This is a genomic window from Paenibacillus sp. FSL H8-0259, from assembly GCF_037963255.1.
Lineage (GTDB): Bacteria > Bacillota > Bacilli > Paenibacillales > Paenibacillaceae > Paenibacillus_AQ > Paenibacillus_AQ phytohabitans.
The window spans coordinates 1,038,088-1,095,758 of sequence record NZ_CP150147.1 but is presented as its reverse complement, the minus strand read 5'-3'; the positions used below and the strand labels follow the sequence as shown (position 1 = coordinate 1,095,758).

Sequence of the window (57,671 nt, the reverse complement as noted above, 5' to 3'; positions counted from 1 at the left end):
TAAGTTGAATAGCCTACGTTTTAATTACCCTCATTGTATTTTGTTATTTTATTGTTAGCAATAACTTAATTATAATCTTATAAACAGAACAAATAAAGACAATAAATAATAAATGAATACATTTCTCATTGGATACTTTAGCGCTATAATAATCATGTAAACGCTAACAATAAACGAAAAGGGGACTACACAATGAGAAATAAGTTATTTTCGTTATGTTTTGTTATCATCATGATCTTCTCTTTATCCCTGACAGGCTGCGGTTCTAACAACAATAACAACGCAGCGACGGCTACAGATGAGCCGGCAGCAACCACCGCTCCTGAGACTGCCGCCGGAGAGGCAACAGCTGCACCTGCTACTGAACCTGCAGCGGCAGGCGGCGCTGACATCAGCGGCAAAATCATTTTCCTGACCAACAGAACCGACATGATCGGCAAAGAGTATGACGAATATGTTAAGCGCTTTAATGAGAAATATCCGAACATCAAGGTAGAATTCGAAGCTTCCCAAACCGACTACAACCAGCAGGCAAAAGTTAGAATGGCCAGCGGCGAGCTGCCTGACGTGATGTTCGTCCCTAACATTCCGAACTCCGATCTGCCTAAATATTTCGCCTCACTCGATGATCTCGGACTGAATGACCAGCTCACCTTCAAAGATTTCAAATCCTTTGACGGCCAGCTGTACGGGATCACTACCGGGAACTCCACTTCGGGGATTGTTTATAACAAAAAAGCCTTCGCCGATGCCGGAATCACCGAAGTTCCGAAGACATGGGATGAATTCCTCGCGGCCTGCGAGAAGCTCAAAGCTAAAGGTGTCGTTCCGCTCGCTTCCAACTTCAAAGACAAATGGCCGCTTAATGACTGGGTATATGCTGTTCCCCGCGTGATTGCCGGCAACCCTGACTTCCCGAATGAGAAGCTGACACAAGATGCTCCGTTCACCATGGACAACGGATACGGCAAAGCGCTCGGTCTGCTCAGAGAGCTGAATGAAAAAGGCTACCTGGAAAAAGACATCAACTCCACCAACTGGGAGCAATCCAAGAAAGACATCGCATCGGGTAAATTCGCCATGTACTTCCTGGGTAACTGGGTCATCAATCAGGTGATCGGTGCGGGTACCACTTCCGATAACGTAGGCTTCTTTCCGCTTCCTTATGACAACTCGGGCACTTTGACGGCTCCGCTCAGCCCGGACTTCTTCTATGCCGTGGCTAAGAACAGCAAGAATGTCGATGCTGCCAAGGCCTTCGTGAAATGGATGATCGAAGAATCCGGATACGAGGACTTCGCCGGCTTCATCTCCCCGCTCAAAGGCAAAGAATCCAAGCTGACTCAGCTTAAGGAATTCCAGTCGACGGGTGTAGTCCTGCAGGAAGGTACCGTAGATGACGCCAAGGTTACCGAAATCACCAACAAAGCACAGCTCGACCTGCCTGCTATGGTCCAAGAGTTCGTGCTTGCCAAAGATCCGCAAACCGTCTTCGACAAATGGAATAAAGCCTGGGCCAAAGCCAAGAAAGACCTCGGCTACTAAAATAACCCCACAAAGTGGAGGTTGGCTTCGGGTGAAGACTCAGGTACTTTGCGGGGACACAGAAATATATAAATTCTTTTAAAACAGCCCCACAAAGTGGAGCTTTAGCTTCAAGGTAATAAAATGATTTACCCTGCTGCACTAAGCAGCCAGATGCACTAAACTTCCGGCGCAAAAGGGATTATTGCCTTCATGGATAATCCCTTTTGTCGTCAATCCCACTTAAGCTTTCACGAAAGAAGGGTATGCGATGTTCGGAACACTGTCTTATAACAAGCAGAAAACTATTATCATAGTCTCCTTTCTGCTGATCCCGCTGATCCTCCTCGCCACGTTCACTTATTATCCGGCACTGAAGCTGGTCTATTACAGCTTCACCAACTGGGACGGCTACAGCCCCGAGAAGCCTTGGGTCGGCCTCGATAATTACCGCGAGGTGTTTAACACTCCCGATATTTTCAAAGTATTCACCCATAACTTCGCCTACTTCGTCATGGGTCTCGTTCAGAATATAGTGGCGATCTACTTCGCCGTTGTGCTGAACAGCAAGCTGCGGGGCCGGAATGCTTTTCGCATCATGCTCTTCCTGCCTTACATTATGAATGGTGTCGCCGTTGCCTTCATGTTCGGTTATGTCTTCGACACTACCAACGGTTCACTGAATCTGTTCCTGAACAGCATCGGCCTGACCGGCCTTGGACAGACCAGCTGGCTCGGCACTGAAGGACTGGTGAACTATGCGCTCGCTTCCACCGGCTTCTGGCGGTTCATGGGCTACAATATGGTCATTTATATTGCTTCCCTGCAGGCCATTCCGCGTGATATTTATGAAGCTGCGAAGATTGACGGCGCAAACTCGATGCAGACCCTCTGGAGAATTACACTGCCGAATATGAAGGCCGTCATTCAGCTCAATCTGTTCCTGACCGTGACCGGCGCACTCGAAGTCTTCGACCTTCCGTTCGTACTCACCAAAGGCGGTCCTGCGGGCGCCAGCCAGACTTATGTCCAGCGCGTGGTGGACACGGCGTTTGCCTTCAACAATTATGGCCTGGCCTCGGCCATGAGCGTTATCCTGCTCTTCTTTGTGGTCATCGTACTGCTGATTCAACAGCTGGTTCTTAGCCGGGGAGGAGATAAGTAGCCATGGAACATTCCAAATTGCGCTTTAAAGACCTGTTCAAATATTTCACGCTGCTCATCGGCGTATTCGTAGTGTTGTTCCCGCCGTATGTCGTGATCGTCAATGCGTTCAAATCCACAGATGAGTTCAACAGCAGCAGCTCTATGGCTCTGCCGCACAGCTTCCTGAACTTCGACAACTTCATCGCTGTCTTCCAGCGCGGCGGGCTGCTCAGCGGCTTCGGCAATGTACTCGTCATTATTATAATTACATTGACCCTGAACATTCTGTTTGGCACAATGGTGGCATATGTACTGGGCCGCTTCTCTTTTAAGCTGAAGCCGGTTGTGTTCGGTGCATATCTCGTGGCCACCATCATTCCGAGCATCACCACCCAGGTGGCAACCTTCGGCATCATCAAAAATATGGGGCTCTACAACACGCTTGGCGCTCCCATTGTGCTCTATATCGGGGCCGATGTGATCCAGATCATTCTCTATTTACAGTTCATCCGCAATATTCCGTTTGATCTCGACGAGAATGCCATGGTTGAAGGCGCTTCCCTGTTCAAAATCTACCGCTCGATCATCTTCCCGCTGCTTACACCGGCGACGGCCACCCTGGTCATCCTGAAGACGATCAGCATTTACAATGACATGTACATCCCTTACCTCTATATGCCCAAGCAGAGCCTGGGTGTTGTAACGACGATCCTCATGCGTTTCCAGGGGGTCAATTCAGGCGAGTGGAACCTGATCTGTGCGGCGATCCTGCTGATCCTGCTGCCGACAGTCATCCTCTACTTCTTCCTGCAGCGTTATATCTTTGAAGGCGTAACGAACGGCGCGGTGAAATAGGGATGTACGGAAAGGAACAACACAGTGGTATCCTATATCCGGCGATTTCCGCGTACCCTTTGGCTGTTCCTGGCCAATCTGCCTATGGAGCGCAAGCTGATTGTCGTGTTTATTTTTCTGATATCCATGCCGATCACTTATGTCAGTTATCTATCGTCCCGTTCCACCTTCAATTCCGTCCTGGTTAATGCAACGGCAAGCGCCGGACAGATGGCAGACAGCGCCTCGGATACCATCGACCGTTATGTAGCCGACCTGAAGAGGTACACTGCGCTTCCGCTCTACAATACCGATGTCCAGTTCTATCTGGAGCAGGAGCAGACCGATTGGGAAAAAAATACGGGCATGTCCATGTTCCTAAGCTATTTAAACCATACGAAAGAAGAGATTGTTGCCGTATACCTGGTGGATAAATACGGCTCCGTCTATTATGACAAAAGCTCGGGCATCAGCGAGCTGTTCCCGGAAGAACGTCTGGCGCAGTGGCAGAGTCTCACCGAGTCCGGCGTAGCTTCCATAGTTCAGGGCAGGCATATGATCCGTGTAAATGCGGGGGATCACCGGGAGGTATTCAGCATTCTGCGTACCGTCAGTTCGGTCAGCTCGCTGCAGAAGATCGGCATTATTGTGTTCGATATCAATATCAGCCTGTTCAAGGGCATCGTGGACCCGGTCAATGCAGTCACCCAGGGGAGTACCCTGATTGTTGATGACAAGGGGGAAATGATGTACGCCAGCCCGGATGATTCAGGCGGTGGCTCCGGCATGCTGGAGAAGCATACGGACAAGTTCCTGCAGCAGGTGAACGGACCCGATGGCCATTTCCAGATCACTCTGGACGGCAAGGAATATCTCGCGGTATATACCGTATCGGCCAAGACCGGCTGGACTACAATGGTTTCTATCCCGCTGGAGCGGATACTGTCACCGGTGGAGAAAACCCGTAACGCGCAGGTGCTGACCACGCTGGCGATAATCGCCTTCGCCCTGATCGTAGCCACCTTCATCTCCCATGCCCTGACGAAGCCGCTGAAATCCATGGTCCGCCTGATGAAGCAGGTGCAGCATGGCAATCTGGAGGTATGGCTGCATCCCCGGTACAATGATGAGATCGGAATGCTGGGCAGCCACTTCAACCGGATGATCATCCGCGTGAAGGACCTGCTGCAGGAAGTGAAGCTGACGGAGAAACGCAAGCAAAAAGCCGATATGCGGGCCTTGCAGAACCAGATCAATCCGCATTTCATCTACAACACCCTGGAATCCATCCGCATGCTGGCGGAAGGCAGTGATGATCCCCGGGTCGCGAAGCTGACGTACCTGCTGGGGATGCAGATGCGTTACGGGATTGTCCGCAGCGAAGAGATGGTGACCATCGGGCAGGAGCTTGATCATACCCGTAATTATCTGGATATGCTGCAAATCCGTTTCCCGGACAAGTTCAGCTTGAAGATTGACGTGCCGGATGCTCTGCTGAGCTTCCCGGTCATTAAGCTGGTCTTCCAGCCGATCGTCGAGAACGCCGTCTTTCACGGCCTGGAGCCCAAGGAAGGCCCGGGCACCATCAGCATCACCGGCTGGGCAGAGGGGAGCAAAGCTGTATTTTGCGTGGAGGATGATGGTGTCGGCATGGATGAAGATACGCTGCGCGCGCTGAACCATACCCTGACCGGCGGAGCTGACGGCGAGAAATTCGGCATCGGCCTGCGCAATGTGAACGAACGGCTCCGCCTGGACTACGGCAGCCCGTATGGACTGCGTGTAGAGAGCGAATCCGGCCAAGGCACCCGTGTCATTCTAAGAATCGAGAATCTCTCCCACCGTATTGAAGATTAACCGGAAACAGGGCAACCTGCACATTATGTCTTTTGAAAGGGGATATCCGGATTGCTGCGTATTGTGATCGTAGATGATGAAGTCCTGATCCGCGAAGGTCTGGCCCGGATGATCAGCAAGGAGAGCAGCGATTTCGCCGTCATCCGCACTTATCCTGACGGCAAACAGCTGCTGGATGCGCTGCCTGCCCTCCAGTTCGATGTCCTGATTACCGATATCCGCATGCCGCAGATTGGCGGCCTTGAGCTGATCCGTCTGCTCAAAGCCAGTCATCCCCATATCCGTTCCCTGCTGATGAGCGGATTCGTTGAATTTGATTATGCCCGGGAAGCCATCCGCAGCTCGGCGGTAGATTATCTGCTGAAGCCGATCAATAAAGAGCAGCTGTTCGACGTGCTCTACAGCCTGGATAAGGAACGCACGCTGCTGCGTGAGAAGGAAGAACGGCACCGCTCCGGGATGCTGCTCTCCATGCTGCATATTGAAGAGCCCTCCGCTGTGCTGATCGGCGGCCTTATTTTGCCCCAGCCTTATTTCTCGGTGTTTGTCCTCAAAGGAGACTCGCCTGAAACCGTCTGCTCCTGTACAGACAGTCTGCGGCAAGAGAAGGATAACGGATTCGATGTGCTGGAACTCCGCCAGGGACTGCAGGTCTGGATCTGGTATTCTGCGCAGCCGCTTGAATCTGCTGAATTAAGCGAGATCCGCAGATATCTGCAGGCTGCCAGTGCAGGGCATACTCTGCATGTGGGCATAAGCCGCTCCTACGCGGATGCAGCCAAGCTCAGAACGGCTTATCTGGAAGCCAAACATGCCTGTGACTGCGGAATATACCAATCCCGGCCGCTGCATTATGTTACTATTGAAGAGCTCATCCTGCCGGATAAGGCAGGGTCTGAGCTTTTTGCGCCTTATCGTGAACCGCTGGTCCATGATTTACAGATCCTCAATGTCGAGGGTGTACTTGCAGGAATTCATAAGCTATTCTCGGAGCTTGCATCGCAGTGTGCTTATCCTGAGCAGATTCTCCGCATGTGCCGGGAGATGGAAGAGCTTGCCCGTAAGGAAGTGCAGGAATTCGAAGCGGTCTACCGTAACGGATTAACTATGACGCTGGAGGAACAGCTGGAGAGCTGTTTGGCTTTTGCAGATATGGAAAAGCTGTTCGCTTCCTCCTTGTCGTCTGCCCTAAGCAGTATCCGTGCCCACCGGCTGGAGTTGTCCGGTACCGCCGTCGAGACCATCAAGCGCTGGATCTCAGCCAACTATAACCAGCACGCAGATCTGAACACCCTTGCGGGGATGGTGTATCTTACGCCAAGTTATTTGAGCAAGCTGTTCAAGCAGGAGACCGGTCTTACGCTGACTGATTATATAATTGAAATCCGCATCCGCAAGGCCAAGCAGCTGCTGAAGAATGCCCCGGACCTCAAAATCCATGAAATCGGCACCGAAGTCGGCTATCCCGACCCCGCCTATTTCAATAAACTGTTCAAAAAGGTTGTCGGTGTCACGCCGAATGAATATAAACGAATCTCATCTGTGTAAGGAGTCTGATCACTTGCATCCGCTGTCCCGAACTACACATGACTCTCAGGAAATTGAGGTATATGATACAACCGAGCTGTATGGCGAGACCGGACGGTTCCGTGTGCTGCAGTTCTCGGGTGAAGCGATTCAAGGCGCGCTGGATCTGGAGCATCCCCGCCGGGTCGTCTTTGAATATCCGCGGGCGATGATCCATCTGATGGAGGCGGGCGATCCTTATTTCGAGGATGTGTTCCTGATCGGGCACGGGATTGGAACGATTGCCGGGTATTTTGCGGAGAAGCGCTTTAAGGTCGCTGAGGTCAATGAGCAGGTTGTGGAATACAGCCGAACCCGCTTTGGTTACAATCAGGACAATGTCCTGATCGGTGACGGCCGCAGCCTGCTGGAGAATGAAGCAGACCGGAGCTATGATTACATTCTGCTGGATGCCTTCACCGCTGCCGGAACGCCGGCGCATTTCACCTCGCTGGAGTTCTTCGGGCTTACCCGGGATAAGCTGCACGGACACGGCGCGATTATCATGAACCTGATGGGCCGCAGCGATAATGACCGGCTGATTAGTGCGATCCACACGACGCTTAGCGAGGTGTATCCCCACACTAAGACCTTCGCCCTCCCGGCAGAAGGCAACGCCGATCTCCGCAACATTATTATGGTTGGCAGCAGCCGGCCAGTCACCTATCAGTCCCGCCACATGGCCGGATTCAGCGAAATTACGCCGGAGCTTGGACATGTGATCCGGGACCGGCGGTAGGTGGCTAGAAGCTATATAGCTAGAAATAGACTCTTTCCTTCGGATTAGCCCGGGCTTCTTGGTTGAACAACACGCTTCATATGACCGGAGTTGCGCCGCCCTAGCTTTAACTGTATTTTGTACAACTAAAACGAGCGATTATTGCGCTGCGAAGGTTTTAGTTGTATTTTCTACAATTAAAAATCCTCATATTTCATAAAAGAAGGCTTACCGCTATTTTTAATTGCACAGAATACAGTTAAGCCCGTAAACTCCGGGTTTCCGCCGCTTTTAACTGCAGGAAATACAACTAAATACTGCCCACTCCACGTTAGGTACTCGCAGGCAGGCGCTGCCGGGGGAGAAATGTCCGCCCATTGAAGGGATACGCTTGTGGCCGAACTCCACCTTGAGTCCGTTCGGCTCCGCTTCGCACCACTCGATCAGCCGCTGAATAGGCCTACTCCATTTTCTTTTCAAAAATGAGCTCATAATATTCCGGAAACCCCACAGCCTGGGCGCTGGGCATGATAACGAACTGAACGAACCGCCAGCCCTCTGCTGCATGCGTATGTATAATCTCCTGATAATTCTCCGTTGGCAATTGGAGAAATCCAGTATTCTTCTTTTTCATTTGTACAAATTTGTATTCAAACATTGATCTTCCTCCTGTTGTAATTTTCTACTTAAGCATGTTAATCCTTCACAGGCGTCCCCTGATGAAAAAACATCTGCCAGCGTCCCTCAAGCAACCTCCAGACCGAGCTGCGCAGGCAGTGAATGCCGGAATCTTCATTGAAGGTCCGGTAGGTCGCAAGGACAGCCTCCTCAGACAACGTATGGAGTTCGAAGTTACTCAAGGTCATCCGTACCTCACCTGCTCCCCCTTCGCCAACCTGATCGTGCTTCCGCCATACCCTGCCTGAACTTCCGAATTCAGTGTAATCATCTGCGATCAGCAGCGCCACCGCTTCAGGATTCGTACGCACTTCATTGCTCAGCAGCTGCTCCTCGAGATCGCAGATATGGTCTGCCAGCAATTCTTTAGCTGTCACATCAATTCCCTCCTTTTTACATTTACTATTCTGGATGGGCACCGGAATATCCTCTCCAGACAGCAAAAAGCCCGGTCCGTTCTGCAGGAGGCACAGCGCTAACCGGGATTCCGCAAGGGAAATATGAAGCCTATTCCAGCGACCGCTTCAGGCGGTATTCCTTGGGGGTAACGCCGAAGGCTTTTTTGAACAATTTGAAAAATGTACTCTCATTGACGTATCCGACGAGCTCCATAATCTGCTTGATGCTGATATTCTTCGTCTCCAGATAAGTCTGGGCATGCTGAAGGCGGATATCGTTCAGATACTCGCTCACCGATACCTCTTCGCTCTGCTTGAACATTCTGCCGACGTAGGCCGGTGTCATATGCAGCATAGCGGCGATTCCCTGCAGGCTGAGGTTCGGCTCTTTATAATTCATCTCAATGATTTCCTTAATCGCGTCCATCAGAGCCGCATTCTTGCCGCTGCCCGTCTGGTCCAGCTGATCATGGATATCCCGGCATACCCTGCCGAATAATTCAGCGGTCTCCTGCAGCGTCTCCTGCTCCAGCACCTGACGGCTGAGCGTGCTCAGCTCCACATTCAGCGGAATAACACGGTTATGGTTAATCTCCTTAACGGAGGTTTTGATAATTCCCGTGATATGCAGCAGGCTGTGAACAATGGCATCATAATGGCAATGCCCCAGCGGAGCCAGCATATGCCCGATGGCCTGCTCCATGGCAGGCAGATGACCGGTACGGATACTCTCACCCAGCCTCTTCTCCAGCTCCGCCGGGAAGCTATACTCCTGCTGCCGGAGATTGCCGTCCACTCGCTCCTTCGTAATGATGCTTTGCCGGCCGTATACCAGCTTATACATCGAATATTGAACAGCCGCCGCATAACGGTCCGGAATCTGTTCATGGCTGCCGCAGGATTCACTGGCCGTCAGGGTCAGTGACAGCTGGTAATAGCTGCTGACCACCTGCTGGATGTTACGGAACAGCTCATGCAGCGCTTCCTCATCTTCGGTTTCACTATTGCTGCCTTCTGCCCGGCTGATCAGCAGGGCCAGATGACTGCTGCGCATATCTGCCAGCTCGCAGAGATAATGTCCCGGACGCAGGATCTCCTCTGCAATATTGCGGATAGCAAAATAATACAGGCTGCGTTCATTATGGCTGGTCCTGCTGCTGAACCCGGAATATCCGTCCACCTGAATCAGGACTACCCGGTAAGGGCCGCTGCGGTTGATTTGCAGGCCGTTCTGCCTGATATTATCCTCGAATTCCTTCGCGGACAACGCCTTGCCACCGGAGAGAAGGGTTCGGAGGTAATAGCTTGTAATAATATGCCGCTGTTTGCCCTGCTCGTCTGAGACGCTTCGCAGCTGCTGGGCCATTGTGCTGAAGAGGCTGGCCACGGCCGATAATTCATCCTTATCTTTATCTTTCTCCTTACCCTTCTCCATATTCTGCCCCGTGGCCTTACCAGCCGCCGCCTTCCCTCCCGGCTGCATCCCCAGCTGGCCTATCAGACGTCCAATAGGCTTATAGAGCTTGTGTGCTACAAGGGTAGCCAGAACCACAGCCAGCAGCAGAACGGCAATAATGACGGACAGAAAGGTGCCGCGCAGCTCCCGTATAGGCTGAAGGATAATTTCATACGGCTGCACACTGACGACCTTCCAGTTCGTCCCCTGCATATTCAGATAGTTGACCAGCAGTCTGGTGCTGCCGCCGAACCTGCCGGACAAGGTGCCGAATGCTTCGGCATCCCCCGGCGTATGCCCGCCCAGCGCCCGGATCAGCTCCCCCTGACTAGGCAGCAGCTCCGGGTTACCCGAGAGCAGCAGCTTGCCTGCCTCATCCAGCAGATAGACGCCCGATTGCTCAGGAATAGCGAAGTCATTGAACGAGCGCAGATTCTCATAGAGCCATTCGGGCTTGATATTGACGACAAGCGCACTCTCCTTACTGGTGCCGGTGTCCGTGAAATTCTGATACATCACCAGCGAAAAGAAATCAACGGGCTGGTCTGCTCCGCTGAAATTCATCGGAATCAGCTTCATCCGCGGAAGCTTCTGCTTATTCTTCACCAGCAGGGCAATCTCCCCGCTCATCGGGGCATCCGGTTTGTTCAGACTGAGCTCCCCTACGGTATAGGTCCGGTCGTCATAACCGTTATAGACAAGGATCGAATGCAGGAACGAAGAGGAGAGGTAGGCCTGCTTCAGCGAATTCATCGAACGGATCACCAGCATTTCATCAGGATCGCGCAAATTCAGCAGCGGTACAATATTAGGGTCCATGTACAGGGAGACAGCCAGATTATTCATTACCCCTGACATATAGGACAGGTTGATTTGAATCTGCTTCATAGCCTTGCGGCTGACCTCCTGCTGCATCCGGATCGCGCTGCGTTCCGCATTATACTGCAGGAGCAGCGAAGAACCGGCGAGAACAGCCACCATCAGCAGTGTTACAGAGCCTATAATGCGCAGCAGGTACTTCCTGGACCTGTAAGCTTGCCACATCAGCAGTCCCCCCTCTACTAAGATGCATTATGCTGCCTGTAACCAGCATGACATATAGCGGATGGGGCTATCTACTGTACAATGTGCGAATTGCTCTCCGATCTCAGACTGCGATTTGGTTTCAGTGAAAAGCCAGCGGAACCCTGCGGACAGCGCCGGGCTCTAAGGTAATGCGCGGCCAATCGGCTGAAGCGCATTGCCCGAGCGGAACTCCCGCTGCGGTCGACAGCTCTGCGAATATGGACACCTCAGCCGGATAATTAGTGGTGTTGGCAACAGTGAGAACCAGCCTCCCCTCCTCCTGCTCCAGTGAACATTCCACATGATCAAATATCCACAGCAGCCCTGTGTCGGGCTGCACATAGATGCCCGGAACCTCCGCATAGGTCAGCATATTCGAGACCTCACACCAGCAGGAGAGCGGCAGCACTTCCCCGATCAGCTCCGTGCCCTCCCAGTCGCTCATATTCACCCTTTCGCTCATATAACCGGGCAGCAGCTCCTTCCCGTCCCAGCCCATGACAGGTCTGTCCTGGCGGGAGAGATATTGCGGAAGCTGATGCGCAGTATCCCTGAGCTGCTCCATATACAGCGGATTACCGGTGGCCCGGAACAGCTTCAGAAGCGAATCGCCAGACAGGGTGCAGATGCCCGGAGCGCTGTGCTTATTCTGCACATTGGCAATGACCGAGCCTGCCGTTTCAATCCCCAGCCGTCCGAAGGTCGAGCCTTGCGGAAAAACAAAATTATACGACACACACCACGAGATCGCCTGCCGGGCCGCTTCCTCTGCCCGCTGCAGCCACTTCTCCTCCCCTGTCGTTTCGTAGAGGGCGATGAACGCTTCCAGCAGGGCGAAGGCCGACTCGCTGTCCGGACACTGCAGAATCTCTCCGGGCCCGCCCGTGGTCACACCCTCCCGGGTATACTGGCGGTAATAATAATCCCCGGCTGCCTGCGCCGCCGCCAGATACACCTCTTCATTCAGGTGTTGGCCGAACAGCGCCAGTCCGGCAACCGCCATCGCACCTCCGGCAGAACCGCCGACCAGCAGCTCTCCGGTATCCGCCTGCACCCATTGGCCGAACTGGCCATACCGGCCCCATAAGCGGAGGAAGCCATCGGCAAGCCGCCGCGTGCCCTCAAGCCAGCGCTCCGGTACAGGCTCATTCGGATGCAGTGTGTTCATCGCCATGAGATGCTTCACCAGAAAGTACAGCGCATCTGCGCTCTTGCGCACAATATGCCATTGCTCCGGATGATCGCGCTGCGGATCTTCATTGAACTCATCGCCGTAGTAGCGGCCGTTATAGAATACACCGGGGAAGAATCCGGCCTCCGTCTGCCCGCCGAAGATGAAATCAAGGGTCCGGCCGGCTCTGCGGACCGATTCTTCGCCGCCCGCAAGCAGCAGCGCATAGCTGGACATCCCGCCCCCGACCCAGCCCAGCTGCCAGTCCTGATGCTTCATATCCACGGTGCCTACGGCGTAATAGCCGTACGGCTCCTTCCAGTTCAGTTCGTTATATTTCTGCTCCTGAATGGCCCATGCCGCCGAGAACGGCAGGCTGGAGGACAGCGCCGGAATTCCCGCCAGCGACTTGCGCACCCCGGCGAATCTGGCGAACAATCCGTCTACACTGCCGCAAGGGAAGCTGTATACCTCAAAGCTCAGGCTGAGCTTATCGCCTTCCCCGAAGTCCGCCCCTCTATCCGGGGAAGGGGCTCCGGTGGTACACATGTCGTATTTGATCCGCGGCCGTACGCCCGGAGCACGGAAGGATATAACAGCAGAGCCTCTGTCCTCCGCTTCCTGCACATGAATCGAGGTCTCCCCGCAGCCGGTCTGTTGGCAGGTTAGAATCAGGATTCCCTGTCTGCGGACCGGATCATATACTCCCACCGCCGGTGTAGCTGCGTCCCCGGCCAGCAGGTGGAAGGCCGAAGGGCCGGGCCCTACGGACAGCCGCGGCACATCGGTAATCAGCGCCGGAGTATCCGGGCCGTGCTCCGGCAGCTTGCTCCAGCAGGGCGGATAGCTGAAGCTGCGCACATCGAAGCGGTTACCGTTATATATAGCGCCGGGAACAAGCACATAATTGGTGCGGTCCCAGGCAGCAAATTCAAAGCGGACCTCCGCTGCGGTTTGCAGCGACTGTCCCCGGTGGAACCAGTTCACTTCGAGCCTGGCTCCATCACTGCTGCCGCCTATCTCGGTGCAGCCAAGCGTAATCTCCCAAGCCGCTGCTTCTCCGGCAGGCAGAAGGGTCTGTCCAGCTTCTCCGGCATTTCCTGCATCTCCTGCATCCCCTGCGTCTGCCGCCCAGCCAGTGTGATATTCCATAAGCGGCTCGGCCTCCTCGAAGGTGTGCGAAGCGAAAGCCAGCTTCGCTCCGGCTTCTTCAAGCAGCAGCTCAAGCTTCTTCTGCATCTGCATCTGCATCTGCATCTGCCGCCCCCCTCTCTTCTCTCTCCGCCAAACCTGCTTCTGAAGCTCTGTCACGCGGGCCAAACTGCGAGAAATCGATATCCTCCCAGCCTAAGGCATAAGCCGGCGAAGAAGGCAGCAGCCGGTAGTCCCCTGCCGGACCATCAACGAAAGCGGGATCGGCCAAGACGGTACCGGCATCATATTTGCCGTCCAGTACAGCACGCCAGGCTTCCCATGTGTATTCTTCGCCCCATACACTATTGGGGCCGAAAGACTCTGCCGGAAGCTCGCCGGTGATCCGGGGGACGGCCCCACCGCGCCAGAACAGGTTGCGGTCAGCAGCCCGGAACCGCTCCGGACTCCAGTTGACGAAGCAGTACAGATGACCTGAATTAGAGATGATATTTCCTTCGACCGTAATATCCCGGTTCGCTTCCCCTACCATCTCCTGCGAGCCTATAGCGTTGACCGCCTGGGGATTATCCGCCATCAGATTGTTGCGGATGACATTGCCGACGCCTTTGGAGAAAATCGTCATCCATAGCTTTCCCTCACCAGTGCTGTAGAGATGATCAAGCACATTATGTGTCACAGTCACATCATCGGAGGCATCATCCAGATAAATGCCGAAGCCGAAGGAGAAATAGATACCGCTGTGATGCAGCCGGTTGCCATGGATGACGTTCCGGCGGCCGATTCCCCAGGATTCGATCAGCCCCCCGTCCTGGCTATCGGTCATCACCTCCGAGATATCGTTATAGCTGATCCGGTTGGCCCGGGTAAAGAGGAAATCCCAATGGTTCTCCCGCGTCACGGCTACACCCCATAGAGATTCCGGCAACTGCTGATGACGTTGTCCTTTGAGGGATATCCCGTAGCGGGGCATATGTGAGATGCGGTTATGCGCGACCTCGCAGTCCCCGCACTGATACAGGACAATTCCGCTTCCATGGCCGACAAGCTCTCCGCCATGGCTAATCCGGTTGTTCGTAATCCGGTGTCCTTTATTCTGATTGGCATCCTCCACTTCACGGAAGCTGCCTTCCCCCGGGGCATAACCTGAGGCGTAAATGGCCGTGTGTCCAACGGTCTGTATAATGTTTCCGTCCAGCACAATCCGTTCGGCGCTGCGGTCTAGGAAGAAGCCGCAGGCGCCGGATTCACGGATATGGCAATCCGAGATTTCAATTTCCTCCGCATTGCGGATATAGACCACTCCGTTACGTTGTTCATCCGGTTCAACATTATCCATGCCCGGCTCACTGCGCATCATCTTATAGTCTTCATAGAAATCAGTGCAGGCCAGAGTCAGACCCTGGAAGGCCAGACCGGATACCCGCCGGGAATCATCTTCCCCTTGAATTTCAAGCAGCCGCAGGACAGACGGGGCGATAACCTGCTCCTCCAGCGGAGTGCCGCGCTTGGGCCGGTAATACAGCATAGCCTCTGCCTCATCCAGATGAAATTGGCCGGGTACACGCAGGAACGACAGCGAGCCCTGCAGGAAAAAGCGTGAGCCTGCGCCAATTCCCCAGATGGTGGGCCGCGCAAGCTCAATCCAGCCGGAAGAGTGATCGATCCGCCGCACCGGAATTGTCTCCGAGGCCCAGTTCCACTCCCCTTCCCCCGGCCACACAAACATCTGCAGTCCCGCCGTATCCAGCTGCTCCGGCACATCCCCTTTCCGGGCAATGATTCCGTCATGCTCTCTTCCCTCAACCGAGGCGGCGGATTCGTAATACCCCGCCGCCGGGAGACGGGCTTTCACTACCCGTTCCCCGCCTGCATATAGCGTCTGGAACCGGGTTCCCTGCGGCAGCGTTGTACGCCAGATGCCGTCCTGCCACAGTTCCCAGCCGGAGAGCACGGCGCCTCCCGCGAGAACCGGCTTCTCTCCCTCAGCATTGCGGTAGAGTACACGGCAGCAGGTACCCCCTGCATCCCCGCACCCGAAGCGCAGCGGCTCGCCAAGCTCGTAGATACCGCCCCCGAGGAAGACTGTTATCTGCCCTGTGTGCCCTCCGGCTAGGGCATCGCGCACCGCACTCTGCGCGGCGGGAATTGTGCGGTACGGTTCTTCCCGGCTTCCGCTGCCGGAATCATTCCCGCTGTGCGGGTCTACATATAGCTGCAATTCACTGTCTGTTTGCTGTTCTGCTGAGATCATTTCCTTCATCGCTCATCTTCCCTTCTTCACCCATATTCACACGGATATATAGCTTCTCCGAAAGCCTGATATACCGCCTCAGCTCCTGTCTCCAGCATGCAATCTAATCCACCTCCGGCGCTACTGTTCAATATGGCAATTACCCGCATTCATACTGTACTTTATGAGATTTACTATTCATTTCCGCAGCAAAGAGGCTTTCGCGGGGCCGCCTTTAGCCCTGCGAAAGCCTCCGTAACTTATAGCTGTATCCTGCTTACCTTACTGAATTGGAGCCAGATGCGCCCCGTCAATGACCGTGAACGTTGATCCGCCACCCGGAACGGTCCAGGCTACGGACAGGGAGTCATCGCCCTGATCTTCCTTGTGCAGCGCCTCTACGTAATAGCGCTGTCCTGCGGTCAATGTAATCTGGCCGGACTTCTGCGAAGGCTGGTAGGTCCAATTTCCCGCTGGCGTCCAGCCGGCTACGTTGGCGATCAGGACCTTATTGGCCGCACTGTTAGTCGTGCTGAGCCAGAGCTCACAGTCATTATCTCCGGCAATGGCAAACTGATAAACACCTGTAACCGTCGGCACAATATATCCTCTTACGCGTTCCCCGTAGCTGTTGGCCCAGTTCGACGGACTTGTAAAACTCGTCAAGGCCGTAACCCCGGTTGGTGTCGTCCCTACCGGGATGGCTGAAACTGAGCCTCCCGTAACATTGGTCCAGTATTCACGGGTAATCGTCCCGACCTGAGTCAAACCACCAGGCGTCGGTGTTGGTGTTACTGTTGGCGTCGCCGTTGGTGTTGGTGTCGGTGCTACCGTTGGCGTCGGTGTCGCTGTCGCCGTTGGTGTCGGTGCTACCGTTGGCGTTGCCGTCGGTGTCGGCGTTGGTGTTGGCGTCATTGTCGGTGTCGGTGTTGGTGTCGGTGTCGGGTTGCTGCCTCCACCCTGGTTCACATCACAGGTCTTGTAGAAACCCACGGCCGGATCGGTGCCGAAGGCATTCGTCGAGCACATGACGGTATTGGTGTAGGTGCCGTAGGCGTAGCTGTTGTTCGCCCCGAAGCGCACCTGCTTGGTGCCTGTGAAGTTACAAGGATTGTTCTCACCGGCACAAGGAACCCAGTTAGCCGAGGATACCAGCGTCGTTACGCTTAGTGTATTGCTCGCGGCCGACAGGTTGCCTGCTGCATCCTTCGCCTTGACAGTGAAGCTGTAGGCGGTGCTTGCCGCAAGACCCGTCACCTCAAAGCTGAGTGCTCCCGTGGTCGACCCGGCCAGTACGCCCCCCTTATAGACATTGTAGCCCGTGACTCCAATATTATCGGTTGATCCGCTCCAGGTAAGACTGACACTGATGTCCGTCTTGGCCGGTGAAGCGAGATTCGCCGGAGCACTCGGCGCCACCGTATCCGGACCATTTGTCGTTACACTCAGCGCATTGCTTGCCGCCGACAGATTGCCCGCCGCATCACTGGCCTTCACCGTGAAGCTGTAGGCTGTATTCGCTGTAAGCCCGGTTACCGTATAAGAGGTTGCCCCTGCACCTACTGTAGTTCCAGTGCTTACACCATTTTTATAGATCGTATAGCCATATACCCCCACATTGTCGGTGGATGCCGACCAGGTCAGATTGACTGTGGTATCTGTTTTGGAAGGCGAGCTTAAGCTGCCGGGTGCGGTAGGCGCTGTAGTATCCGGCGGACCAGCGTATACGGTCACCGTCTGCTCCTTCACACTGGCCCGGCCGCCATTATCCCAGACACCAAGTATGACCTTATAGGTGCCTGCCTTCTGGTACGTATAGGTTGGACTCACCGTGGTAACCGGAATGCCTTCACCCAGATCCCACAGATTCTCCACAATACTGCCGTTGTCTGTGGACGTATTGGTGAATGTGACGGGCTGGCCGAGCTGAACGGTCAGCGGTGCGGTGAAATTGGCTACCGGCTTCGGATCACTGAAGCCCCGGCTGGTAAGCTGCGTATTCGTACCGTTGCCGCTGACGGTATTGCCGCTCCACTCCAGATCAGCAGCCGCTGACGGATACTGGTCAATGGATGGTCCACTGTTTCCAGTAATGGTGTTATTAACAAAGCTGATCCGGTCCACCCCGGAAGCTGTCGTAATCTCAATAGCCTTCCGGCCGTTATTCAGAATCTGGTTGCTGTCAAAAGTAATGTTCCGCGTATCCCCGTGAATCCGCACGGCATTGCCGTCATACCCCGGATAAGCGGCGGCAGGGTTGCCGGCCGGTCCATTTTTCCAGATATTCTTGTAAAAGTACTGATACTGCTCGGTTTGTCCGGTGCCGGCACCCTGAAGCTGCATACCCCACATCACGATGTTCTGCACCGTGTTGTAGTTCCACAGCTGATAGCCCGTACCCGGCGACTGCTGCATGCCCACCTGCTGTCCCCCGTCTACGAGATTGCCCGAGGTGACACCATGGTCAACCATAACCTCCAGCCCCATGTGGCCGACTGAGCCGTCCGTTGCCTTAACTACATTGTTGCGCACCGCAATATACTTCGAGCGGACGGCGCTGATCCAGTGATCGACGTTGTTGTTCTCAATCAGCGAATAGTCGACGTTGGTGTGCAGCTCGATGCCGAGGCCCTCCATTTTTTTACCGGTGCCGGTGATGGTGTTGCCGCGGACGATAGCGTAAGGACTGTCATCATTCACAAAAATCCCGCCCCGGCCCGTATCCGCAATCGTATTATTCTCAATCAGCGCATAGCTGGAGCCCCAGCCGGCCCGTACCCCACCTCCCCAGTCGGAATTCACACCGGTGTTGGTGATTGTATTGCCCGAAATCTCAATATGGGTCGATCTTACAGCATATAGCGCAAAAGGTCCGAAACCGCTCGATGCGACGAAATCCTTGACCCGCAAATTACGCATCTTGTTGCCGTCGCTGTCTTCGGAAGTAACGGCAGACTGGGCTGCGGTGTTGTTGCCTCCGTCGAGGGTCATGTCCGATACTTCAGCATTCAGCGCATTATGCAGGTAGAAGAAGGTTGCGGCCGTGGCGCCGGGAGTGAACTTGATAATTACCGAATCCCGGCTGGCCCCGGCAATTTTGACGCCGGATTTGCTGTTGACGGTTCCTGACAGATAGTAGGTTCCCGCCGGAATGAGCACAGTGTCTCCGCTGACCGCTGCATCTACAGCACTTTGGAACGCCGCCTTGTCGTCTGCGGTATCCCCGCCGTTCGCACCGTAAGCGGTTACATTCACTGTTGCGGCAAACGCCGGATTTGCCGGCACGGCTGGCAGGAGAAGCGATACAGCACCAAGAATACAGAGTATCCGCACTTTCAGTTTTGAGGCGTGTTTCAGCTTGCTTGTCATCTTCATAAATCCCTCCCCTTCAATTCTGAATCGGCTGCAAGACTGGCTTCCGGCTTTCCGCATGATCCGATGCTTCCGGCAGGGCAGACTGAATGTGAGCCGGGACATCTCCTCCTTATCTTGCCATGCCTTCTACAGGGGGAGAAACTGTTCATTTTATCAAAAAGCATGTTTTACACACTGTATAAAACGCCAAAAGCTTTAATTTTACAGAATATCATCCAGGCGTCTGACAAAAGCCTTGCACCTCTAGGCAAATATGTTTAAAACTATATCATACCTACTCTCACAACTATGTCTGCGCCGAAGGGGCTGGATTTATGAAACCGTTCTCATTTTATAAATCGAAAAAATACTTCCAATCCGTCATGTTCTCCATCATGCTTGCCATGGCCCTGATTCTGACCGGCTTAGCCGTTGTAAATACCTATGTGCTGGAACGTTCGATCAAGAATGTGCAGGAGAATTCCAACCTTAAGGTGCTGACACAGACCCAATATAATCTCTCCTCCATGAATGAAATTATTACCCACCTCTCCACCTTCGCTTATAACGATAATCTGCTGATCCCGCTGCTGTTCTCGAAACCCCTGCCTCAAATGGATTATATCCGCGGCTACCGTGAAATGGCCAATCTGATGAAAAGCTCATCGTTCCTGCACTCCATTGCCGTCTACAACGCTTCAAGCAACGAGCTGTACGGCTCGACCAGCAACTTTCTGGTCGACGGCGGTGTCACCAAAGAACGGATGACAGAGTGGCTGCTGCATTCGGCGCAGCCGCATCCGACCTCACGGCTGATCCCGGTGAGCCTGGAGCGGACGGACGGTGGAATCGATGCCTTCGCCTTCATCGTAACCGATGCCTATATCCCCTTTACCGGCGACCGTTCTGCGCTCATTCTCTATATTAAATCCGGCTGGGTCTTCGACAGCCTCGCCAAACTGAATGATGCAGGCACAAGAGCCCAAGGCCAAATCTATATCCAGACTTCCGGCGGACAGCTGCTGTCCGGCGAGAACCTCGCGCAGAGTAATCAACCGGACCTGGACGGTATAACCGAGCTGATCCGGCAGGATAAGGCCATGACCGGCGCAGGCTCCGGTTCAGTCACCGGCAATACCGGCAACAGCAAAAGCATCATCACCTATATGGAAGGCATCGGCGACTGGACGATCCTGTATATCCAGCCGTATGCCTCCGTCATGAAGGATGTGACCGATGCCCGCACGAAATCGCTGCTGATTACCGGCGGCTTCCTGCTGCTGTCGATTGCCGTATCCGTCTGGCTCTCCTACAAGCTCTATGACCCGATTGAGAATATGCTGCGGCGGATGCGCCCGCTGTCCGCAGATCCGCAGCAGGCGGATGAACCATACGGTAACGAGCTGGATCTCATGAGCGGGCATTATCAGCGCATGCAGGAGAAGCTGCAGGAGATCAGCTCCGAGCAGATCGTGAACAAATATTACATCCGCAAGTTCCTGACGGACAGCCGGATCTTCTCCCATAATGACATGCAGCTGCTGATTGAGAAGCACGGGCTGCAGATCTCCGCCCGGGAATCCCTGCTCGTATGTGTGCTGCGCATCGAACGTTATGCCGCTTATGACCTGGCGACGCCGCCTTCTTCCAAGAAGCTGCACAGCTTCGCCCTGGTCAATATCGCCCAGGAGATTATGTCCCGTGCTTACCCCTGCGAAGCTGTAGATCTTCAGGGCGACCATATCGTGCTAATTGTATCAGCTACCGGCAGCACATCTGATTTTGCCGGCACGAAGCCGCTCATCCGGGAGATTCAGGATACGATCGGCCAGTATTACGGCCTGTCGTTGTCCGGGGGAATCAGCAGCGTAATCTCCCAGCTTCCGCAGCTCTCCGCTGCTTACTACCAGGCCTATCAATTATCTCTGTATACCTTCGCTTCGGGATACAAATCGATCATCCTGCCGGAGGATGTCCGGGAGAATCTCGGAAATAAACGCAAGACCCTGCCGCCGGATATTGAACGCAAGCTGTCGGAGGCGCTGAAGAAAGGCCAGCTCACGGCCGCAGGCAGCGAACTGGAGAAAGCCTTCTCGCTCCTCGCCACATTCCAGTATGAAGAGATGCGGCGTGTCGTTGCCGACCTGGCTTGGGTGGTGCAGAATACAGCGGCGGAAATTGCCGGCAACCGGGTAGGCTCCCTGCCCCTCGACATCGACCAGATTCACCGGATTCCCCAGGCGCATGAGACGCTGGAGGAGATTTACGTAGCTCTTCTGTCGCTGTGTGCCACCATCTGTGAAGGCCAGCGGCCGGCCAGTCCTGAACGTAATGAGCTGATTATCGGCACTGTCAAAGAGGTCATTGAACAGAAGTTCAACGACCTTAATCTGAGCCAGCAGTCCATTGCAGCGAACGTCAAGCTGACCTCCGCCTATCTCGGCAAGCTCTTCAAGGACAGCTGCGGCGTATCCATTACCGAATATATCAACGATATCCGGCTGCGGCATGCACAGGAGCTGCTGCTGCAGAGCGATTATACGATTTCAGAGATTATGGATAAATGCGGCTATGCCAATCAGAGTTACTTTTTCCGGCTGTTCAAGACCCGGTTCGGCACCACTCCGAAGGATTACCGGCTTAAGAAATCACTGTCCTGAACGTGCCGATTCCAAGAATACACAGGAATTCTCATATTGTATACTCCCGCTGCACAGCTTTTCGAACATGACATTGTATCCTCCCTCTTCCCTCCATGGCATGATGGATTCATAACAGAACGGAGGAGGAGATGAAGATGGGAAAGCCTGAGCCGGCCGAACTAAGCACACTTCCGGGGAACACAGGCCGCAGGCAGCCCGCTGTTCTACGATGGGTGATAAGCGAATTCAGGCATCTGCGCAAGAACCGCGAACTGCTGCTGCTCGCCTTGCCCGGAATACTATTCAAGCTGGTGATCGCGTACTTTCCAATGGTGGGTCTGATTCTGGCATTCAAGTTTTTCAGATATGACGAGGGGATCTTCGGAAGTAAATGGGTAGGATTGCAGAATTTCGAATTCCTCTTCAAGGCGCAGGACGCCTTCCGCATTATCCGCAATACGCTGCTGTACAATTTTTCTTATATTATCCTGGGGACGGTCTCCGCCCTGCTGCTCGCACTGCTGCTGAATGAGCTGTCAGGCCGGTTGGTCAAGGTCTACCAGACGACGATGTTCCTGCCTTTTTTCATCTCGATGGTTATTGTCGGTTATATTGGTAACGCTTTCTTCGACTTCCAGAACGGATATCTCAATACGCTGCTCGGCTATGTGGGCGTCGACCCGCATAACTGGTATCTGGAGACGACCCCCTGGATCTTCATTCTCCCGCTGGTCTCGCTCTGGAAAGGCATCGGCTTCTCTACCCTGATCTATTATGCAGGCATGACCGGCATTAACCCGGATTACTATGAAGCTGCCACGCTGGACGGGGCGACCCGTGTACAGATGATGCGCAGAATTACGCTGCCCCTGATCAGGCCGCTGATCATTATTCTGTTCATCCTGGGGCTCGGCAATATTATCCGCGGCGATTTCGGCCTGCACTATTTCCTGCCGAACAACGTAGGGCCGAACTTCCCGACCACCGACATTATTGATACGTACGTCTACCGGGCACTGACCAAGCTGGGGGATATCAACTCCGCGGCAGCCGTCGGCTTCCTGCAATCGGTAGTCGGACTGATCACTGTCGTCACCGCCAACTATGTCGTCCGCAAAATCGACGATGACAGCGCACTTTTCTGAACAGGAGGAGCACACACATGAACATGAACACAGCCAGATCCGCACCGTCTAACTTCGGCATCAATGTATTTTTTATCATAGTCTGCCTGATGATCGCTCTTCCGTTCCTGCTGGTCATCTCCATCTCGCTGACATCGGAAGATGCGCTGAGCCAGTTCGGATATAACCTTCTGCCCAAGGCGTGGAGCTTCGAGGCTTACCGGATTGTGTTTGAGAAGCCCACTACCCTGCTGCGCGGTTACGGGGTAACGATACTGATTACTGTAATCGGCACCGTGCTCTCGCTCCTGCTGACGGCCATGATGGCTTATCCGCTCAGCCGCAGAGATTTCCGCTACAACCGCCAGCTGACCTTCTTCGTCTTCTTCACCATGCTGTTCAACGGCGGACTGATTCCGTTCTATATCCTGATGACCCAGTATCTGCATCTGAAGAACACACTGGCTGCGCTGATCATTCCGGGTCTGCTAAGCCCCTTCAACATTATGATCATGAAAGGCTTCCTGGACAAAATCTCCAAGGAAATCATCGAGTCGGCCAAGGTTGACGGCGCCCGGGAGTTCCGGATTTTCTTCCAGATTATCCTGCCGCTGTCCACGCCTGCTCTGGCTACGCTGGGACTGCTGATTTCCTTCGGCTACTGGAATGAATGGTTCAATGCCCTGCTCTTCATCGACAATGACAAGTTCATTCCGCTGCAGCTATTGCTCGTACGCATCCTGTCCCAGGCCGACTTCCTGGCCAACTCGCCGATGGCGGAGGTCTCGGATAAGCTGAAGTATGCGAGCTTTCCGACCTTGTCGGTGCGGATGGCGATGGCTATTGTAGCCAGCGGTCCGATGCTGCTGATCTTCCCTTTTTTCCAGAAGTACTTTGTCAAAGGCATTACGGTAGGCTCCCTGAAAGAATAGCTTCTATTCTAAAATAATGGAGGGTTCATGAATGATCAAACACACGAAATCCACCGCTGTGCTGCTGTGTGTACTCCTGCTGTGTCTGTCGGTTCTCGCGGCTTGCGGCAACAGCAATAATAATGGAGACAACGGCGCAGCAGCCACAGGCAATGCCACAACCGAACCGTCCGCCACAAGCGGCACCGATCCCGCTTCCACACCTGCCGCCACCGAGCTTCCTGAGGTTAAGCTGACCTTCATTTATCCGGTAGCCGCTGACCCGGGCAAAGACCAGCAGCTGGTGAACGATGAGATTAATAAATACATCAAGGACAAAATCAACGCCACCGTCGAGCTCAAACCGCTGACCTTTGACGAATATGAGCCAAAGCTGAATGCCATGCTCGCCGCCCAGGAAGACTTCGATATTGCCTTCAGCTCCAAGGGCTGGCTCGGCAACTATCAGCCTTATATTGACCGGGGCGCTTATCTGGAAATTACAGATGAGATGATCAGCAGCTATGCACCCGAAGCCCGCGCCAATATTCCCGACAAATTCTGGCCGGACATGAAAGCCGCCGACGGCAAAGTCTACGGCTTCCCGATCTATCAGATCGCAGCCAAGCAGAAGAGTCTGGTGATCCAGAAGCGTTTTGCCGACAAATACAATCTTGATCTCGCGTCTATTCAATCGTACAAAGACATTGAGCCGTTCCTCAAGACACTGAAGGACAATGAAAAAGGCATCATACCGCTCGGTCTCGCCCAGAATTCCAACGGCATCTACATTGACCGCACTGAAGTCGGCGCCGACGGCTCTTCCGTATTCTATAAGAAAGACGATCCGGAGATGAAGTTCATCTCCAAGATTACACAGCTGGAGAACAAGAAAGAATATTTCCAGACGATGAACGCCTGGTACAAGGCAGGGTACATCAACCAGGATGCGCCTGTGCTGCAGAATATCAATGATCTCAAGAGCAAAGGCAATGTGGCTGTAGCGATTGAATTCACCTCGAAGCCGGGCGGAGAGATTGGTGAGAAAGCGATTAACGGCGGCAATGATGTCGTATACGCTCCGATCTCTGACAGCTATTTCACCGGGATTGCCAGCGCCATTCAGGTCATCAACAAGAACTCCAAGAATCCTGAACGTGCCCTGATGCTGATCAATCTGCTCAACACCGACCAATATCTCTATAACCTGATCTGTAACGGTATCGAAGGCACGCATTACACCAAGGTCGACGAGCAGAACATCGCTCCGATTGAGAATTCCGGCTATGCGCCTAACGGCGACTGGGTGTTCGGTAACCAGTTCAATGCTTATCTGAAGCCGGGCCAGGCCGCAGATACCTGGGAGAAGACCATCGAGCTGAACAACAATGCAATCGTGCCTGCCAGCAACGGCTTCCAGTACAGCGAGGATAAGATCAAGGCAGAGGCCGCCAACATCAACGCCGTCAAAAATGAGTTTGAAGCTGCCCTGGAGACCGGTGCGGTTGATCCGGACAAAGTCCTTCCCGACTATATCGCCAAGCTCAAAGCCTCAGGCATCGAGAAGGTAGAGGCTGAGATCACTGCCCAGTGGACCGAGTTTCTGAAAAACAAACAGTAAGCTGCGAATGTCAGGGAACGGCGATAGGCCTTCTCCGGGGGCTAACACCGTTCCCTGTTACTTTCCCATTAAAATTAGCAGTTTTATAAAATGGTGGTCACAGGGAGCATCCCCCCAGCATTTTTAATTGGATAAACGTATCTTAATTTGGGTGTTTTGAGGGAGTCGGGGGTATTAGTTGGAGAAACGTCATTTAATTTCATGCATTTCCCCTGCTCTGATCTATTTGCAGCCTATTAAGTGCTGATTATCCAACTGTTGCCCGGCAAGGGTCCCTCCGTTCATAAGCAAGTGGACAATATCCAACTATATCCGGCTACACCCGCATTCACAGCCACAGCCACAGCCACATCCGCAGTCAAGCCCTTGCCAATGCTGCTCCCGGCTTCTTTAGCCGCTTCTTCGGAGTTATCCGCGTTTTTGGTATTGTTCAATTTACACTATAGTAAAAAGCACCGGCGCTCTGTTTCAGCGCCGGTGCTTTTTGCATACCTGCTATAGGTTCTCTACAGCTGAAGCATAGGCTCAGCCGCACGACTCACCCCCTACTCAGCTGCTTAAGCTTTCAGCTGCGCCAGAATCTCAGGGTCTTTAATCTTCGTATCCTCAGCCAGCAGCACGACCTTGGAGAGAATCTCCGCCGTGCGCGGATCTTCGTCCAGGAACGGCAGGAACAGCCGGCCGCGGTGCTGCGAATGGACCGGGATAATATGCAGCGCCCCGCTGGCCTGCTTATAGCTCATGCCGCTGCCCAGATGCACTGCATATTCGCCCAGCGTCCCGGTAATCCGGGCATAGCTGCCGTCCACGCGGACGTTGCCGATCTTCAGCAGACGCAGGGACTCACTGACGATCACCCGGCGCATCTCTATAGTCGTCAGGCTGGCCTCCGGATCGACGCCTCCCACATGCGCTACGCTCACTACCAGATCCACATCGCGCATCACCTCGGAGAACAGGCGGGGCGGCACCTTATCCAGCATGACGTTCTTATACGTAGTCCGGTCGAAGAACTCGACCGTCTCCAGCGTTGGTGCTTCCGTATCCGCCGGGGAGAACCAGTCCGCCATGGCGTAGAGCCGTGCAATCAGATTCTCGCCATAGAATACCTTCTGCAGCCCTTCTTCATAGCTGACCGTCCACTGCCGTTCTCTCAGCAGTGCAACCGTCTTGCGCGGCTGCACCTGATGGCCGGCATAGCGGCGGGATACGCCGCCATTCGCCAGTTCATCCACATTCGGCAGATACAGCTCCCGGAAGATCTGCTTGAACGGCTGGCTGAGCTGCCGGTCGAACAGATCCTTCTGGTACAGGCTCCACTGCCCGCTGTTATACAGATCAAGCGGATGGGCGATGAATAGCTCATCCTTATCCGTAAGAGCAGTTTGCGCTCCGGAAGGATTCTCCAGCGCAGGCGGAACGGCCGCGAAGTAACCCAGTGCGCTGCCGCTCTTCAGGACAAGACCACGCAGCAGCGGCGCCAGAATAGGATTCCGGCTGAGCCCGGTAATCTCCTGCAGCGTGAAGCTGCTGCCTGATTCCATCGAGCGCTCCAGCTCCAGGCGCGCCCGGCGGAACTGGGCCGTCAGCTCGCTCCGCGTTTCCTTCAGCGCCTCGATATAGGCATCCTTCTTCAGGCGGGCAGGCACCGATTTCAGCACCTTGCCTTTGCTGGTAATGACAAGCTCGCTCTGACCCTGCTCATCAATGACCAGCTGGGCGAAGGTGTCGGTATCCAGCGCGTGCGGCTCGAAGTATGGCTTCAGCTCATCCAGCTTGCGGGCTTCGATATCCCACATCAGCCGGGTGACATCGGCATATCCGGCATTGCGGGCCAGATTGCCAAGGGCAATCCGTGCCGCCAGCCCCTCGCTCGCCCGCCGCTGCGCGCCGAATTTCTTGCTCTCCGCGAGGAAGCGCTGGATCAGCTCATAGCGCTCCCGGATATCCTGCTCCCGGTCCTTACGGAGCGGAATCAGGCTGTAGCTGAGCAGATGGTCTTTGTTACGCTTTTGTTCCACAGACTGCTTCATTTCCTCCAGCTTCAGCTTGCCAAGGGTGGCATCAGCGAACAGCTGGGAGCGCCGGTGGTTCGCACCCGCGGAGATATACTTCGCAGAGTCATAGAGCAGATCGAACCGCTTCTGTCCAAGCGTCTGATACGCCGACTGGAACCAGTTCATATCAAAAGCGCCGTCATTGAAGTCCTGCGGGGTAATCGGCGAGTAATGCGCCACCACCGTCTCCTTCTCCGCCGAGAAGCTCTCGTTGATATGGGCGTGGAAATACCACGCGGCACTGCGGATGCCTTCCCAATCCAGATAGCCGGAGATAATCTCAATCCACTGCGGCGCATACATGGCGGCTTCCAGCAGCCGCTTCTCCGTGATACCGGAATCCTTCAGCAGCGTCCGCAGGAGTGCAGAGTCTTCACCCTCCCGGGGATGGCTAACCTTAAGCAGATGGCTGAATGATTCCTTCTTCGTGATACTGTCGCCGTAGCCATATACATAACCCCGGATGAAGGTCTCCTTGTCGAGCCCCGCCAGAATACGGATGAAATACTCCATTCCCTGGATCCGCTGCAGCCCCATCACCAGCGGGGTTACCTCGGTCGGCAGCTCCCCGCGGGCCAGCTCGATTTCCAGCAGACGGTCAATCAATACGGTGCGGATTCCGGCAACCCGCTCACTGTCGTCAATCCACTCCACATTCCGGCCGGTTAGGGTGCGCATGTGATGGCGGTTGTCATGGCCGGCAAGCAGCTCCTTGTACAATTCACCTTCACCGGTTAATCCCGTTTCGTAAGCCTTCAGATAATCGTACAGCTCCAGCCTGGTGCCGGCATCCTCCGGGTTCATCCGGTCGAAGACATACAAGGATCTGAACAGCTCCTTGAAATCCTCCGGCCCGTCCGCCCGGTCCCGCATCATCCTCAGCCATGGCTGGGCCAGCACATTCAGCAGCGCCGCCTCACTTTCCAGCTTATCCTCCGGCATCGCTGCCATCAGCGCATTCAGCGCCCCGGCGGCCAGGCTGAAGTTATCCTGTTTATCACTGTCTGCATAGAAGGCACCGATCAGAGTCTTCACCTGATTGCCGTACCGCAGCCCTTCAAACAGCTCTGCTACATCCCTGATGGTCTGCAGCGGATATACCTGCTCCGTGAATTCCGCTCTCCAGCCCTCCAGCAGCTTATGTTTTTTCAGCTCCCTATAATCCATAGAGCCTCTGTAGTACCGGTAATAGCTCTCCATCGTTCCATCCAGATCATCAAGCTGGTTGTAAAAGTTCAGCTCCAGCAGCATCTTTGGATTCCAGCCGCTCTGCTGGAGATAGGCGGACCAGAGCTCATGGAGCGGATACTCCTCCAGTTGAGAAGCCGATTTGTCCCTGTCCTTAGCCATAGTCCATTTCAGTGTGCGCAGCACCGCACCGACCAGCAGCGTCTCCTTCTGGCCGGAATAATATTCGCTGACATATTCCGTGTCCCGCTGTCCATGAATCTGCTCATCCAGCCCGTGCAGGAAGGTCCTGATCTCCTCCAGCGGCAGGGAGAACACCTTATCCCAGCTGAATTCTCCGGGCTGCGGCCCCCCGGTCAGCCATGCTTCCGTCTCCCCCGGGTTGAACAGCCCGAACCCGCTCGCCGCCGTATATTCATTCCTGCGGCTAAGCTTCGCGATCAGCTCCCGTTCCTTCGCCGCAGGCTCGGCAATCGCTTCCACCTGTGGACGCACCGCCTCATACAGGCTGCTGCGCTGCTCATCCTCGAAGAGCACCGTCACCATCTCCAGCGCGGCCAGGCGCTGCAGGCTGTTCTTCTCCTGCAGCAGCCGCTGGATGCTGCCTTCAAGCGCCGAATCCGGCTGGCTGAGCAGTAGCCGGGTCACGTTCTGGCGCAGCGATCCGGTCTTCAGCTTCAGCAGCGCCTCGGCCTGCACCAGTTCCTCAGCATACAGTGTCCATTCCTTGGCCTGCTCCAGGGCCAGCTCACGGTTCTTCATGCTTTTATCGCCAAGGCTGGCGAACACGAATTCACGCTGCACCGGATTCAGCGGGTCGCTAATGAAGCTGGCCAGCAGCTCGCCGCGCAGATCCGGCGAGAACTCATCCTTGAGTGCAATCAGCTCGGCAATCCAGGCGCTGTCCATATCATACGCGGTCAGGTACAGCATTTTGCGCACCGGAAGCTCCGGGGTGTAGTTCACCTGGACGAAATCCAGCACTTTGGATTCCCCGGTTAATTCACGATGGGGAGTGCGCAGGAACATCGCTTTGAGGGCAGTGAAATCCCGCTCTCGTGCCGCCTTCTCCCCCAGCTGCGGTGAACGCTGCAGCTCCAGCTTGGGCCCGTTCTTGTCCGGTCTCCACAGCCTGCTGTAGCCGTAGCTATAGTTGCTTAGAACCCAGTATTGCAGCTCCAGGTCCTGCTCCTCCAGAGATTGCCGGGCGCTCTCCAGCCGGAGCTCGCTGTTCTGGCTGTTCGCCAGCACATACTGGGCCACAATCTTCTGATAGAGCTGCCCTCCGGCCATCAGAACCCCAATCCGTCCATAGAGATCCTCTTCCTCATGCACAGCTGTTGCCCACAGGCTCAGGTAGACATGATGGGCGTTCGCATCCTCCAGCCATGCTGCCCGCACCGCTTCATCCTGCAGCACCAGGTATGCGCCTTCAATCAGGCTCTTGGCCACCCGTTGATTCTGGGCTTCCAGCCCCATGCCCGTCCACACGCCCAGCGCGCGCACGACAGAGCTGTAGCGGATGAAATCATTGTCCAGAATCAGCTTCAGCACGTACAGATTGTTATCCAGAGTTCCTTCATCCATCCGTTCCACCAGCGATTGGCGCAGCCCCTCCTGCAGCTTGGCAGCCAGCAGCAGCTCGCCCAGCATCACCACAGCTTCCTTCCGGTGACTCATGAATACGCCCTTGATCACCTCGTAGCTCAGCACCGCTGCCTGGTTATCGCCGTAGACCATTTCCTTGAGGTCGTCCAGCATACCGCTGCTGTCCTCACGGTCCAGCTCATAGGCAATGACATCGCTTAAGACCAGCCTGAAGCGGTAACTCACATTGTAATCCGTATCGTTGTCCTTTTTGCGCAGATACTCTCCAAGGACGAAACCCTGCCGCTCCATGAAGATCAGCGAGCTCAGTTTGCTCAGAATTTGTGCGCTGTGCAGCTCAAGATTACGGGTACGGTAAGGTCTGCGCACGTATCCCCTGCTGTACGGATACTCCGTACAATGCTCCACTATGTAAGTCATCACTTCTGCGGTATACGGGCTGAACAGCTTCCTGACAGCCGTCAGCAGCGGTTCATAGAATCCTTCTGTCCTGCCGCCGGCCAGTGTCCTGAGCTGTTCCATGCACGCCTTGCTCTCGTCCTCCTGGCCTCCATAATAATTCAAACGGCTGAGTCCAATAACGACAGACGCAAGACCCGATGTTTCTTCATCCAGCCCTTTGGCCTTATTCTCCATCTCCGCATACCATTGTGCTTCCAGATCCTCAGTTTTACTTACCGCCATATCCTGTTCCCCCTTCTACCTAATCTTCCTACCATAGTCTTCCGGCCAGCATAGTGAACCGGATGAATACCAGCTCATCCCCGTCCTGGATCTGCAGCGGCTCCTCTAATAGGGCACATTCCCGCTCCTGCAGGAACACCTTATATAATCCGTCCTCAAAAGCAAGCAGTGCAGCAGCAACCGCTTCACCGGTATCCGGCGGTTCACCGTTATAAATGGTCGCGAAGCCGACCTTGCCGTTCTCTCCCTGCTCCTGGATCTCATTGCCTGTAAGATAAGGAATAATATCTCCCCGCCCCTGCTTGTCCACAAGTCCCTGCACCTGCCGGACTACGATCTCAGTAATCAGCTCCTGCAGTGTAGCAGGAGCCCCCTGCAGTACTAATTCCTGCCGGGCAAGCACCGGTTTGCGTTTGCCCAGGCTTTTGACAGTAACATACAGCCGCACATCTATCCCTCCTGTTTCTACAGACAAGCCTTACCGGAAAACAGGCCATCTTAGATTAATACCCAATTCCGGCCCCTCTGCCGCGCTTCGGCTAGATTTCACACGATGAAATTCGGAGCGGACATCGATTCCGCCCCGCCATCCCCCTGCAATCCGAAACAGCGCTCCAGTTCAGCGAAATTCTCCTCCAGCGTCCGGCTGCCATCTGCCTCCAGCACCTTCAGCTTCCGTTCCCCTGCCTCACTCCTGATCCTCGCAGCGAACAGCGCGTCTCTCTTCATCCAATTGTTGAACGAAACCTCCGGATTCTCTGTTGCCTGCAGGATTCCCTGAATCCATTCCCGCTTGCTGTACTGCTCCCGCTGGAACGGTTCCGCCGGGATCACCCAGATTGCCTTATCCATCGGCTTCAGAAGAGGCGCCACCAGCGCCGGCAGCAGCTGATTCCCCTCCACAACAATGGGGCCATCGCCCGAACACTCAAGATCGCTCAGCACATAATTGAAATCCTCCCGCAGACACCCGGTATAGACATCCAGCTGTTCAGTCACATCCCTGGTGAAGAACACTTCATTCATCGACATCTGCGATACCCGGTACATTGCAGACTGCGCCTTCCCTGTAATTCTCTGCAGGTGATCCTCATAATGCTCATCGCATGCGTAAAGCGTCATATTATATTTCTCCGCGAGGCGCCCCGCGAGCGTGCTTTTCCCGGCACAGGCCGAACCGCCGATCCAATAGATTTGTCTGTTCATGTACATCCGCTCCTTTGTTCTCCGGCATTACCTGATACTGAGCTATTCGACACCGGATTGCCGCCGTTCCTGCATCAATCTGCCATTTCACCGCCGAATTCCCCACACAAGCACTTTTTTTGTTAAAATAGAAATGTCGGCGCAATTACGGGCAATCCGGCGCCAGTCACTGAAACGGAGGCATTACCTGTGGATTATATTATTCTGGACATCGAATTCAACGGCCGCAAATTTGCCAGTGAGCACCCTATGGAGGTCATTGAGATCGGAGCTGTCCGTCTAGACGCTTCATTGCAATATAAGGGCGAGTTCTCTGCCTTAATCAAACCCATATACTTCTCCACCCTCAATTCCTTCATCAAGAAAAAAACCGGCATCCCCCAAGAGGATATCGATGTCGCCGACCGGTTCCCGAAGGTGATAGCCGCCTTCAGAGCCTGGCTTGACCAGAGCACGGACGGCGTGCTGCTGCTGACCTGGGGCGGCGAGGATATGAAACGGATCATCCAGGACGTGCGGATGCACAAAATCGATGACGCCTACTGGATGGAAGCAACCTACTTCGATCTGCTCAAAGGCGTACTCCGCGCCCGCGGCCTAAGCAATGACATCAGCGTTGAAGGCGCTATGGCCCTGTTTGGCCTTGAGCCTTCCGGCTCTGCACACCGCGCGCTGGATGATGCCAAGATGACGGCCGATATTTTCCGTGCGGTCTTCAGCGAGCTGGATTTCGGGCGCTCCCAGCACTATATCGACACCTTCTCCAACGCCAGAGAACGCAAGACCGTCAAGATCGCCATCAAAGCCATGACCTCCCAAAAGATCGTTCCCACCTGGGAGCTTGTAGCCGAGCATTACTTCCCTGCTGAAGATGCTCTGGCCGACCCCCGGAAGCTCGCGGAACTGCAGGCGTATTTCGCCGCCCAGGTCGGCAAGAAATAGACAATCCCCCCCACAAAGTGGGGCGTTAGCTTCGAGGATGACTCAGGTACTTTGCGGGGACCCCAAAACACTTAAATTCTTATCTTCCAAGGCTTACCCTGCACATGACAGCGGCAGCTTTCCCTTAGACATTCATCGGGGAGACTGCCGCTGTTTGCTGTTTGGTGTTTGCGAGGTTATCCGGTTATCCGGCCAGCCCTCGGGTTATCCTAAAATTAGGATTTGACATTGCCGTTACGTGAAGGTGTACAGTAATTTTTGTAAGCAGCAGCTTACACGGCGGGGACGCTAGAGCACGTCCAGCTGTATACGCCAAGACAGAGTTGGAGGCTGAAATGACAATGGAGTACACTGTTCAGAAGCTGGGAGCGCTCGCGGGGATCAGTACGCGGACACTGCGGTATTACGATGAATTCGGGATTCTGAAGCCGGCCAGAATCAATTCCTCGGGATACCGCATCTACGGCCAGGCCGAGGTAGACCGGCTGCAGCAGATTCTCTTTTACCGGGAGCTGGGCTTAAGCCTCGAAGGGATCAGGGACATTGTCACATCACCTTCCTTCGATGGGGCCCGCGCGCTGCGTGAGCACCATGACAAGCTGCTTCAGCGGAGACAGCAGCTGGACCGGCTGATCGCGAACGTCGAGCAGACACTTGCACACACCGAAGGGAGAATTACAATGAGCAATGATGAGAAATTCACAGGCTTTAAGCAGAAGCTGATTGACGATAACGAGCAGAAGTACGGGCAGGAAATCCGGGAGAAGTACGGCGAAGATGCCGTAGAGAAGTCGAACCGCAAGCTGAAGAACATGACCGAGGAGCAGTATGCTGCCATCCAGCAGCTTGAAGCGGACATGTTCGCTTCGCTGGAGCAGGCGATGGAGGAAGGAGATTCTGCAGGTGAACTTGCGCAGAAGGCAGCTGATCTGCACCGCCAGTGGCTTAGCTTCTACTGGGATACCTACACCAAGGAAGCTCACGCTGGGGTAGCGCAAATGTATGTCGATGATGAACGCTTTACCGCCTATTACGACAAACGCCGTCCCGGACTGGCCGGGTTCCTGCGGGATGCTGTACATGTGTATACGGGAGCGAAGCAGTAATGTGATGTTCCCCTTATAAAAAAGAGAGGTAGCCGGATTGCACGGCTGCCTCTTTTTTTTACTGCTGTATGGCTCAATCATCATCGTCGTCGGAGTCTACATCTGTGTACACAATCTTGGCTGTATACGCATCGACTCCCACTTCCGTCGAGACCCGTCCGTTTCTGATCTCCACCTCATACACGGCTCCGCCATTATCCCGGTCAAAATCAATTTCAGCTACCGTTCCTTTCACTGAGGCTGATGCTACTTCGGCCGCTTTGGCCGCTGTAATCAGCGTTCCGCTTGGTGCTGTAGCAGCAACTTCATAGTTATCATCGTCGTCATCGTCTGTTTCTTTGCGCACGCTTATCACTTTACCCGTGTACGCATCTACCCGGACATCCATCTCCTGCTTGGTCTGCCGGATCTCGACATCGTAATACGTACCGCTGAGTTTCTTATCCAGATCAATGCTCTCTACCTGTCCCGGTGCCGCCTTCAAGGCAATCTCTTCGGCTTTGCTTACACCGATCAGCGTTTTGCTCTGACTCTGCACCGATGCGGCGGCTGCCGCAGTACCGCCCTTAACCTCGCCGATACCGTAGGCACCTCCGAGAATCAATGCTGCTGCCGCTATACTGCTCCATACTTTTTTCTTCATCTTTGCCGCCTCCTAAGTTTAATCTGTGCTGCTCATGTAGTAACTATAACGGTCCAACATGAGAGGACAGCGGGAGGAACATTAGAATTTGATGAGAAAATTAACCTCACAAAGTGGAGTTATAACTTCGATGTTTACTCAGGTACTTTGCGAAGGCCCCAAAACATATAAATTCTTGACTTAGAAAAAGGCTCAGGAGTTATCTCCATCCGGTTCTTCCCACGTTACTGACATAATGCTGCCAGAGATGGCGTTAACCTGAACTACGGCCTCTCGTCCGTCTGAAGTTTTAATCTCCACCAGATAAAATGCGCCTGAGTCATTGATTCCGGTGTCCACATCATCCGGTTCCCCCGCTACTTCCTGCAATGCGAGCCGGACCGCTTCGTCTTCTGAGACCACACGCTGCGCGGACGGGGACGGAGCTGGTGACGGTGCAGCAGTTGCTCCGCCCGCAGGGGCTTGAGAGGCTGCGGGTGTAGGCTGAACAGCTGGCTCTGCTGCGCGCTTCAGCAACACTATGGAGAGGATCTCACCCGTTGCTCCATCCAGCTTCAGCTCATATAATCCCTGCGCAGTCTCCAGCTCTGCGACATATTTCCCGGACTGCAGCTTCAGACTCTCTACCGTTCCGGCATATTCATTCAGAACAGCCTGTTCAGCCTGTTCCCTGGACAGCAGCTGTTCGGATTCATTACCGAATATCCACAGTGCAGCAAATACCAGCACGAGGAGCACAGCCAAAATAATGACCGCCTTATACAGAAGGCTCTGGGTCGATCGTTTATTATTCACTTGTTTCGTATTCTCACGTTGCTTGTTCATTGTCCTCCCCTGCTCTCAGCGGCAATCCGGATCATCACCGAGGTTCCCAGACCTATTGCACTATTCATGGACAGCTTGGCACCAATCGCACCTGCGATCTCTGCCGCAAGCGACAGCCCCAGGCCTGCACCCCCGCCCTCGCGGCTTCTTGCCTCATCCACTCTGTAGAAACGGTCGAATATCTTAGGCAGCTCCTCCGGAGGAATCCCGATCCCCCGGTCCGTAATGACTATAACCCGCTCCTGCCCGGAAGCTTCAAGGCTGACAGTTATCGCCTCATCACTGTATTTGCGGGCATTGTCCAGGAAGATGAACAGCAGCTGCCTCAGCTTCGCTTCATCACTGTAGCCTTCAACCGGGCCCTTGGACTGGACGGTCACTTCTCTCCCATATGCATTATGGAATACCCTGGCCGAAGCTCGGGCCAGCTCTTCCAAATCGATCATCTTCATCTCAAGATCCCAATGCTCATGATGCTTCGCCAGCAGCAGCAGCTGCTCAGTCAGCCCCTTCATCCGTACAGCTTCAGAATGAATGGCTTCAACCGATTCATTGAACAACTCGGGATGTTCCAGCCCTCTGCGCTTCAGCAGACTGGCATAACTCTCAATTACCGTCAGCGGTGTGCGCAGTTCATGTGAAGCATCCGAGACGAATTTCTCCTGCTTCACATGATTGCTCTCCAGGAGGGCAATCATCTCGTTGAACGTACGCCCCATCTCCACCAGCTCATCCCCGGAGGTCTCCTTCAGCGCAAGCCTGCGGAATTTCCCGCTGTTTTTGATCTCCCGCATGGTAACTGTCATTTGCACAATGGGGCGCATAATCAGTCCCGACAGCAACCGGCTGGAGAGCAGCAGCGGCAGCAGCGCAACAAGCGTGGCTCCGGCAAGCACAATCCGCAGCACCCGCAGTGTACTCATGGTGCTCTCCAGACTTTTGGTCATCTGGACATTCATGACGTTCCCGTCCGTCCAGATGACCGGAGTGCTCACGAATGCATAGGAGCGCCCGCCCGCCTGTATAATTCCAGTGTGCTTCTCAGGATGATAGACCGGCTTCAGCCGGCTGATCTCCTGTTCGGAGGCTGAAGTGACAGGCGCAGGACCGCTCCCGTCCGGCGCGAGCAGCCGGAGCATCCCTTCAATCGGCACATAGGCCCGGAGCAGCTCCGGTGCCGCTACCCCGCTTCCCGCCCTTCTCATATCAGCAGCGACCCTGGCTGTCTCGGCAGCAGCCTGTTCCAGCTGGCTATCTGTCGACAACCGGCTGAACATCAGGTAAATGAACAGGTTCATTATGACAAGCAGTACGGCAAACAGCACACTGGAGTACAGATAGATTTTGCTCCGCAGCTTCATAGGGAGTCCTTCAGCACATAACCGATGCCCCGCACCGTATGGATCAGTTCTTCCTGATTACCCTGCGTAAGCTTTTTGCGGACATAACGGATATAGACATCCACGACATTCGTATCCCCGTAATAATCGTATCCCCAGACGGCTGTCATAATCTGCTCCCTGTTCAGCACCTGGCGCTTATTCTTCAGCAGGAACACCAGCAGATCGAACTCCCGCGGAGTCAGCTCAATCCTTCTGCCCGCCCGCATTACCTCACGTGTAGCTTCGTTCAGCTCAAGATCATCCGCTCTCAGCCATGAGTCTGTTTCCGCTGTCTTACGTCCTGATGCCAGCCGCAGCGCAGCGCGGACACGCGCCAGCAGCTCCTCTATTTGAAAAGGCTTGGTAATATAGTCATTTGCCCCTAAATCCAGCCCTGATACCTTGTCCTCCACCGAGCTTTTAGCCGTAAGCAGCAGCACAGGAGTATCGGCATCATTCGCCCGGATACGCCGCAGCAGCTCTATTCCGCTGAATCCGGGCAGCATTACATCCAGCAGCAGCAGATCCGGCTGCTGCTCCTGATACAGCTCAAGTCCCTGATGGCCGCTGCCGGCAATGGATACACGGTATCCCTCACACTCCAGCTCAATCTGCAGCAGACGGGCTATTCTCACCTCATCCTCAACAACCAGGATAGATTCTGTCATTGGCGTTCCGCCTTTCTGCCTGCATGCACGTGTATGCATGCTTATTCTTAATCCGGCTGCCTCCATTGTAGGGCATAGGCAGGCGCAGATTCAAACTCTACATCTGGCCACCGTCCCCTCGCTCCTCGTAATTCTCCAGTTTATTCTTAATAGTGTGAACTATATATCCCCTTAACAAAGGCCCCCTCCCCCTCTTCCTCCACATGCCCGCCTACCGCTCAACCAAAGGGATTTATCCCTTTCATTTCCTCATTCTGTCCGCCTTTCGCTCAATCAGAGGAAATTATCCCTCTCATTTCCCCATTCTGCCTGCCTACCGCCAAATCCAATATCCCTCTCGTTCCCGCTTATTGCCCACTCTCTGCGGATTAAACAAAAAAGAGTGCTCCAGGCCGCTTAAGCGGCTCGGAAACACCCCATTCTCTTCTACTGCGTATGCACACGCAACAGCAGCAAGAAGTTATAAGCTGCGGTGCAGCAGCTCCAGCACACTGCGCAGCTCGGCAACCGCTACCTGTCCCGGAGCCGAAGGCTTATGCGCTGCCCCGAAGGTCAGCGCTGAGCCGAAGATTTCACCGGCAAGCCGGCTGATTACGCCCTCTCCGGCCATCGACATTGTAATGATCGGACGGTCCGCATACTGCTCCTGCATCATGTTTGTCGCCGCCAGAAGGGTCAGCACATCCCCCGCACTCTGCGGCATCACAGCAATCTTCGGCAGATCTCCGCCAAGCTCCTGTGCTCTGCGCAGCCGGGAGACGATTTCATCCTGTGACGGCGTGCCCTGGAAATCATGATTCGATATAATCACGAATACCGCATTGTCATGCGCTGTGGCAATCAGCCCGCGGACCTCCTGTTCCCCGTTAAACAACTCCACATCCACAATATCAACATATCCGCTCTCTACAGCGGCTTTGTTGAGCCGGAAGTAATATTCTGTGGAGATTTCCTTCTCCCCGCCCTCTTTGGCGCTGCGGAACGTGAAGATCAGCGGGATCTCCGGCAGAATCTGCTGGATTTCCCCCAATACCTCCGTTACCGCTGCGATATCCTCCACTTGGCTGAAGAAATCGCTCCGCCACTCCACCACATCCGGAGCCAGAGCCTTAAGGGCCTCCGCCTCTTCCCGAAGCTCGGATAACGTTGTTCCGACCAGCGGAACACAGATTTTGGGCATCCCCTCCCCAAGGGTTACATTCTTAACGGTTACTGTACCGCTCATCGTTTCAGCTCCTTATGTATCAGGCTAAGCCTGTGAATTAACCGCCCGGCTCGCTTGTCCGCAGCATTCTGTATCTGGTCAAACAATCCTGCACAGAATACAACAATCCCCGCAATATATTAACCAGAATCCGAAATTGTTGTATAAAAGGCAATATTCTCCCCTTACCATGCAGAATAAAGAAACAATTCATGTATTTCATACAACAATCCGTCCGGACAACGCGGTATTTATGGATTCAAGTTGTAATACCTGCAACATTTTGCCTATACAGAGTGAACTTACGAATCTCAAAGGACCGTTTACACGATCCTTACGCTAAATTTACTGTGCGCCCGGCTCGGCATCAGCAGCTTCCTGCAGGAACTGCTTCACCTCTTGCAATCTTGGCAGCGAAGGAATCGCTCCCGCTTTGCCAACCGCCAGTGCACCGACCGCATTCGCGAATCTGACCGCTTCATCCAGCGTTTTCCCGCGGGTAAGCTGCCAGGCCAGCGCCCCGTTGAAGGAGTCGCCCGCTGCCACTGTATCTACAGCTTGTACCGGGAACCCGGGAACATGCAGGCTGCCGGCTGCATTCACAATCAGCGCCCCTTTGGAGCCCAGTGTGACAATAATGTGCTGAACCCCTTTTTGCAGCAAAATCCGTGCCGCACGCTCCGCATCATCCACACTCTCTACGGAAATACCGGCCAGAATGCCCGCCTCTGTTTCATTCGGAGTCAGGTAAGTCACATGATGAAGCAATTCATCTCCGAGCGGCTGAGCCGGTGCCGGGTTGAGGATCACCGGAATTCCATGGCGGGAAGCAACGGCAGCCGCAGCCTCTACCATAGTCAGATCCGTCTCCAGCTGCATGACGACAATTCCGGCTTGGCGGATAACCGGTTCAAGTGCTTCAATATCGGCCGGCTTCATCTCAACATTCGCACCGGGGACCACAATAATCCGGTTCTCGCCTTCTCCGTCCACCACAATGGAGGCGACTCCTGTCGCCTGTGACTCACTCTGCGTGATATATCCGGTGTGAACCTGCTCCTGTGTCATAACCTCCAGCAGTCCGCTGCCAAAAGAGTCCCGGCCCACTCTGCCGATCATGGTTACCTCCGCGCCAAGTCTGGCTGCAGCAACGGCCTGATTGGCACCTTTTCCGCCCGGGGACAATGCAAATTCCTGACCAAACAGCGTCTCGCCCGCTTCCGGAGCCCGTTTCGTGCGTACTACCATATCCATATTCAGACTTCCAATTACGACTATACTCAACATGAACACCACCACTTGGTTTATTTCCATTGTTTCTTCGCCATTAAGGCTACCTTCTCCATGGAAGGGACGGCACCGGCGTTACTGGTTGTTATCCTCTTATCTTATGGCCTTCAGCCGGGTTAATCAAATTTTTATGAATAGAAGCTTTGGCAGCTTTTTTTCATCAAAACTTCGCTGTGCTTTTTAAAGACAAATATGCTAGAATAGGTGTGCAATCGCTTCCAGAGCCTAACACATTCTTTTGAGCAAACGTTTGCATCTTAGATAAAGCCTGCAGTTTTGCCAATAATAATCTAAATCATATTTAGGAGGCTTATCAAGTGAACGAGAACCAACTGCCGTCAGTAGCTTATTTCAGCATGGAGTACGGGCTCCATTCAGACTTCAAAATGTACGCCGGAGGCCTGGGCATTCTGGCCGGAGATTACATCAAAGGTGCCAAGGATATAGGCGCTCCCGTCATCCCCATCGGACTCAAATGGAAACAAGGCTACACGGACCAGAAAATTGATGCAAACGGCAATCCGTACGACTCCTACCATAATTATGTGTATGAGTTCCTTGAAGATACAGGCGTCAAGGTTACGGTAAAAGTCAGAAAAACCGATGTCGTCTGCAAAGTGTGGAAAACAGAGCATTTCGGCAACAGCCCGCTTTATCTGCTGGACACCGATATTCCCGAGAACAGTGATGCCTGGATTACAGGCCAGCTGTACGGCTGGTTCGGGGAAGAACGCATTGCCCAGGAGATTGTCCTGGGGATCGGCGGCGTCAAGGCCATGCGTGCCCTGGGCATTCCGATTGATGTCTACCACTTCAACGAGGGGCATGCCGCGCTTGCAGCAATTGAGCTGATCCGTGAGAAGATGTCCGGCGGCAGTACTTTTGAGGAAGCCTGGAAAGCTACACGGGAAGAGGTTGTGTTCACTACACATACACCGATCAAGGAAGGTAATGAGACCCATCCGCTCGACCGTCTGGAGTACATGGGTGCTTTTAACGGCTTAACCCGTGCTCAGATGGAGCGGATCGGCGGAGAGCCGTTCAACATGACTGTGGCAGGCCTGCGCCTGTCCCGTATCTCGAACGCCGTTGCCCAGCTCCATGCCGATACCGCCAATAAAATGTGGAAAGAGGTCGCCGGCCGGTCCGAGATCATCGGCATTACTAATGCAATTCATACGCCTACCTGGGTGGATGAACGGATGACGCGTGCTTTTGAAGAAGGCGGCGACCTCTGGGCTGTGCATAAGGAGATCAAGCAGGAGCTGATCGGCTTCATCGAGGAACGCTCCGGGATTGCCCTGAATGCCGACAACCTGCTGATCGGCTTCTCCCGCCGCGCCGCTCCCTACAAACGCAGCGACCTGATCTTCTCCCAGCCCGAGGTGATTGAGCCTTACCTGGAGAGCGGCAAAGTTCAGATTGTCTTCTCCGGCAAAGCGCATCCGCTGGATGATAACGGCAAGAGAATCGTCAGCAACCTCGTAGCCATGATGAAAAAATACCCGAAAAGCGTAGTTTTCCTGGAAAACTACGATATGACCATTGGTGCCCAGCTCACCCGCGGCTCCGATATCTGGCTGAACAATCCGCGCAGACCGCTGGAAGCCAGCGGAACCTCCGGTATGAAGGCCGCCATGAACGGCGTCCTCAACTGCTCCATCCTTGACGGCTGGTGGCCGGAAGCCTGTATAGACGGCGAGAACGGCTGGCAGATCGGGGACGGCTTTGAGACTACGGACTTCGCGGTGCTTGATCAGCACGACAGCGATGCCCTGTATGATACACTCCTGAACCGTGTTCTGCCGACCTTCTATGAGAACAAGGACAAGTGGGTGCAGATGATGCACCGCAGCATTGAGACCACCCGCACCGAGTTCGCCACCAAACGCATGCTGGATGAATACTATAACCGGATGTACATCAAAGGCTGATTCGCGTCCGCAGTTCTACAGCTTCCTCCTATACGCCTTTCTTCGTTCCCTCCTGCCCGCTTCAGCGGGCGGGAATTTTTAGGTTCCACGAGTTTTCAGTCAATATTCTTTATCTTTAATAACGTTAATCATCTTCATTTAATCTGCTTTCCAGCAGAATTCCGGGTAAATATCCTACTCTTGGTGAAACCAGTTTCTCAAACTAATTTTTTTTGGCTGCTTGTCCAATTCCGACAATATTTTCAGTTCACTTGGGTTACAGTGATAGTGTGCTACAAACGTTTGCACAATAAGGTAAGCGATGAGCGGCTAGAAGTTCCCGGGAGTTTATTTAGGCCAAACACGCACAAGTTAAGCAGGTAAAACCACTACAAAGGGAGATGGGCAAATGCAATTGCAACGAATGGGCAGCTTCAAAAAAGTAGGTATCGGCTTGGGGACTCTGCTTATGGCTTCCGCGATCAGTTTAACCGGAGCCAGTGCTGCCGGCAATCTTGTTCCAGTGATGACCTCCAACACAAGTCCGGCGGGTACCGCCTCCGCCAGCAGCGAATGGGCATTCCATGAAGCCTACAAAGCTTTTGACCATGATTACAGCACCTATTACTCCACTTCCAGCGGCAGCTCAGGATATCTGCAATACAGCTTTGGTACTTCCAAAAAGGTCCGCAGCTATAGGCTCACCACCTCATCCCAGCCTCAGGCGAATGTGCCAAAAACCTGGACCCTTCAGGGCTCCAGTAACGGCAGCAGCTGGGTCGTTCTGAGCAGCCAGTCCGGCCTTTATTATCCGGGTTCCTCCTACTACTTCAACCTCTCTTCTACAGGTGACTATACCAGCTACAGGCTGGTCATTACCGCCAACAACGGCGCTTATTCCACTTCTGTAGGCGAGCTGGAACTGTACGAATAATTAACGCTCACATCCGCTTATCAGATACAGGCCGCATTCCTGACTGATAGCGGCAATAGAGACCCTCTTACGCCTAACGTAGAGGGTTTTTGACGTTGTCACCCTACTGCTTCAGCTCATACCTCCCATTCCCATTCCCATTCCCTCTCACTCGCCCTTGCCCTTACCATCCAATAATGCGAGATATATTCTAGTCCAGAGGCGTCAGCCCTATCATGATTTTACCATCTTCCGCATATTGTTAATTATAATGATTATAAAAAAGGATTGATTTTATTTAATTTTTTGTTATTATAAAACTTATACTTAATCTAAAATCAAATCCTAATACGAGGTGACTGTATTCATGAGTGAGAGCAATAACAAACTAACGACAAGCTGGGGTGCCCCGGTAGGTGACAACCAGAATTCTATGACAGCCGGTTCCCGCGGACCCACTTTGCTGCAGGATGTTCATCTGCTGGAGAAATTAGCCCATTTTAACCGGGAACGTGTTCCTGAGCGTGTCGTCCATGCCAAAGGTGCCGGTGCTCATGGCTATTTTGAAGTCACCAAAGATCTCTCCCAATATACAAAAGCTGCCTTCTTATCTGAAGTCGGTAAGCGCACACCGATGTTCATCCGCTTCTCTACCGTAGCCGGGGAGCTGGGTTCTGCTGATACCGTGCGCGATCCGCGCGGCTTTGCCGTGAAATTCTATACCGAAGAAGGCAACTACGACCTCGTCGGCAACAATACACCTGTCTTTTTCATCCGTGATGCGATCAAATTCCCGGACTTTATCCATACCCAGAAACGCCACCCGCAGACACATCTGAAGAACCCGAACGCTGTATGGGATTTCTGGTCGCTCTCCCCTGAATCCCTGCACCAGGTTACGATTCTGATGTCTGACCGCGGCATACCGGCCACCCTCCGTCATATGCACGGCTTCGGCAGCCATACGTTCAAGTGGGTGAATGCAGAAGGCGCCGCAGTATGGGTGAAATACCATTTCAAAACAGAGCAGGGCGTCAAGAATCTCGATGTTAATCTGGCTGCGCAGATTGCCGGTGACAACCCGGATTACCATACTGAGGACTTATTCAATGCGATCGACAAAGGGGATTTCCCCGCCTGGAGACTGCATGTGCAGATCATGCCTGTAGAGGATGCTGACACCTACCGTTTCGACCCGTTTGATGTCACCAAGGTATGGTCCCAGAAGGATTACCCGCTGATTGAGGTGGGCCGCATGGTGCTGGACCGCAATCCGGAGAACTACTTCGCCGAAGTGGAGCAGGCTACCTTCTCCCCGGGATCATTTGTGCCAGGGATAGAAGCCTCTCCTGATAAAATGCTCCAGGGCCGCCTCTTCGCCTACGGAGACGCCCACCGTTACCGGGTAGGAGCGAATCACAACCACCTGCCGGTTAACCGGCCCATCGCCGAGGTGAACAATAATCAGCGGGATGGCGCGCTGAATCATACCAATAACGGCGGAGGCTCCGTGTATTACGAGCCTAACAGCTTCGGCGGGGCAACCGAGTCGCCGCAGGATAGACCGGCCGCTTTTGCAGTCTCCGGTCAAGCAGACAGTCTCCCTTATGATCACAACGATCATTACACCCAGCCGGGTGATCTCTATCGTCTGCTGAATGAAGAGGAGCGTGCCCGGCTCGTACGCAATATTGTAGGCGCGATGACTCCAGTCGAGTCGGATGAGATCAAGCTTCGCCAGATTGGCCATTTCTACAAAGCCGATCCGGAATTTGGACGGCGTATCGCGGACGGACTGGGACTGGTGGTACCGGAGTAACTCCACTTGCACCCTTCAGCGCCAAGAAACCCCTGACTTCATCAGTCAGGGGTTTCTTGGGATTATCGTATTTGCATTTTCTATGTATATTGCCTAATGATACACATTCATCCACTGCTCCAGCTGCTGCTTCAGTCCCTGTCTCGCGGATACCGGCTCAAGAATCTCGGCGTTAGGGCCATATTGCAGAATCCACTTAATAAATTCCTTGTCGTTATTGACGGTGACTTCAAACAGCAGACTTCCGTCTTCCTCATCGGTCATTCGCGGGTGCACGAACAATTCCTCTTCTTTGATGTAACGCGCTACCTCCGGATGAAACCGCACTTTGAAGGTGGTATTCTTGTTGCCCCGGTCGATCGACCAGGTATTTTTCAGATACTGTTTAATATTGAAATCCCCTTTGTCGAAGGGGGTATCCGTCACCTCTACCTGCTGAAAACGGCTGATGCGAAATGTCCGGATCGCCCTCTTCAGGTGGCAATAGCCAATCAGATAGAATCTCTGGTCACGCGGAATCAAATAATAAGGATCAATCTCCCGCTGCGTTGTCTCATTACGCAATTGCGAGTGATATACCGTACGAATCCGCCTTTGCTCCATAATCGCCCCGATCAGCGGCTGCAGGAAATTCCGGCTCTCCTTGCGGTAAGCAGGCTTGCCCATTTGGATAATATCTGAAATATTCTCAAGCATTCCATTCTGTTTGGATTTCTCCTTCAGATGTGTGCCCATGACTTTGTCAAAGGCAGACAGAAAACCTGGGGGGATTTTGCCGGGTGCCAGCACGGAGGGCAGCAGAGAGAAGGCCATTGCCTCCTGCTCGGAGAAATCCAGCGGGTATAAGAAGAATTTCCCCATAAACTTATAACCCGTTCCTCTCCCCTCATTCATCACCGGTGCAAAATGACTGATTACATCCAAGTCCCTGTAAATCGTTCTAATATTCACCTCGCACCGGAATGCCAGATCCGCAGCCGTAATCCCGGGATTCGACTGGATGGCGTTAATGATCTTGAAGATCCGTATTACTTTGTCTGTCATAATAAATGCTCCTCAACTTCCAAGTAAATAGTGCCTGTTCTTCCATAGTTCTAATATAACAGGTCTATATAAACATGGCTGTCTGCATAATATAGCATTACCAGCGCATAGAGCGGCCACCAGCATATACTATGTATTTTTAGTAAGCAATACTTCCGCCCCATGCTAAAAAAACAAAAAAACCCTTGAATATCAAGGGTTGCTGTAACTATTATTTAAGCGGGTGATGGGAATCGAACCCACGCTATCAGCTTGGAAGGCTGAAGTTCTACCATTGAACTACACCCGCAAAGGTGAAATATCGGGATGACACGATTTGAACATGCGACCCCCTGGTCCCAAACCAGGTGCTCTACCAAGCTGAGCTACATCCCGTTAATATAAAAGCTATACTGCAAAGTAATAATGGCGCGCCCTGAGAGATACGGATGCTTCGCATCCGATTGCGAAGTTGTGCTATTGAAGCTGATGCTCCAACGAACTCGTTCGAATCCTGAGGACACTTTGATGATTCAATGAAGTTATAAATGGCGCGCCCTGAGAGATTCGAACTCCCGGCCTTTTGATTCGTAGTCAAACGCTCTATCCAGCTGAGCTAAGGGCGCAAAATCTATATGGAGCGGACGACGGGAATCGAACCCGCGACCCTCGCCTTGGCAAGGCGATGCTCTACCGCTGAGCCACGTCCGCAAAAACATGGTGCGCGTGAAGGGACTTGAACCCCCACGTCGTGAAACGCCAGATCCTAAGTCTGGTGCGTCTGCCATTCCGCCACACGCGCACACTTTATAAGAAAATGGTGAGCCATGAAGGACTCGAACCTTCGACACCCTGATTAAAAGTCAGGTGCTCTACCAACTGAGCTAATGGCTCTCATAAGAGAAGCAATCATAAATGAAATGGCTGGGGATATAGGAATCGAACCTATGAATGACGGAGTCAAAGTCCGTTGCCTTACCGCTTGGCTAATCCCCAATATTAATAATTAGCAAACACTACGGAATCGGGTGGATACTCTATACTTCGAGATATAGGATGCTCAATCCCTGATACCTTCATACAATAAAAATGGCGGAACAAGGCGGGATACTCTTCACTCCGTTACGAGATTGCGAAGTATTCCTTACGATGCCTATGCTTGGGCGGACCCTGGGAATTCTCATCCCTGAAGCAATAAAGATGGCGGAACCGACGGGATTCGAACCCGCGATCTCCTGCGTGACAGGCAGGCATGTTAGGCCAACTACACCACGGTTCCAAATTGGTTGCGGGGGCAGGATTTGAACCTGCGGCCTTCGGGTTATGAGCCCGACGAGCTACCGGGCTGCTCCACCCCGCGTCAATGTTAAAGATCTATTCTGTTAAAGATAGATGGTGGAGGCTGAGGGGTTCGAACCCCCGACCCTCTGCTTGTAAGGCAGATGCTCTCCCAGCTGAGCTAAGCCTCCATATATGACTCGTATGGGATACTCTCCACTCCGTTACGAGATTGCGAAGTATTCCTCACGAAGCCTATGCTTCAACGAACCCAGGGAATTCTCATCCCATAAATCCAAGAAGAAATTGGTGACTCGTATGGGATTCGAACCCATGTTACCTCCGTGAAAGGGAGGTGTCTTAACCCCTTGACCAACGAGCCATGCTGTTAAATAATTCTACTTCTCATCCCTATACAGGGAAGGTAAAGCTACGGAGAGAGAGGGATACTCTTCACTTCGTTACGAGATTGCGAAGCTGTGCTAACGAAGCCAATGCTCCAACGAACCACTGAGGGTTCTCATCCCTTTACAGAGAAGGTAATGCTACGGAGAGAGAGGGATTCGAACCCTCGAGACGCTTGTGGCGCCTACACGATTTCCAATCGTGCTCCTTCGGCCAAACTCGGACACCTCTCCAGATGGCTCCCCGAACAGGACTCGAACCTGTGACAACTCGATTAACAGTCGAGTGCTCTACCAACTGAGCTATCAGGGAATATGGTGGGCCTTAGTGGACTCGAACCACTGACCTCACCCTTATCAGAGGTGCGCTCTAACCAGCTGAGCTAAAGGCCCGTTCTCATACCACTATGCAACTAATAAGGGCAAAAAAAATACCACAGTGTGTGTGGATTGTCCGCTTGGCGGCGTCCTACTCTCCCAGGACCCTTCGGTCCAAGTACCATCGGCGCTGGAGGGCTTAACGGTCGTGTTCGGGATGGGTACGCGTGGAACCCCTCCGCTATCGCCACCAAACGGGCATTTACAGCGTAAATGCTTCAGGAATTGATTCCTGAAAACTGAATCCGAAACGAATCTGCGCTCTAAGAATTTGGATAAGCCCTCGACCGATTAGTATTGGTCAGCTCCATGCATTGCTGCACTTCCACCTCCAACCTATCTACCTCGTCGTCTTCAAGGGGTCTTACTAATTGGGAAATCTCATCTTGAGGGGGGCTTCACGCTTAGATGCTTTCAGCGCTTATCCCGTCCGTACGTAGCTACTCAGCCATGCTCCTGGCGGAACAACTGATGCACCAGCGGTACGTCCATCCCGGTCCTCTCGTACTAAGGACAGCTCCTCTCAAATTTCCTGCGCCCACGACAGATAGGGACCGAACTGTCTCACGACGTTCTGAACCCAGCTCGCGTACCGCTTTAATGGGCGAACAGCCCAACCCTTGGGACCTACTTCAGCCCCAGGATGCGATGAGCCGACATCGAGGTGCCAAACCTCCCCGTCGATGTGGACTCTTGGGGGAGATAAGCCTGTTATCCCCAGGGTAGCTTTTATCCGTTGAGCGATGGCCCTTCCATGCGGTACCACCGGATCACTAAGTCCGACTTTCGTCCCTGCTCGACTTGTTGGTCTCGCAGTCAAGCTCCCTTATGCCTTTGCACTCTTCGAATGATTTCCAACCATTCTGAGGGAACCTTTGAACGCCTCCGTTACTCTTTAGGAGGCGACCGCCCCAGTCAAACTGCCCGCCTGACACGGTCCCCGTACCCGGTAAGGGCACTAGGTTAGAACCTAGATACGATCAGGGTGGTATCCCAACGGCGCCTCCGCAGAAGCTTGCGCTCCTGCCTCACCGGCTCCCACCTATCCTGTACAGATCGTACCCAAATTCAATATCAAGCTGCAGTAAAGCTCCATGGGGTCTTTCCGTCTTGTCGCGGGTAACCTGCATCTTCACAGGTATTAAAATTTCACCGGATCTCTCGTTGAGACAGCGCCCAAGTCGTTACGCCATTCGTGCGGGTCAGAATTTACCTGACAAGGAATTTCGCTACCTTAGGACCGTTATAGTTACGGCCGCCGTTTACTGGGGCTTCGGTTCACAGCTTCGGGTTTAACCCCTAACCACTCCCCTTAACCTTCCAGCACCGGGCAGGCGTCAGCCCGTATACTTCGCCTTGCGGCTTCGCACAGACCTGTGTTTTTGCTAAACAGTCGCTTGGGCCTTTTCACTGCGGCCCCCTCGGGCTATTCACCCTACCGAGGCACCTCTTCTCCCGAAGTTACGAGGTCATTTTGCCGAGTTCCTTAACGAGAGTTCTTCCGCGCGCCTTAGAATTCTCTTCTCGCCTACCTGTGTCGGTTTGCGGTACGGGCACCTTCTCCTGGCTAGAGGCTTTTCTTGGCAGTGTGAGATCATGACCTTCGCTACTACAATTTTCGCTCCCCATCACAGCCCAGCCTTAGTGATGTGCGGATTTGCCTACACATCAGCCTCACTGCTTAGACGGACATATCCATCAGTCCGCGTCACTACCCTCCTGCGTCACCCCATCGCTCATAGCGGATTACGGTGGTACAGTAATTTCAAACTGTTGTCCTTCGACTACGCCTTTCGGCCTCGCCTTAGGTCCCGACTTACCCTGAGCGGACGAGCCTTCCTCAGGAAACCTTGGGCTTTCGGCGGATCAGATTCTCACTGATCTTTTCGTTACTCATACCGGCATTCTCACTTGTATGCTGTCCAGCGCTCCTTACGGTACACCTTCAACCTGCATACAACGCTCCCCTACCCCAGATGCAAAGCATCTAGCCATAGCTTCGGTGGTGTGTTTAGCCCCGTTACATTTTCGGCGCAGAGTCACTCGACCAGTGAGCTATTACGCACTCTTTCAATGGTGGCTGCTTCTAAGCCAACATCCTGGTTGTCTGTGCAACTCCACATCCTTTCCCACTTAACACACACTTGGGGACCTTAGCTGATGGTCTGGGCTGTTTCCCTTTTGACAATGGATCTTAGCACTCACTGTCTGACTCCCGGCAAGAAGTTAATGGCATTCGGAGTTTGACTGAGCTTGGTAACCCTTGCGGGCCCCGCACCCAATCAGTGCTCTACCTCCACCACTCCATTCACCGAGGCTAGCCCTAAAGCTATTTCGGGGAGAACCAGCTATCTCCGAGTTCGATTGGAATTTCTCCGCTACCCCCACCTCATCCCCGCATTTTTCAACATGCGTGGGTTCGGGCCTCCAGTGCGTGTTACCGCACCTTCACCCTGGACAGGGGTAGATCACACGGTTTCGGGTCTACGTCCACATACTTAGTCGCCCTATTCAGACTCGCTTTCGCTGCGGCTCCGGCTTCTCACCTTAACCTTGCATGTTAAACGTAACTCGCCGGTTCATTCTACAAAAGGCACGCCATCACCCATAGATCGGGCTCTGACTTTTTGTAAGCACACGGTTTCAGGTTCTATTTCACTCCCCTTCCGGGGTGCTTTTCACCTTTCCCTCACGGTACTGTTTCACTATCGGTCGCCAGGTAGTATTTAGCCTTAGCAGATGGTCCTGCTGGATTCATACGGGGTTTCACGTGCCCCGCACTACTCGGGATCCGTCTCGGAGAGAACACAGTTTAGGCTACAGGGCTTTTACCTCTATCGCGGGCCTTTCCAGACCTCTTCGCCTACCATATTCCTTTGTAACTCCATGTGAGACGTCCCACAACCCCAAGAGGCAAGCCCCTTGGTTTAGGCTGTTCCGCGTTCGCTCGCCGCTACTGACGGAATCACTATTGTTTTCTCTTCCTCAGGGTACTTAGATGTTTCAGTTCCCCTGGTCTGCCTCTGCGTATCCTATGTATTCAGATACGAGTAACTGCGAATTACCACAGCTGGGTTTCCCCATTCGGACACCCCCGGATCAAAGCTTGCTTACAGCTCCCCGAGGCAGTTTCGTTGTTCGCCACGTCCTTCGTCGGCTCCTGGCGCCTAGGCATCCTCCGTGTGCTCTTATTAGCTTAACCAATGCGTTTTCCGTTAGGAAAATCGCTGTAGCAACTAATAACTATTTCAACTTGCTTACACAAGTTTCAGCTAAAAGATGTTCTAAAACGCAAATTCGTTTCGGTATCCAGTTTTCAAGGATCAAGGTGCTGAAATTTCGGGACAATCACGATTGTGATGTTCGAAAATTCAGACAGTGTAAAGATGAGAGCTTAAACTCTCAAAACTGACCAACGAGTGAGTGTTTGAACCCTAAGGTTCGTTGTGGAAGCTTACGCTTCCGATTTGAATGTCACCGTTGCAGGTGACGATTCTCCATAGAAAGGAGGTGATCCAGCCGCACCTTCCGATACGGCTACCTTGTTACGACTTCACCCCAATCATCTACCCCACCTTCGGCGGCTGGCTCCCTTGCGGGTTACCCCACCGACTTCGGGTGTTGTAAACTCTCGTGGTGTGACGGGCGGTGTGTACAAGACCCGGGAACGTATTCACCGCGGCATGCTGATCCGCGATTACTAGCAATTCCGACTTCATGCAGGCGAGTTGCAGCCTGCAATCCGAACTGAGACCGGCTTTGCTGGGATTGGCTCCACCTCGCGGTTTCGCTTCCCGTTGTACCGGCCATTGTAGTACGTGTGTAGCCCAGGTCATAAGGGGCATGATGATTTGACGTCATCCCCACCTTCCTCCGGTTTGTCACCGGCAGTCACTCTAGAGTGCCCAGCCTTACCTGCTGGCAACTAAAGTCAAGGGTTGCGCTCGTTGCGGGACTTAACCCAACATCTCACGACACGAGCTGACGACAACCATGCACCACCTGTCTCCGATGCTCCGAAGAGGGGCACTATCTCTAATGCTTTCATCGGGATGTCAAGACCTGGTAAGGTTCTTCGCGTTGCTTCGAATTAAACCACATACTCCACTGCTTGTGCGGGTCCCCGTCAATTCCTTTGAGTTTCAGTCTTGCGACCGTACTCCCCAGGCGGAGTGCTTACTGTGTTAACTTCGGCACCAAGGGTATCGAAACCCCTAACACCTAGCACTCATCGTTTACGGCGTGGACTACCAGGGTATCTAATCCTGTTTGCTCCCCACGCTTTCGCGCCTCAGCGTCAGTTACAGCCCAGAAAGTCGCCTTCGCCACTGGTGTTCCTCCACATATCTACGCATTTCACCGCTACACGTGGAATTCCACTTTCCTCTTCTGTACTCAAGTCACCCAGTTTCCAGTGCGCCCCCAGGTTGAGCCCAAGGTTTAAACACCAGACTTAAATGACCGCCTGCGCGCGCTTTACGCCCAATAATTCCGGACAACGCTTGCCCCCTACGTATTACCGCGGCTGCTGGCACGTAGTTAGCCGGGGCTTTCTTCTCAGGTACCGTCACTCCGGTAGCAGTTACTCTACCGGACGTTCTTCCCTGGCAACAGAGCTTTACGATCCGAAAACCTTCATCACTCACGCGGCATTGCTCCGTCAGGCTTTCGCCCATTGCGGAAGATTCCCTACTGCTGCCTCCCGTAGGAGTCTGGGCCGTGTCTCAGTCCCAGTGTGGCCGTTCACCCTCTCAGGTCGGCTACGCATCGTCGCCTTGGTGAGCCGTTACCCCACCAACTAGCTAATGCGCCGCAGGCCCATCCCCAAGTGGCAGATTGCTCCGCCTTTCATTCTCTCTTCAGGAGAGGAAAGAAATTATCCGGTATTAGCTACCGTTTCCGGTAGTTATCCCAGTCTTGAGGGCAGGTTGCCTACGTGTTACTCACCCGTCCGCCGCTAAGTTAATCCAGAGCAAGCTCCTTCATAACTCCGCTCGACTTGCATGTATTAGGCATGCCGCCAGCGTTCGTCCTGAGCCAGGATCAAACTCTCCAAATTGTATTTAGAAAGAGCGATTGCTCATTTTGAAACATCTGACGAGAATTTTCATTCTCACGATGAGATTTCCAAAGCGTACAAGACGCCGTGAAACTCATCATTTTCGGAAGTCACTTTCGTGATTTCCCACTCACTCGTTGTTCAGTTTTCAAAGATCAAGCTCGTTGTCAGCGCCGCTTACCGCGTCACCAGCAACTCTTATAATATATCACATCCAACCGATCAATGCAAGCTCTTTTTTTCAACTTTTTTTTCGAGCTCGGCGTTGATGTTTCGCGGCCAGAAATAGAATATATCATGTATAGAAATTCTTTGCAAGCTTTATTTTGAAACTATCTTGTGCATTCCCTTGAACTCCAGGTTCTTCACGGATTGTGCCCCATAATGCATGGAGTGCGGCGAACCGCACTCACAGTACTCCTGCCGACACAATGTATCAGTTAATCCAACAGGATAGATAATATCCACAGAGTGAAGGCTTATTACTCTCTAGCAGAATTACGGCCTTAATTATCGTCCAGCAGCTCTAGCACATCACGCCTCATGCTAAGCTGCCCTGTCTTAAGCGGAGTTCCCACACGGGCCAGCATCTGAATCGTCTGACCGGGAGCGGCATATTCGCGGTGAATCCCGCTGTACAATCTGCTCATCTCCGGATATTCCTCAAGCACCTGGCTTAATGGTTGCATAGCCAGCCCTTGAAGGTGAGCGGTCAAGGTTAACCGGCTGTAGAGCATGCCGCTCCGGATTTGGCTAACCCGGCTGTTGTCATTGCTGATAATTAGCACGTACGCGGGAGTACTCTTGACCGAAGCTGTTGTGGAGTTGATAAACTGCTTCGAAGCAGCTTTTCCTTCATTTAGGGATGGAAACAGAGTTACTGCACCCTGAAGGATATGTCGCATAATACCGCTAGTTCCTTGTCCTTCTACAGAGAATCCATCGCGGAATTGATTCTTCTCCCGTTCATTGGTGCGGAAGATCCGTGCGGATTCCTGCATCACAGAATCTACACCAGCCTCTATTACTGCCGCTTTCTCGGCGTAGTCTCCCAATATCTTCATATTGCCGGCATCCTGAACGATGTTCATTTTCAGACCGCTGATATAATTAATACTCTGCAGTCCCTTCAATTGAACCGGGCTGAGCTTATCGGAAGTATAAGGTCCCCTATTGGTATCCGGCTGGAATAAATAATTGTAGAGCGGCGGCTGGCTCACCAGACTTATGCCATTGAGCGTAAGACGTGCAACCGGTTTGCTGGCCATACTCTCTTCCAGCCTGCTCTCATCATAGCGTCCCTCAGGAAACAGTTTGATGTCTACCTGATATCCAAGCTGTTGTCCTGCAATCCGTACATATTCCAGAAAGGTTCCCTGCGAAATCATTAACTGTCTTGCTTCAGGATCCACCGCCGGAGACAGGCGTCTGTTGTCAGCATATAGTGTAAACACTTTATCGTTCTTCTGATCCAGCTTGATTAACCAAGGCTGCATATTATGCCCGCTTGCGGCCAGCAGACCATGTGCGGCCAGTCTCACTCTGGGATCTGTCATAGCTGCGGAGTACCCTTGACTCCACGGCTGCAAGTAATCCTGCTGCCTGAAGACTCCGCTAAGGAACATTAATAAGGCAAACACGGCAAGGACCAGCCCGGCAGTAAACGAAATAATTAGCTTCAATATTTTAAAACTCCTCTTTCCTTTCAATGGACCCCCTCCTCTAGACTTTTATAGACTCAACCATCAGATGGAAGGCTGCCATTACGAGTTCATCCGGTGTTGTCGAATGCATCTGCCTGAGATAATTCTCCTTCTTCCGGACCGTATTCAAAACACCGATCACACAAGACCACAGCACCAGCGCGGTTTCGACTGGATTCAGGCTTTTACGGATTACGCCCTCTTCTATCCCTTTGCGGGTTAGCCCGATTAAGTACTCTGTCATCGTCTCACCCAAGGCATAACATTCCTCTCTGGAGGCGTCCGTGATTCCCCTATCGAAGTCAATCTCTGCGGTCTCGTATTCCATAATGGCCTTGAAGTATTCCGGGTGCACTTTGCTGAAACGGTAAAAAACATTGCCCATTTGCACAAGGCTGTCTATGGCATTCGCGGTCTTCGTCTCGAGCATTTCCTGCTGCAGCATCCCTTGCATCAATCTATAGCCCCTGATCATGATCTCAAAGTAAAGCTGTTCCTTGCTGTTGAAATATACATATAGCGTTCTCTTGCTGAATTCCGCTGTTTTGGCAATGTCATCCATGGTCGTATTCTGATACCCTTTGGCAAAGAAGACTGTCTCCGCAGCTTCTATAATGTCGTTCCTGCGGAGCTCCTTCTCTTTCATTTTGCGTTCGCTGCTTCCCACAGTCTCGCCTCCTTTCAATCTGCACGGCAGTGCAGTCAAGTAAACTATTAGTTTACTTTGCGCTTCTTAGGGTCCTGATGTCTATGAGGTTGGTTACATTCGAAAGAAACAAGCCATGCATGAGAAGGGTCCGAAGTGGATAAAGTAAACATACCAAACTTAAGCGTTTGCTTTTAAAGCCATGCTTAATAACACTGAAGCTCATGATTCCGAAGTGGGTATTGATCGAAGTACATTCACCGAGGTTAAGCTGAGCAAACTATTAGGAGGACCGCCGCAATGGACACTCATGAATTCGTGGAGAAATTCCAGGAGAATCAGCGGAAAGCGCTGAAGAACAGAAACCGGGGCAAAGGAACACCTGGTGCCCGCCTGGCGAACAAACAGCACAGCACCAATAAATAGGCTACAACGTTCAGCCAGGAGCTGTATACCAAAAAAGGATGTCTGCAAGGACCAGTTCAGCTGGCTCTGCGGACATCCCTTTTTACTATAAGAACATTCTATAAATATGCTTCTGAAGATTTCTCTGTGTGTTCTATCTCTATAGAAGCAGTAGTGATTATTTGCTCAATTTCGCTACACTTACAGCTACTTTCTCGATTTGTGCTTTGCTGAGTGATTTATCCGGCGAACTGATAGTCACAAAACGGTCTGCCAGCGCAAAGGTCAGCATAGCCGTATCTGAAGGGGTGTACCACTTCGCTTCCGTTCCGTTGGATAGCTTCACGGTAGTTCCGTTATAATCGTAAGAATAATCACGCGGGGATACATTCACCCGCATTTTATTGAACAGGAAGCTTACGCCGTCATCTCCGCCCACAACCTTCTGGAATGCATCCCCGCTGATCATTTGGGCCGGAGCATAAGCTGTTTCAAAGCCCTGGTAGGCGGCGAACGCCTTGGTAATCTCTTCTTTTTGTGCTGCACTGTATTGTACTGCCGCTAAAGCAATAGCTGAACCGTTATCCGGTGTTGTAGTTACCTTTCCGCCGCCCAGAATGACCTGGTTAGTAGAAGCATTGAATGTTACCGGCACCTTCAGTGCATCCGCCAGTGCCCGGACCGGAAGGTACGTTGTATCATTATAAGTAATTGGTGACAGTGTTTTGCCATTGCCGTCTACCGGCGTGTAAGCCGCTCCGTTTACTTTGAAGCCGATGCTGTGGTTCAGGTACGCACTGATCTTCTGCATATTCGTTCCTGCGTATACACCTGCTGAACCCGTAATAGCCATTCCGAATACCATGGTTGCTATGATCATTTTTTTGCTCTTCATTAATATCGTCTCCCTTGTGTGTGTTGTTGTAGTGTTCCTTGCTATAGATTCATTAAACCATTAACTTGTTTCTAACTTGTATCCGGATTGTAAAGAAGTAATTCCGAATCTGCACCAGGTGTTAACGGCTGTTCGGGACCGTAATCTGATACACCTCGGTGTAGAGGATATCCCTAAACCGCTGGAATTCCTTCAGGGTAGCTGGCCGGGGATAGGTCATAATGCGCAGCGGCAGATCAGCTTGACCCGCGCGCAGCGGCGGCTGCACATAAGGGTACGGATTCAGATAAAAGCCCAGCCGTTCATAGAATCCGATCCTCCGCTGTTCCGTTTCCCCCTCAGGCAGCTCCACCTCCAGCACCACCGGCTTGTCCGAACGACTGATATAGCGGTTCATCAGCTTCTTGCCGATTCCCCCGCCCCGTATATCCGGGTTAACGGCAATATGCTCAACAAACCGCAATTCAGGGAATTCCCAGGCGGCCATAAAAGCGAGCGTCCGGTCCTCTGCATCCTTTTCGGTATACAGGTGATAATTCGGATTCGCCAGCAAAGCCCGCTGCCCGCTATAGGTTCTGATCTCACTTACCGGAAAAGAAGCTTCCATAATTGCGAATATCTCATCAAAGGTTGTTCCGCTGATTGGCGACTGATTACTCATTTTCTGCTGCCCGCTTTCTGCTGTTTCTGTTGTGTGAAGCGTCTTGCTCTTTATTTTACCCGTAATTCCTGTATGAATAACTTCATGGGAAGCAACATTAGACATGTCTGGACCTGCTTATATAAAAAAGATGCCCGGAGGCATCATCTGAGGGTTGTTGCGGCTGCAGTTTATAATATACGTCTAGGCCTAGTCCATATTGGATAAATCATTCGCAGTCCCGGCCACATGCTCAAACGCCCGGCTTAACTCCTGCATCGATTGTCCCTGATGCTGTGAGAATGACATGATGTGCTGGATGGACTGGTCCATCTGCAGAAT

37 protein-coding genes, 14 tRNA genes and 3 rRNA genes (1 of these 54 running past the window's edge) are annotated in these 57,671 nt (G+C 53.2%); 16 read left to right on the top strand and 38 right to left on the bottom strand.

The features are described 5' to 3' along the window. Window positions 1-192 precede the first annotated feature (192 nt). The 6 genes from NSU01_RS04700 to NSU01_RS04675 all read left to right on the top strand — a co-directional run bounded on the left by NSU01_RS04700 (window position 193) and on the right by NSU01_RS04675 (window position 7,666). Window positions 193-1,545 (top strand): extracellular solute-binding protein, encoded by a 1,353-nt coding sequence (locus NSU01_RS04700; RefSeq protein ID WP_039310194.1) that lies wholly within the window; start codon window positions 193-195, stop codon window positions 1,543-1,545. 250 nt (window positions 1,546-1,795) lie between these two features. Beyond that, window positions 1,796-2,689: a sugar ABC transporter permease gene (locus NSU01_RS04695; protein ID WP_042133723.1), complete on the top strand. Its 894-nt coding sequence runs from the start codon at window positions 1,796-1,798 to the stop codon at window positions 2,687-2,689. 2 nt (window positions 2,690-2,691) lie between these two features. Further along, window positions 2,692-3,525: a carbohydrate ABC transporter permease gene (locus NSU01_RS04690; RefSeq protein ID WP_042133722.1), complete on the top strand. Its 834-nt coding sequence runs from the start codon at window positions 2,692-2,694 to the stop codon at window positions 3,523-3,525. Between the two features lie 24 nt (window positions 3,526-3,549). Beyond that, complete coding sequence (locus NSU01_RS04685) at window positions 3,550-5,361, top strand: sensor histidine kinase (RefSeq protein ID WP_076247260.1); 1,812 nt, start codon at window positions 3,550-3,552, stop codon at window positions 5,359-5,361. A 51-nt stretch (window positions 5,362-5,412) separates the two neighbouring features. Further along, complete coding sequence (locus NSU01_RS04680) at window positions 5,413-6,909, top strand: response regulator (RefSeq protein ID WP_076247262.1); 1,497 nt, start codon at window positions 5,413-5,415, stop codon at window positions 6,907-6,909. A 13-nt stretch (window positions 6,910-6,922) separates the two neighbouring features. Continuing rightward, complete coding sequence (locus NSU01_RS04675) at window positions 6,923-7,666, top strand: fused MFS/spermidine synthase (protein WP_256704001.1); 744 nt, start codon at window positions 6,923-6,925, stop codon at window positions 7,664-7,666. A gap of 439 nt (window positions 7,667-8,105) precedes the next feature. Here the strand turns inward: NSU01_RS04675 and NSU01_RS04670 are convergent, their stop codons facing one another. The 6 genes from NSU01_RS04670 to NSU01_RS04645 all read right to left on the bottom strand — a co-directional run bounded on the left by NSU01_RS04670 (window position 8,106) and on the right by NSU01_RS04645 (window position 19,173). Then, window positions 8,106-8,303 carry a DUF4177 domain-containing protein gene (locus tag NSU01_RS04670; protein ID WP_042133716.1) on the bottom strand — a complete coding sequence of 66 codons (198 nt, stop codon included), beginning with the start codon at window positions 8,301-8,303 and terminating at the stop codon, window positions 8,106-8,108. A 37-nt stretch (window positions 8,304-8,340) separates the two neighbouring features. Further along, window positions 8,341-8,700, bottom strand: a complete 360-nt coding sequence (locus tag NSU01_RS04665) for a DUF4440 domain-containing protein (protein ID WP_076247264.1) — start codon at window positions 8,698-8,700, stop codon at window positions 8,341-8,343. Window positions 8,701-8,830: 130 nt separating this feature from the next. Next, window positions 8,831-11,221 (bottom strand): helix-turn-helix domain-containing protein, encoded by a 2,391-nt coding sequence (locus NSU01_RS04660; RefSeq protein WP_076247267.1) that lies wholly within the window; start codon window positions 11,219-11,221, stop codon window positions 8,831-8,833. 121 nt (window positions 11,222-11,342) lie between these two features. Beyond that, window positions 11,343-13,670, bottom strand: coding sequence for an AGE family epimerase/isomerase (locus NSU01_RS04655; RefSeq protein ID WP_076247270.1), 2,328 nt, complete (start codon window positions 13,668-13,670; stop codon window positions 11,343-11,345). Then, window positions 13,636-15,828 (bottom strand): right-handed parallel beta-helix repeat-containing protein, encoded by a 2,193-nt coding sequence (locus NSU01_RS04650; RefSeq protein WP_076247272.1) that lies wholly within the window; start codon window positions 15,826-15,828, stop codon window positions 13,636-13,638. Before NSU01_RS04650 ends, NSU01_RS04655 begins: the two co-directional genes overlap by 35 nt. 252 nt (window positions 15,829-16,080) lie before the next feature. Further along, window positions 16,081-19,173, bottom strand: a complete 3,093-nt coding sequence (locus tag NSU01_RS04645; RefSeq protein WP_179093600.1) for a right-handed parallel beta-helix repeat-containing protein — start codon at window positions 19,171-19,173, stop codon at window positions 16,081-16,083. Between the two features lie 314 nt (window positions 19,174-19,487). Between NSU01_RS04645 and NSU01_RS04640 the strand changes: the two genes are divergently transcribed. The 4 genes from NSU01_RS04640 (at window position 19,488) to NSU01_RS04625 (ending at window position 25,450) form a co-directional block, all read left to right on the top strand. After that, window positions 19,488-21,812 carry a helix-turn-helix domain-containing protein gene (locus NSU01_RS04640; RefSeq protein WP_076247274.1) on the top strand — a complete coding sequence of 775 codons (2,325 nt, stop codon included), beginning with the start codon at window positions 19,488-19,490 and terminating at the stop codon, window positions 21,810-21,812. Between the two features lie 137 nt (window positions 21,813-21,949). Next, the gene (locus tag NSU01_RS04635; protein ID WP_076247276.1) at window positions 21,950-22,939 is read left to right on the top strand and encodes an ABC transporter permease subunit; all 990 of its coding nucleotides are present in this window, start codon (window positions 21,950-21,952) and stop codon (window positions 22,937-22,939) included. A gap of 17 nt (window positions 22,940-22,956) precedes the next feature. After that, window positions 22,957-23,850 (top strand): carbohydrate ABC transporter permease, encoded by an 894-nt coding sequence (locus NSU01_RS04630; protein ID WP_256704002.1) that lies wholly within the window; start codon window positions 22,957-22,959, stop codon window positions 23,848-23,850. A 31-nt stretch (window positions 23,851-23,881) separates the two neighbouring features. After that, entirely contained in the window at window positions 23,882-25,450 is a 1,569-nt protein-coding gene (locus NSU01_RS04625; protein WP_052421670.1) for an ABC transporter substrate-binding protein, read from the top strand. Between the two features lie 557 nt (window positions 25,451-26,007). Here the strand turns inward: NSU01_RS04625 and NSU01_RS04620 are convergent. From NSU01_RS04620 to NSU01_RS04610, 3 genes are all read right to left on the bottom strand, one after another. Continuing rightward, entirely contained in the window at window positions 26,008-30,987 is a 4,980-nt protein-coding gene (locus NSU01_RS04620; protein WP_076247278.1) for a DUF4132 domain-containing protein, read from the bottom strand. Between the two features lie 28 nt (window positions 30,988-31,015). Continuing rightward, window positions 31,016-31,435 carry a hypothetical protein gene (locus tag NSU01_RS04615; RefSeq protein WP_042133701.1) on the bottom strand — a complete coding sequence of 140 codons (420 nt, stop codon included), beginning with the start codon at window positions 31,433-31,435 and terminating at the stop codon, window positions 31,016-31,018. A 98-nt stretch (window positions 31,436-31,533) separates the two neighbouring features. After that, window positions 31,534-32,193 (bottom strand): hypothetical protein, encoded by a 660-nt coding sequence (locus NSU01_RS04610; protein ID WP_076247280.1) that lies wholly within the window; start codon window positions 32,191-32,193, stop codon window positions 31,534-31,536. A 189-nt stretch (window positions 32,194-32,382) separates the two neighbouring features. On the opposite strand from NSU01_RS04610, the gene NSU01_RS04605 reads away from it, so the two are divergent. Both NSU01_RS04605 and NSU01_RS04600 read left to right on the top strand, forming a co-directional pair. After that, window positions 32,383-33,135, top strand: coding sequence for a 3'-5' exonuclease (locus NSU01_RS04605; RefSeq protein ID WP_042133697.1), 753 nt, complete (start codon window positions 32,383-32,385; stop codon window positions 33,133-33,135). 341 nt (window positions 33,136-33,476) lie between these two features. After that, window positions 33,477-34,241, top strand: a complete 765-nt coding sequence (locus tag NSU01_RS04600; protein ID WP_042133695.1) for a MerR family transcriptional regulator — start codon at window positions 33,477-33,479, stop codon at window positions 34,239-34,241. 73 nt (window positions 34,242-34,314) lie between these two features. Here the strand turns inward: NSU01_RS04600 and NSU01_RS04595 are convergent, their stop codons facing one another. The 6 genes from NSU01_RS04595 to rbsK all read right to left on the bottom strand — a co-directional run bounded on the left by NSU01_RS04595 (window position 34,315) and on the right by rbsK (window position 40,250). Then, a complete protein-coding gene (locus NSU01_RS04595; protein ID WP_076247282.1) occupies window positions 34,315-34,884 on the bottom strand; it encodes a PepSY domain-containing protein in 570 nt (189 codons plus the stop codon). Window positions 34,885-35,076: 192 nt separating this feature from the next. Beyond that, the gene (locus NSU01_RS04590; RefSeq protein WP_076247284.1) at window positions 35,077-35,709 is read right to left on the bottom strand and encodes a PepSY domain-containing protein; all 633 of its coding nucleotides are present in this window, start codon (window positions 35,707-35,709) and stop codon (window positions 35,077-35,079) included. Continuing rightward, window positions 35,706-37,070 (bottom strand): HAMP domain-containing sensor histidine kinase, encoded by a 1,365-nt coding sequence (locus NSU01_RS04585; protein WP_042133693.1) that lies wholly within the window; start codon window positions 37,068-37,070, stop codon window positions 35,706-35,708. The genes NSU01_RS04590 and NSU01_RS04585 overlap by 4 nt, the downstream gene beginning before the upstream one ends. Beyond that, the gene (locus NSU01_RS04580; protein ID WP_076247286.1) at window positions 37,067-37,759 is read right to left on the bottom strand and encodes a response regulator transcription factor; all 693 of its coding nucleotides are present in this window, start codon (window positions 37,757-37,759) and stop codon (window positions 37,067-37,069) included. Before NSU01_RS04580 ends, NSU01_RS04585 begins: the two co-directional genes overlap by 4 nt. Before the next feature lie 460 nt (window positions 37,760-38,219). Next, the gene (gene aroD / locus NSU01_RS04575) at window positions 38,220-38,984 is read right to left on the bottom strand and encodes a type I 3-dehydroquinate dehydratase (RefSeq protein WP_076247288.1); all 765 of its coding nucleotides are present in this window, start codon (window positions 38,982-38,984) and stop codon (window positions 38,220-38,222) included. A 324-nt stretch (window positions 38,985-39,308) separates the two neighbouring features. Then, window positions 39,309-40,250 (bottom strand): ribokinase, encoded by a 942-nt coding sequence (gene rbsK, locus NSU01_RS04570; protein ID WP_042133687.1) that lies wholly within the window; start codon window positions 40,248-40,250, stop codon window positions 39,309-39,311. Between the two features lie 320 nt (window positions 40,251-40,570). Here rbsK and glgP point away from each other — a divergent pair, with 320 nt between their 5' ends. The 3 genes from glgP (at window position 40,571) to katA (ending at window position 44,898) form a co-directional block, all read left to right on the top strand. After that, window positions 40,571-42,187 (top strand): alpha-glucan family phosphorylase, encoded by a 1,617-nt coding sequence (glgP, locus tag NSU01_RS04565; protein WP_076247290.1) that lies wholly within the window; start codon window positions 40,571-40,573, stop codon window positions 42,185-42,187. Window positions 42,188-42,575: 388 nt separating this feature from the next. Then, the gene (locus NSU01_RS04560) at window positions 42,576-43,100 is read left to right on the top strand and encodes a discoidin domain-containing protein (RefSeq protein WP_039310145.1); all 525 of its coding nucleotides are present in this window, start codon (window positions 42,576-42,578) and stop codon (window positions 43,098-43,100) included. A gap of 346 nt (window positions 43,101-43,446) precedes the next feature. Continuing rightward, the gene (gene katA, locus NSU01_RS04555) at window positions 43,447-44,898 is read left to right on the top strand and encodes a catalase KatA (RefSeq protein WP_042133684.1); all 1,452 of its coding nucleotides are present in this window, start codon (window positions 43,447-43,449) and stop codon (window positions 44,896-44,898) included. Window positions 44,899-44,991: 93 nt separating this feature from the next. On the opposite strand, the gene NSU01_RS04550 is transcribed toward katA, so the two are convergent. From NSU01_RS04550 to NSU01_RS04455, 20 genes are all read right to left on the bottom strand, one after another. After that, window positions 44,992-45,942, bottom strand: a complete 951-nt coding sequence (locus NSU01_RS04550) for a WYL domain-containing protein (RefSeq protein ID WP_042133682.1) — start codon at window positions 45,940-45,942, stop codon at window positions 44,992-44,994. 218 nt (window positions 45,943-46,160) lie between these two features. After that, window positions 46,161-46,231: transfer RNA gene (locus tag NSU01_RS04545), tRNA-Gly, on the bottom strand. Between the two features lie 12 nt (window positions 46,232-46,243). After that, window positions 46,244-46,317 (bottom strand) — tRNA-Pro (locus tag NSU01_RS04540). A 153-nt stretch (window positions 46,318-46,470) separates the two neighbouring features. After that, window positions 46,471-46,547 (bottom strand) — tRNA-Arg (locus NSU01_RS04535). Window positions 46,548-46,557: 10 nt separating this feature from the next. After that, window positions 46,558-46,632: transfer RNA gene (locus tag NSU01_RS04530), tRNA-Gly, on the bottom strand. A gap of 7 nt (window positions 46,633-46,639) precedes the next feature. Then, a tRNA-Leu gene (locus tag NSU01_RS04525) sits at window positions 46,640-46,723 on the bottom strand. Window positions 46,724-46,739: 16 nt separating this feature from the next. Then, window positions 46,740-46,815, bottom strand: a tRNA-Lys gene (locus tag NSU01_RS04520). Window positions 46,816-46,842: 27 nt separating this feature from the next. Beyond that, window positions 46,843-46,917 (bottom strand) — tRNA-Gln (locus NSU01_RS04515). A 205-nt stretch (window positions 46,918-47,122) separates the two neighbouring features. Further along, window positions 47,123-47,200: transfer RNA gene (locus NSU01_RS04510), tRNA-Asp, on the bottom strand. 4 nt (window positions 47,201-47,204) lie between these two features. Then, window positions 47,205-47,281 (bottom strand) — tRNA-Met (locus tag NSU01_RS04505). A 33-nt stretch (window positions 47,282-47,314) separates the two neighbouring features. Further along, a tRNA-Val gene (locus NSU01_RS04500) sits at window positions 47,315-47,390 on the bottom strand. 116 nt (window positions 47,391-47,506) lie between these two features. Further along, window positions 47,507-47,581, bottom strand: a tRNA-Glu gene (locus NSU01_RS04495). A 166-nt stretch (window positions 47,582-47,747) separates the two neighbouring features. Further along, window positions 47,748-47,837 (bottom strand) — tRNA-Ser (locus NSU01_RS04490). Window positions 47,838-47,840: 3 nt separating this feature from the next. Then, window positions 47,841-47,916: transfer RNA gene (locus NSU01_RS04485), tRNA-Asn, on the bottom strand. 3 nt (window positions 47,917-47,919) lie between these two features. Further along, a tRNA-Ile gene (locus NSU01_RS04480) sits at window positions 47,920-47,996 on the bottom strand. Between the two features lie 63 nt (window positions 47,997-48,059). After that, a 5S ribosomal RNA gene (gene rrf / locus NSU01_RS04475) occupies window positions 48,060-48,176 on the bottom strand. A gap of 76 nt (window positions 48,177-48,252) precedes the next feature. Continuing rightward, window positions 48,253-51,183: ribosomal RNA gene (locus NSU01_RS04470) — 23S ribosomal RNA — on the bottom strand. Window positions 51,184-51,484: 301 nt separating this feature from the next. Next, window positions 51,485-53,040, bottom strand: a 16S ribosomal RNA gene (locus tag NSU01_RS04465). Together the 16S, 23S and 5S rRNA genes with 14 tRNA genes alongside form the textbook arrangement of a ribosomal RNA operon. A gap of 506 nt (window positions 53,041-53,546) precedes the next feature. After that, on the bottom strand, window positions 53,547-54,722 hold the full coding sequence (locus NSU01_RS04460) for a hypothetical protein (RefSeq protein WP_256704026.1): 1,176 nt from the start codon (window positions 54,720-54,722) through the stop codon (window positions 53,547-53,549). A 40-nt stretch (window positions 54,723-54,762) separates the two neighbouring features. After that, complete coding sequence (locus NSU01_RS04455; protein WP_052421666.1) at window positions 54,763-55,410, bottom strand: TetR/AcrR family transcriptional regulator; 648 nt, start codon at window positions 55,408-55,410, stop codon at window positions 54,763-54,765. Window positions 55,411-55,689: 279 nt separating this feature from the next. On the opposite strand from NSU01_RS04455, the gene NSU01_RS04450 reads away from it, so the two are divergent. After that, window positions 55,690-55,815, top strand: a complete 126-nt coding sequence (locus tag NSU01_RS04450; RefSeq protein WP_076248006.1) for a DUF4023 family protein — start codon at window positions 55,690-55,692, stop codon at window positions 55,813-55,815. A gap of 157 nt (window positions 55,816-55,972) precedes the next feature. Here NSU01_RS04450 and NSU01_RS04445 read toward each other — a convergent pair whose 3' ends face one another. From NSU01_RS04445 to NSU01_RS04435, 3 genes are all read right to left on the bottom strand, one after another. Further along, complete coding sequence (locus NSU01_RS04445; protein WP_042133678.1) at window positions 55,973-56,689, bottom strand: stalk domain-containing protein; 717 nt, start codon at window positions 56,687-56,689, stop codon at window positions 55,973-55,975. A gap of 121 nt (window positions 56,690-56,810) precedes the next feature. Further along, on the bottom strand, window positions 56,811-57,350 hold the full coding sequence (locus NSU01_RS04440) for a GNAT family N-acetyltransferase (RefSeq protein ID WP_179093632.1): 540 nt from the start codon (window positions 57,348-57,350) through the stop codon (window positions 56,811-56,813). Between the two features lie 189 nt (window positions 57,351-57,539). Then, window positions 57,540-57,671: the 3' end of a methyl-accepting chemotaxis protein gene (locus tag NSU01_RS04435; RefSeq protein ID WP_076248004.1), read on the bottom strand. The gene runs 696 nt beyond the window's last position; only the last 132 of its 828 coding nucleotides appear in the window; its start codon lies beyond the right edge, outside the window; its stop codon occupies window positions 57,540-57,542.

Coding starts and splice junctions, on each gene's coding strand:
- aroD (WP_076247288.1), bottom strand. CDS start 38,984: ATGAGCGGTACAGTAACCGTTAAGAATGTAACCCTTGGGGAGGGGATG.
- NSU01_RS04560 (WP_039310145.1), top strand. CDS start 42,576: ATGCAATTGCAACGAATGGGCAGCTTCAAAAAAGTAGGTATCGGCTTG.
- NSU01_RS04580 (WP_076247286.1), bottom strand. CDS start 37,759: ATGACAGAATCTATCCTGGTTGTTGAGGATGAGGTGAGAATAGCCCGT.
- NSU01_RS04600 (WP_042133695.1), top strand. CDS start 33,477: ATGGAGTACACTGTTCAGAAGCTGGGAGCGCTCGCGGGGATCAGTACG.
- NSU01_RS04630 (WP_256704002.1), top strand. CDS start 22,957: ATGAACATGAACACAGCCAGATCCGCACCGTCTAACTTCGGCATCAAT.
- NSU01_RS04695 (WP_042133723.1), top strand. CDS start 1,796: ATGTTCGGAACACTGTCTTATAACAAGCAGAAAACTATTATCATAGTC.
- NSU01_RS04590 (WP_076247284.1), bottom strand. CDS start 35,709: ATGAACAAGCAACGTGAGAATACGAAACAAGTGAATAATAAACGATCG.
- NSU01_RS04440 (WP_179093632.1), bottom strand. CDS start 57,350: ATGAGTAATCAGTCGCCAATCAGCGGAACAACCTTTGATGAGATATTC.
- rbsK (WP_042133687.1), bottom strand. CDS start 40,250: ATGTTGAGTATAGTCGTAATTGGAAGTCTGAATATGGATATGGTAGTA.
- NSU01_RS04690 (WP_042133722.1), top strand. CDS start 2,692: ATGGAACATTCCAAATTGCGCTTTAAAGACCTGTTCAAATATTTCACG.
- NSU01_RS04645 (WP_179093600.1), bottom strand. CDS start 19,173: ATGAAGATGACAAGCAAGCTGAAACACGCCTCAAAACTGAAAGTGCGG.
- NSU01_RS04610 (WP_076247280.1), bottom strand. CDS start 32,193: ATGAACAGACAAATCTATTGGATCGGCGGTTCGGCCTGTGCCGGGAAA.
- NSU01_RS04660 (WP_076247267.1), bottom strand. CDS start 11,221: ATGTGGCAAGCTTACAGGTCCAGGAAGTACCTGCTGCGCATTATAGGC.
- katA (WP_042133684.1), top strand. CDS start 43,447: ATGAGTGAGAGCAATAACAAACTAACGACAAGCTGGGGTGCCCCGGTA.
- NSU01_RS04700 (WP_039310194.1), top strand. CDS start 193: ATGAGAAATAAGTTATTTTCGTTATGTTTTGTTATCATCATGATCTTC.
- NSU01_RS04640 (WP_076247274.1), top strand. CDS start 19,488: ATGAAACCGTTCTCATTTTATAAATCGAAAAAATACTTCCAATCCGTC.
- NSU01_RS04450 (WP_076248006.1), top strand. CDS start 55,690: ATGGACACTCATGAATTCGTGGAGAAATTCCAGGAGAATCAGCGGAAA.
- NSU01_RS04635 (WP_076247276.1), top strand. CDS start 21,950: ATGGGAAAGCCTGAGCCGGCCGAACTAAGCACACTTCCGGGGAACACA.
- NSU01_RS04595 (WP_076247282.1), bottom strand. CDS start 34,884: ATGAAGAAAAAAGTATGGAGCAGTATAGCGGCAGCAGCATTGATTCTC.
- NSU01_RS04620 (WP_076247278.1), bottom strand. CDS start 30,987: ATGGCGGTAAGTAAAACTGAGGATCTGGAAGCACAATGGTATGCGGAG.
- NSU01_RS04670 (WP_042133716.1), bottom strand. CDS start 8,303: ATGTTTGAATACAAATTTGTACAAATGAAAAAGAAGAATACTGGATTT.
- NSU01_RS04585 (WP_042133693.1), bottom strand. CDS start 37,070: ATGAAGCTGCGGAGCAAAATCTATCTGTACTCCAGTGTGCTGTTTGCC.
- NSU01_RS04550 (WP_042133682.1), bottom strand. CDS start 45,942: ATGACAGACAAAGTAATACGGATCTTCAAGATCATTAACGCCATCCAG.
- NSU01_RS04445 (WP_042133678.1), bottom strand. CDS start 56,689: ATGAAGAGCAAAAAAATGATCATAGCAACCATGGTATTCGGAATGGCT.
- NSU01_RS04655 (WP_076247270.1), bottom strand. CDS start 13,670: ATGCAGATGCAGATGCAGATGCAGAAGAAGCTTGAGCTGCTGCTTGAA.
- NSU01_RS04650 (WP_076247272.1), bottom strand. CDS start 15,828: ATGAAGGAAATGATCTCAGCAGAACAGCAAACAGACAGTGAATTGCAG.
- NSU01_RS04625 (WP_052421670.1), top strand. CDS start 23,882: ATGATCAAACACACGAAATCCACCGCTGTGCTGCTGTGTGTACTCCTG.